Annotated in this window: 61 protein-coding genes, 1 tRNA gene, 1 other RNA gene and 2 pseudogenes (2 of these 65 only partly in view); 48 read left to right on the top strand and 17 right to left on the bottom strand. The window is 51.9% G+C overall.

The window, feature by feature from the left end; genetic code table 11:
* Positions 1–312, bottom strand: the 5' portion of a protein-coding gene (locus SYN8016DRAFT_RS07975; protein WP_006853843.1) for a nucleotidyltransferase domain-containing protein. It extends 54 nt beyond the left edge of the window; only the first 312 of its 366 coding nucleotides appear in the window; it begins with the start codon at positions 310–312; the stop codon falls past the left edge of the window.
* A 150-nt stretch (positions 313–462) separates the two neighbouring features.
* Between SYN8016DRAFT_RS07975 and SYN8016DRAFT_RS07970 the strand changes: the two genes are divergently transcribed.
* Positions 463–663 (top strand): hypothetical protein, encoded by a 201-nt coding sequence (locus tag SYN8016DRAFT_RS07970; RefSeq protein ID WP_006853842.1) that lies wholly within the window; start codon positions 463–465, stop codon positions 661–663.
* Positions 664–861: 198 nt separating this feature from the next.
* Here SYN8016DRAFT_RS07970 and SYN8016DRAFT_RS07965 read toward each other — a convergent pair whose 3' ends face one another.
* Entirely contained in the window at positions 862–1,308 is a 447-nt protein-coding gene (locus SYN8016DRAFT_RS07965; protein WP_006853841.1) for a hypothetical protein, read from the bottom strand.
* The gene (locus SYN8016DRAFT_RS07960; protein WP_006853840.1) at positions 1,305–1,505 is read right to left on the bottom strand and encodes a hypothetical protein; all 201 of its coding nucleotides are present in this window, start codon (positions 1,503–1,505) and stop codon (positions 1,305–1,307) included. The genes SYN8016DRAFT_RS07965 and SYN8016DRAFT_RS07960 overlap by 4 nt, the downstream gene beginning before the upstream one ends.
* A 252-nt stretch (positions 1,506–1,757) precedes the next feature.
* Between SYN8016DRAFT_RS07960 and SYN8016DRAFT_RS07955 the strand changes: the two genes are divergently transcribed.
* The 4 genes from SYN8016DRAFT_RS07955 to SYN8016DRAFT_RS07940 all read left to right on the top strand — a co-directional run bounded on the left by SYN8016DRAFT_RS07955 (position 1,758) and on the right by SYN8016DRAFT_RS07940 (position 3,362).
* Positions 1,758–2,171, top strand: a complete 414-nt coding sequence (locus SYN8016DRAFT_RS07955) for a nucleotidyltransferase substrate binding protein (RefSeq protein ID WP_006853839.1) — start codon at positions 1,758–1,760, stop codon at positions 2,169–2,171.
* A complete protein-coding gene (locus SYN8016DRAFT_RS07950) occupies positions 2,171–2,509 on the top strand; it encodes a nucleotidyltransferase domain-containing protein (RefSeq protein WP_006853838.1) in 339 nt (112 codons plus the stop codon). The genes SYN8016DRAFT_RS07955 and SYN8016DRAFT_RS07950 overlap by 1 nt, the downstream gene beginning before the upstream one ends.
* Positions 2,510–2,709: 200 nt before the next feature.
* A complete protein-coding gene (locus SYN8016DRAFT_RS07945) occupies positions 2,710–2,973 on the top strand; it encodes an antitoxin (RefSeq protein ID WP_006853837.1) in 264 nt (87 codons plus the stop codon).
* A complete protein-coding gene (locus SYN8016DRAFT_RS07940; RefSeq protein ID WP_141561432.1) occupies positions 2,970–3,362 on the top strand; it encodes a PIN domain-containing protein in 393 nt (130 codons plus the stop codon). The genes SYN8016DRAFT_RS07945 and SYN8016DRAFT_RS07940 overlap by 4 nt, the downstream gene beginning before the upstream one ends.
* A gap of 21 nt (positions 3,363–3,383) precedes the next feature.
* Here SYN8016DRAFT_RS07940 and SYN8016DRAFT_RS16040 read toward each other — a convergent pair.
* A pseudogene (locus tag SYN8016DRAFT_RS16040) lies at positions 3,384–3,470 on the bottom strand (ribosome maturation factor RimM); the annotation flags it as partial.
* A gap of 53 nt (positions 3,471–3,523) precedes the next feature.
* Between SYN8016DRAFT_RS16040 and SYN8016DRAFT_RS07935 the strand changes: the two are divergent.
* The 9 genes and pseudogenes from SYN8016DRAFT_RS07935 to SYN8016DRAFT_RS15340 all read left to right on the top strand — a co-directional run bounded on the left by SYN8016DRAFT_RS07935 (position 3,524) and on the right by SYN8016DRAFT_RS15340 (position 6,438).
* Positions 3,524–3,718, top strand: a complete 195-nt coding sequence (locus tag SYN8016DRAFT_RS07935) for a hypothetical protein (RefSeq protein ID WP_050802722.1) — start codon at positions 3,524–3,526, stop codon at positions 3,716–3,718.
* 121 nt (positions 3,719–3,839) lie between these two features.
* Positions 3,840–4,085, top strand: coding sequence for a type II toxin-antitoxin system Phd/YefM family antitoxin (locus tag SYN8016DRAFT_RS07930; protein WP_006853835.1), 246 nt, complete (start codon positions 3,840–3,842; stop codon positions 4,083–4,085).
* Between the two features lie 13 nt (positions 4,086–4,098).
* Entirely contained in the window at positions 4,099–4,536 is a 438-nt protein-coding gene (locus SYN8016DRAFT_RS07925; protein WP_006853834.1) for a type II toxin-antitoxin system VapC family toxin, read from the top strand.
* Positions 4,537–4,652: 116 nt separating this feature from the next.
* Positions 4,653–4,853, top strand: a complete 201-nt coding sequence (locus SYN8016DRAFT_RS07920) for a hypothetical protein (protein ID WP_038014032.1) — start codon at positions 4,653–4,655, stop codon at positions 4,851–4,853.
* Positions 4,854–4,959: 106 nt separating this feature from the next.
* Complete coding sequence (locus SYN8016DRAFT_RS07915; RefSeq protein ID WP_006853833.1) at positions 4,960–5,163, top strand: AbrB/MazE/SpoVT family DNA-binding domain-containing protein; 204 nt, start codon at positions 4,960–4,962, stop codon at positions 5,161–5,163.
* Complete coding sequence (locus SYN8016DRAFT_RS07910; RefSeq protein ID WP_006853832.1) at positions 5,160–5,393, top strand: type II toxin-antitoxin system VapC family toxin; 234 nt, start codon at positions 5,160–5,162, stop codon at positions 5,391–5,393. The genes SYN8016DRAFT_RS07915 and SYN8016DRAFT_RS07910 overlap by 4 nt, the downstream gene beginning before the upstream one ends.
* A gap of 315 nt (positions 5,394–5,708) precedes the next feature.
* Entirely contained in the window at positions 5,709–5,915 is a 207-nt protein-coding gene (locus tag SYN8016DRAFT_RS07905) for a hypothetical protein (protein WP_006853830.1), read from the top strand.
* Between the two features lie 116 nt (positions 5,916–6,031).
* Positions 6,032–6,208, top strand: a pseudogene (locus SYN8016DRAFT_RS14510) (NAD-dependent epimerase/dehydratase family protein); the annotation flags it as partial.
* A 53-nt stretch (positions 6,209–6,261) separates the two neighbouring features.
* The gene (locus SYN8016DRAFT_RS15340) at positions 6,262–6,438 is read left to right on the top strand and encodes a hypothetical protein (protein ID WP_159098316.1); all 177 of its coding nucleotides are present in this window, start codon (positions 6,262–6,264) and stop codon (positions 6,436–6,438) included.
* Positions 6,439–6,644: 206 nt separating this feature from the next.
* Here the strand turns inward: SYN8016DRAFT_RS15340 and SYN8016DRAFT_RS07890 are convergent, their stop codons facing one another.
* The gene (locus SYN8016DRAFT_RS07890) at positions 6,645–6,980 is read right to left on the bottom strand and encodes a nucleotidyltransferase domain-containing protein (RefSeq protein ID WP_006853827.1); all 336 of its coding nucleotides are present in this window, start codon (positions 6,978–6,980) and stop codon (positions 6,645–6,647) included.
* On the bottom strand, positions 6,977–7,405 hold the full coding sequence (locus SYN8016DRAFT_RS07885) for a nucleotidyltransferase substrate binding protein (RefSeq protein ID WP_006853826.1): 429 nt from the start codon (positions 7,403–7,405) through the stop codon (positions 6,977–6,979). Before SYN8016DRAFT_RS07885 ends, SYN8016DRAFT_RS07890 begins: the two co-directional genes overlap by 4 nt.
* A gap of 569 nt (positions 7,406–7,974) precedes the next feature.
* Between SYN8016DRAFT_RS07885 and gmd the strand changes: the two genes are divergently transcribed.
* From gmd to SYN8016DRAFT_RS16025, 24 genes are all read left to right on the top strand, one after another.
* Entirely contained in the window at positions 7,975–9,138 is a 1,164-nt protein-coding gene (gmd, locus tag SYN8016DRAFT_RS07880; protein WP_006853825.1) for a GDP-mannose 4,6-dehydratase, read from the top strand.
* A complete protein-coding gene (locus SYN8016DRAFT_RS07875; RefSeq protein WP_006853824.1) occupies positions 9,135–10,124 on the top strand; it encodes a GDP-L-fucose synthase in 990 nt (329 codons plus the stop codon). The genes gmd and SYN8016DRAFT_RS07875 overlap by 4 nt, the downstream gene beginning before the upstream one ends.
* 795 nt (positions 10,125–10,919) lie before the next feature.
* Positions 10,920–12,677, top strand: coding sequence for an ABC transporter ATP-binding protein (locus SYN8016DRAFT_RS07865; protein WP_006853821.1), 1,758 nt, complete (start codon positions 10,920–10,922; stop codon positions 12,675–12,677).
* A gap of 97 nt (positions 12,678–12,774) precedes the next feature.
* The gene (locus SYN8016DRAFT_RS07860; RefSeq protein WP_006853820.1) at positions 12,775–13,629 is read left to right on the top strand and encodes a DUF5672 family protein; all 855 of its coding nucleotides are present in this window, start codon (positions 12,775–12,777) and stop codon (positions 13,627–13,629) included.
* A 9-nt stretch (positions 13,630–13,638) separates the two neighbouring features.
* On the top strand, positions 13,639–14,811 hold the full coding sequence (locus tag SYN8016DRAFT_RS07855) for a glycosyltransferase (RefSeq protein WP_006853819.1): 1,173 nt from the start codon (positions 13,639–13,641) through the stop codon (positions 14,809–14,811).
* A 973-nt stretch (positions 14,812–15,784) separates the two neighbouring features.
* Positions 15,785–16,969: a DegT/DnrJ/EryC1/StrS aminotransferase family protein gene (locus SYN8016DRAFT_RS07850; RefSeq protein ID WP_006853818.1), complete on the top strand. Its 1,185-nt coding sequence runs from the start codon at positions 15,785–15,787 to the stop codon at positions 16,967–16,969.
* Positions 16,970–17,268: 299 nt separating this feature from the next.
* Entirely contained in the window at positions 17,269–18,072 is an 804-nt protein-coding gene (locus tag SYN8016DRAFT_RS15030) for a hypothetical protein (protein WP_006853817.1), read from the top strand.
* A 472-nt stretch (positions 18,073–18,544) separates the two neighbouring features.
* Positions 18,545–19,204 (top strand): acetyltransferase, encoded by a 660-nt coding sequence (locus SYN8016DRAFT_RS07845; protein ID WP_216725583.1) that lies wholly within the window; start codon positions 18,545–18,547, stop codon positions 19,202–19,204.
* A gap of 507 nt (positions 19,205–19,711) precedes the next feature.
* Positions 19,712–20,788, top strand: a complete 1,077-nt coding sequence (locus tag SYN8016DRAFT_RS14505) for a glycosyltransferase (RefSeq protein ID WP_371212442.1) — start codon at positions 19,712–19,714, stop codon at positions 20,786–20,788.
* Positions 20,785–21,783 carry a class I SAM-dependent methyltransferase gene (locus SYN8016DRAFT_RS14500; protein WP_006853813.1) on the top strand — a complete coding sequence of 333 codons (999 nt, stop codon included), beginning with the start codon at positions 20,785–20,787 and terminating at the stop codon, positions 21,781–21,783. Before SYN8016DRAFT_RS14505 ends, SYN8016DRAFT_RS14500 begins: the two co-directional genes overlap by 4 nt.
* A 6-nt stretch (positions 21,784–21,789) precedes the next feature.
* A complete protein-coding gene (locus SYN8016DRAFT_RS16035) occupies positions 21,790–22,908 on the top strand; it encodes a glycosyltransferase (RefSeq protein ID WP_006853812.1) in 1,119 nt (372 codons plus the stop codon).
* Positions 22,909–23,115: 207 nt separating this feature from the next.
* Positions 23,116–24,132 (top strand): FkbM family methyltransferase, encoded by a 1,017-nt coding sequence (locus SYN8016DRAFT_RS07825; protein ID WP_006853811.1) that lies wholly within the window; start codon positions 23,116–23,118, stop codon positions 24,130–24,132.
* A 1,784-nt stretch (positions 24,133–25,916) separates the two neighbouring features.
* Positions 25,917–27,026: a glycosyltransferase gene (locus SYN8016DRAFT_RS07820; protein WP_006853809.1), complete on the top strand. Its 1,110-nt coding sequence runs from the start codon at positions 25,917–25,919 to the stop codon at positions 27,024–27,026.
* Positions 27,023–28,153, top strand: coding sequence for a glycosyltransferase family 4 protein (locus SYN8016DRAFT_RS07815; protein ID WP_006853808.1), 1,131 nt, complete (start codon positions 27,023–27,025; stop codon positions 28,151–28,153). Before SYN8016DRAFT_RS07820 ends, SYN8016DRAFT_RS07815 begins: the two co-directional genes overlap by 4 nt.
* An 84-nt stretch (positions 28,154–28,237) precedes the next feature.
* Entirely contained in the window at positions 28,238–28,831 is a 594-nt protein-coding gene (locus SYN8016DRAFT_RS14495) for a methyltransferase domain-containing protein (protein ID WP_159098315.1), read from the top strand.
* Positions 28,832–29,003: 172 nt separating this feature from the next.
* Positions 29,004–30,164, top strand: a complete 1,161-nt coding sequence (locus SYN8016DRAFT_RS07810; protein WP_006853806.1) for a glycosyltransferase family 4 protein — start codon at positions 29,004–29,006, stop codon at positions 30,162–30,164.
* On the top strand, positions 30,122–31,549 hold the full coding sequence (locus SYN8016DRAFT_RS07805) for a hypothetical protein (protein ID WP_141561430.1): 1,428 nt from the start codon (positions 30,122–30,124) through the stop codon (positions 31,547–31,549). Before SYN8016DRAFT_RS07810 ends, SYN8016DRAFT_RS07805 begins: the two co-directional genes overlap by 43 nt.
* Complete coding sequence (locus tag SYN8016DRAFT_RS07800; protein ID WP_159098314.1) at positions 31,521–32,624, top strand: glycosyltransferase; 1,104 nt, start codon at positions 31,521–31,523, stop codon at positions 32,622–32,624. Before SYN8016DRAFT_RS07805 ends, SYN8016DRAFT_RS07800 begins: the two co-directional genes overlap by 29 nt.
* Before the next feature lie 166 nt (positions 32,625–32,790).
* On the top strand, positions 32,791–33,369 hold the full coding sequence (locus tag SYN8016DRAFT_RS07795) for a WcaF family extracellular polysaccharide biosynthesis acetyltransferase (protein ID WP_006853803.1): 579 nt from the start codon (positions 32,791–32,793) through the stop codon (positions 33,367–33,369).
* Positions 33,370–34,016: 647 nt separating this feature from the next.
* Entirely contained in the window at positions 34,017–34,802 is a 786-nt protein-coding gene (locus SYN8016DRAFT_RS07790; protein ID WP_253909828.1) for a glycosyltransferase, read from the top strand.
* Entirely contained in the window at positions 34,706–35,695 is a 990-nt protein-coding gene (locus tag SYN8016DRAFT_RS14250) for a hypothetical protein (protein ID WP_159098313.1), read from the top strand. The genes SYN8016DRAFT_RS07790 and SYN8016DRAFT_RS14250 overlap by 97 nt, the downstream gene beginning before the upstream one ends.
* A 589-nt stretch (positions 35,696–36,284) precedes the next feature.
* On the top strand, positions 36,285–37,274 hold the full coding sequence (locus SYN8016DRAFT_RS07775) for a glycosyltransferase family 4 protein (protein WP_006853798.1): 990 nt from the start codon (positions 36,285–36,287) through the stop codon (positions 37,272–37,274).
* Positions 37,274–37,969 carry a hypothetical protein gene (locus SYN8016DRAFT_RS16030; RefSeq protein ID WP_006853797.1) on the top strand — a complete coding sequence of 232 codons (696 nt, stop codon included), beginning with the start codon at positions 37,274–37,276 and terminating at the stop codon, positions 37,967–37,969. Before SYN8016DRAFT_RS07775 ends, SYN8016DRAFT_RS16030 begins: the two co-directional genes overlap by 1 nt.
* Position 37,970: 1 nt before the next feature.
* Positions 37,971–39,185 carry a UDP-N-acetylglucosamine 4,6-dehydratase family protein gene (locus SYN8016DRAFT_RS16025; RefSeq protein ID WP_371212441.1) on the top strand — a complete coding sequence of 405 codons (1,215 nt, stop codon included), beginning with the start codon at positions 37,971–37,973 and terminating at the stop codon, positions 39,183–39,185.
* A 112-nt stretch (positions 39,186–39,297) separates the two neighbouring features.
* Here SYN8016DRAFT_RS16025 and SYN8016DRAFT_RS07765 read toward each other — a convergent pair whose 3' ends face one another.
* Genes SYN8016DRAFT_RS07765 through SYN8016DRAFT_RS07755 form a run of 3 tightly spaced genes read right to left on the bottom strand, consistent with a single transcriptional unit; the run spans position 39,298 to position 40,649 of the window.
* Positions 39,298–39,912, bottom strand: coding sequence for a HipA domain-containing protein (locus SYN8016DRAFT_RS07765; protein WP_006853795.1), 615 nt, complete (start codon positions 39,910–39,912; stop codon positions 39,298–39,300).
* A 54-nt stretch (positions 39,913–39,966) separates the two neighbouring features.
* On the bottom strand, positions 39,967–40,410 hold the full coding sequence (locus SYN8016DRAFT_RS07760; RefSeq protein ID WP_006853794.1) for a TA system VapC family ribonuclease toxin: 444 nt from the start codon (positions 40,408–40,410) through the stop codon (positions 39,967–39,969).
* On the bottom strand, positions 40,407–40,649 hold the full coding sequence (locus SYN8016DRAFT_RS07755; protein ID WP_006853793.1) for a hypothetical protein: 243 nt from the start codon (positions 40,647–40,649) through the stop codon (positions 40,407–40,409). The genes SYN8016DRAFT_RS07760 and SYN8016DRAFT_RS07755 overlap by 4 nt, the downstream gene beginning before the upstream one ends.
* 299 nt (positions 40,650–40,948) lie before the next feature.
* On the opposite strand from SYN8016DRAFT_RS07755, the gene SYN8016DRAFT_RS07745 reads away from it, so the two are divergent.
* From SYN8016DRAFT_RS07745 to SYN8016DRAFT_RS07735, 3 genes are all read left to right on the top strand, one after another.
* Positions 40,949–41,194: a CopG family transcriptional regulator gene (locus SYN8016DRAFT_RS07745; RefSeq protein WP_006853792.1), complete on the top strand. Its 246-nt coding sequence runs from the start codon at positions 40,949–40,951 to the stop codon at positions 41,192–41,194.
* The gene (locus SYN8016DRAFT_RS07740) at positions 41,194–41,640 is read left to right on the top strand and encodes a TA system VapC family ribonuclease toxin (RefSeq protein ID WP_006853791.1); all 447 of its coding nucleotides are present in this window, start codon (positions 41,194–41,196) and stop codon (positions 41,638–41,640) included. Before SYN8016DRAFT_RS07745 ends, SYN8016DRAFT_RS07740 begins: the two co-directional genes overlap by 1 nt.
* 118 nt (positions 41,641–41,758) lie before the next feature.
* Positions 41,759–43,513 carry an SLC13 family permease gene (locus SYN8016DRAFT_RS07735; protein WP_006853790.1) on the top strand — a complete coding sequence of 585 codons (1,755 nt, stop codon included), beginning with the start codon at positions 41,759–41,761 and terminating at the stop codon, positions 43,511–43,513.
* Here SYN8016DRAFT_RS07735 and rimM read toward each other — a convergent pair.
* Positions 43,510–44,073, bottom strand: a complete 564-nt coding sequence (rimM, locus tag SYN8016DRAFT_RS07730; protein ID WP_006853789.1) for a ribosome maturation factor RimM — start codon at positions 44,071–44,073, stop codon at positions 43,510–43,512. The genes SYN8016DRAFT_RS07735 and rimM overlap by 4 nt on opposite strands.
* A 36-nt stretch (positions 44,074–44,109) precedes the next feature.
* On the opposite strand from rimM, the gene SYN8016DRAFT_RS07725 reads away from it, so the two are divergent.
* Positions 44,110–44,292, top strand: coding sequence for an NAD(P)H dehydrogenase subunit NdhS (locus SYN8016DRAFT_RS07725; protein WP_038014116.1), 183 nt, complete (start codon positions 44,110–44,112; stop codon positions 44,290–44,292).
* A gap of 4 nt (positions 44,293–44,296) precedes the next feature.
* A complete protein-coding gene (locus tag SYN8016DRAFT_RS07720; RefSeq protein WP_006853787.1) occupies positions 44,297–45,106 on the top strand; it encodes an ion transporter in 810 nt (269 codons plus the stop codon).
* Between the two features lie 144 nt (positions 45,107–45,250).
* Here the strand turns inward: SYN8016DRAFT_RS07720 and SYN8016DRAFT_RS07715 are convergent, their stop codons facing one another.
* The 3 genes from SYN8016DRAFT_RS07715 to rnpB form a co-directional block, all read right to left on the bottom strand.
* A complete protein-coding gene (locus tag SYN8016DRAFT_RS07715; protein ID WP_216725582.1) occupies positions 45,251–45,424 on the bottom strand; it encodes a hypothetical protein in 174 nt (57 codons plus the stop codon).
* A 9-nt stretch (positions 45,425–45,433) separates the two neighbouring features.
* A complete protein-coding gene (gene rnc / locus SYN8016DRAFT_RS07710) occupies positions 45,434–46,198 on the bottom strand; it encodes a ribonuclease III (RefSeq protein WP_006853785.1) in 765 nt (254 codons plus the stop codon).
* An 80-nt stretch (positions 46,199–46,278) separates the two neighbouring features.
* An RNA gene (rnpB, locus tag SYN8016DRAFT_RS14265) (RNase P RNA component class A) lies at positions 46,279–46,669 on the bottom strand.
* Positions 46,670–46,691: 22 nt separating this feature from the next.
* Here rnpB and SYN8016DRAFT_RS07705 point away from each other — a divergent pair.
* Positions 46,692–46,765: transfer RNA gene (locus SYN8016DRAFT_RS07705), tRNA-Arg, on the top strand.
* A gap of 123 nt (positions 46,766–46,888) precedes the next feature.
* On the opposite strand, the gene SYN8016DRAFT_RS07700 is transcribed toward SYN8016DRAFT_RS07705, so the two are convergent.
* Positions 46,889–47,362 (bottom strand): GNAT family N-acetyltransferase, encoded by a 474-nt coding sequence (locus tag SYN8016DRAFT_RS07700; protein ID WP_006853783.1) that lies wholly within the window; start codon positions 47,360–47,362, stop codon positions 46,889–46,891.
* A complete protein-coding gene (locus tag SYN8016DRAFT_RS07695) occupies positions 47,359–47,724 on the bottom strand; it encodes a DUF1778 domain-containing protein (RefSeq protein WP_006853782.1) in 366 nt (121 codons plus the stop codon). Before SYN8016DRAFT_RS07695 ends, SYN8016DRAFT_RS07700 begins: the two co-directional genes overlap by 4 nt.
* A gap of 217 nt (positions 47,725–47,941) precedes the next feature.
* Between SYN8016DRAFT_RS07695 and SYN8016DRAFT_RS07690 the strand changes: the two genes are divergently transcribed.
* Complete coding sequence (locus tag SYN8016DRAFT_RS07690) at positions 47,942–49,102, top strand: Fic family protein (protein WP_006853781.1); 1,161 nt, start codon at positions 47,942–47,944, stop codon at positions 49,100–49,102.
* Here the strand turns inward: SYN8016DRAFT_RS07690 and mscL are convergent.
* Positions 49,082–49,465: a large conductance mechanosensitive channel protein MscL gene (gene mscL / locus SYN8016DRAFT_RS07685; RefSeq protein WP_006853780.1), complete on the bottom strand. Its 384-nt coding sequence runs from the start codon at positions 49,463–49,465 to the stop codon at positions 49,082–49,084. The genes SYN8016DRAFT_RS07690 and mscL overlap by 21 nt on opposite strands.
* Before the next feature lie 145 nt (positions 49,466–49,610).
* Between mscL and SYN8016DRAFT_RS07680 the strand changes: the two genes are divergently transcribed.
* Together SYN8016DRAFT_RS07680 and SYN8016DRAFT_RS07675 are read left to right on the top strand one after the other, a co-directional pair.
* Positions 49,611–49,964: a hypothetical protein gene (locus tag SYN8016DRAFT_RS07680; RefSeq protein ID WP_006853779.1), complete on the top strand. Its 354-nt coding sequence runs from the start codon at positions 49,611–49,613 to the stop codon at positions 49,962–49,964.
* A gap of 36 nt (positions 49,965–50,000) precedes the next feature.
* Positions 50,001–50,456: a hypothetical protein gene (locus tag SYN8016DRAFT_RS07675; RefSeq protein ID WP_006853778.1), complete on the top strand. Its 456-nt coding sequence runs from the start codon at positions 50,001–50,003 to the stop codon at positions 50,454–50,456.
* An 85-nt stretch (positions 50,457–50,541) separates the two neighbouring features.
* On the opposite strand, the gene SYN8016DRAFT_RS07670 is transcribed toward SYN8016DRAFT_RS07675, so the two are convergent.
* Positions 50,542–53,064 carry a glycogen/starch/alpha-glucan phosphorylase gene (locus SYN8016DRAFT_RS07670; protein ID WP_006853777.1) on the bottom strand — a complete coding sequence of 841 codons (2,523 nt, stop codon included), beginning with the start codon at positions 53,062–53,064 and terminating at the stop codon, positions 50,542–50,544.
* 275 nt (positions 53,065–53,339) lie between these two features.
* Between SYN8016DRAFT_RS07670 and SYN8016DRAFT_RS07665 the strand changes: the two genes are divergently transcribed.
* Positions 53,340–54,028, top strand: the 5' portion of a protein-coding gene (locus SYN8016DRAFT_RS07665; RefSeq protein WP_006853776.1) for a cation:proton antiporter. The gene runs 706 nt beyond the window's last position; 689 of the gene's 1,395 nt are visible here — the first part of the coding sequence; it begins with the start codon at positions 53,340–53,342; its stop codon lies beyond the right edge, outside the window.

The following is a 54,028-nucleotide window of genomic DNA, read 5'->3' as shown; positions in this document are numbered from 1 at the left end:
CACTGATGCGCTTTTTGGCAACTGATCCCAGGCCACACGGTCGAGTCCGATCACATCCTCAGCGAGGCCCGAATCGAGCAGTTGATCGACCCATGTGTCGGCCAGATGCTTGTTGGCAGCCACCACGAGTAGATCGGTGTCTGATAGACCGTCCCAATCGCCCCGAGCACGGGAGCCGAACAGATAGATCTGGTCTGGTCGTTCGAGACTGGGCTCCACCAGTTCTTGTAGCGACAGCCGCAGCTCTCTCAGCCATTGGGTGTGACGTTGAGTGCGTAGGGCCGCCAAGCTGCTCGTGGTTGGTGATGGCATGTTCACGTTCTTTGGCGGCTCAAGACTGTTGGCTTGATGCTCTCCTTGATTTCAATCTAGCTAAGGAGTTCTGGCTCATTTTTTATGCCATTGGTCATGGGCTGGGCCGGTTTGACCCACTTAAAGTGATGAGCAGATGCGTAATGTTTGATGCGCACCACTCTCCGGTTCGATGATGGCGTCCTCGCCGCAGCGCGCGTTTTAGCCCGGCAGACGCTGTTCAGACCAGCAGGCAAAGGCTCGCAAAACGATGGAGCGCAGTGCTCCGGATTGCCGCAATTGCCCGTGAAGGCTTCTGGTGGCGTTGTTGATTTGGAGCTTGTGAATCAGCTTCGCGACGAAGAGGCTTGATGGCGGAACGGATGCCTACTTGCTAGCTCTCGCCGTGCATCACCAAGGAACGCTGGTCAGCTTTGATACGCGGCTGAGCTGTCGCGGAGTACGAGGAGGAGAAGAAGCGCTGCAATTAATTGATCCAGGCTGACTCTGCTCGAGTCTTTCCGGTGCTGTCTGTTTGTCCATTGCCGCCCACGCGCAGCCAAAGTTGTTTCATGGGTTGGTGCTGGGTGCGCTCTCTCCCGTCGGTTCAAAGAGGCCATTACGAAACCGGCCTAGCCGGCGGTTGTCGTTCGGCTTGATTTCTTCCAGCAAGCCAGGTTGTGCCTTTGAGGCCTGATAGCGCAGCGATGCTCCACTCACGCTCTGGCTAAGTTGCCCAGAATGGCGTTGTTGCTCCAGTGCCGCAAAGACTTGTTCAGGGGCAACAGCAGTGCTGGTAATCGGATCTACCTTCAGCGCGGCTAGCCCTGAGGCCACATCCAACAATTTGTCTGGATCCAGCACTCCAGCTACCTGTTGCCCCAATGCTGCGCAATCTATTCGGCGGCACTGTGTTGCTGGCAGGCTCCGCGTTTTGAGCACAGCCCAGGGTTTTTGCTGTGGGAGAGCTAGAAGGTTGGCTTGAAACTCAGGACTGTTGAGATCAAGTTGGATCACTTTGTCTCAGCAAAAATTGCATTGAGGTGGTGTTCCAAGGCGTCGAGATCAGCAACTTCAGGAGGGTGGTCAAGGCAGGTAAGGGCTCGATCCAAGCGTTCTGCAGAAGAGGCTTGATGAAGCCAGAGCTCCCCATTAGGAATGGTCTGGGCTGTTTTGATCACCAAGATTCCGGGCTCGTTGCTATCGATCACCACTGTGCGGCCTGCAAACTCATTGCCCAGGGAGATCTGCCCGCTGGCGCCGATTCACTAGATCATTCCATAACTGACCCTAATTAATGCATTCATGGCAGCTGGGCTAGGTGACCTCAGGATTCACTTTCCCTCCAGTCTTCAGGCTTTAAGGCCTGAGCGACGAATGCCACCCACCCTCAACCGCAATGGTGCGACCAGTGGGGATGGTTTTTCAAATGATCCCGATACCATCTATCTAGGCGCTCCAATGATTTGGCAGCTGATATCCGCTGGCAGCAGCGCTTTGCGAATTACACGCGAGCCCTGGAACAACTCGAGCGTTTTTTTGAGCCGCCTGCGCTGAATGAGCGGGAACAGCAAGGTTTGATCAAGGCCTTTGAATACACCTTTGAACTGGCATGGAACACGCTCCGTGATCTGTTGCGCAGTCAAGGCAACGAAAGCTTGCTCGGATCCCGTGACACCTTGCGAGAAGCCTTCCGCCTTGAATTGATTCAAGGCGGTGAGTTTTGGATGCTGATGATTCAAGACCGCAATCTCACCAGCCACACCTACAACCGCGCAACCGCAGATGCGATCGCCGCCAATATTCAGCAGCATTATCTCAGTTGTTTTCAGAGCTTGCGCACTTGCCTGCAGATCCGCTTGGAGCAAGAGGATCGCTGATGGATGCTACGAACAGTGAGAAGTTCCAAACCGTAGTCATTCCAGGGATTTCCGGGCCTCAGCAACAGAGGCTGTTGGATGTATTGATTCAACAAGCCGATGTGGATGCCATCTGGTTGTTTGGTTCGCGAGCGATGGGCAAAGAACGCCCTGGATCGGATATCGATTTGTGCGTCGATGCTGCTCGTCTAACTCATCTAGAGCGGTTGCGCTTGATGGCCGCTATCGATGATTTGTTGCTGCCATGGACGGTGGATTTGGCGTTACGCCATGAACTGCCCCCTGATCTTCTTTCCCACGTGCAGCGGGTGGGGCGCTGTCTCTGGACGAGGAGGTAGTGATCATCCGTCGGGGGAAGCCAGTGGCACGTTTGGTCCGTGGAGGCTCAACGTCTCAGGCCGTGAGTCAACCCCATTGGATGCAGCGCTTCCGGGGTTTGCACATCAATGAGTCCGTTCGCCGATGGCGTTGGGTAAACGCCGCCTGTCGAATCACTCTTGGTCGATCTAGACTGATCATGACCAGAAGGTGAGGTCTGATGCGCGCCAAGTTGTTTCGCAATGGGCGCAGTCAGGCTGTGCGCTTGCCCGCTACCTGTCGTTTTGAAGGGACGGAAGTGGAGGTCATGCGTGACCCTGTGACCGGCATCGTCAGCCTGCACCCCTTGCGGTCGAGTCCTCTTGAGTGGTTGCGCCAGCGTTCAGAACTGCTGGACAGTGACTCTGATGCCTCGGCCGGTTTTGGTGAGCTTTTCGAGGTTGCTGAGCCGGATGCTCCGGCTCAGCAAAGGGATTGGCCGTGAAGCAGCGCTTCATGCTCGACACCAATGCCGTTCGGGTGCTGTTAGAGCGTCGTTCGCCCCAGCTCGACCAATGGTTTGCCGAGGATCGCTGCAGTGTTTCGGCGATCGTGGCCGCTGAGATCCGCTTTGGTTTGGAACGTCGTCGGCTCCCTGAACGGCGAGCAGTATTGGTAAAAAACCTTCTCGACGTTTTGCCGGTTGAACCTTTTGATGCAACTGCCTCTCATGTCTATGGCAAGTTGCGCTTCCGGTTGCAACAGGCCGGGATCACAGTGGCAGCCATGGATCTATTGATTGCTTCCCACGCTTTGGCTTTGGAGCGCACATTGATCAGTGATGACCAGGTGTTTGCTCAGGTGCCGGGCTTGCATCTCGTGCAGGCGAGTTGATCGCGGATCCCTGTTAGGGAAAGGCCTCGTGAGCAGCAGCCAGCCGGCCTCGAGGTTCACCTCCGGCACGATCTCTTCCACGAAGGGCACCATCAGGGGTTGGCCGTCGTGGGGGCGAGCAGCTCGTTGCCGTCACTCATTCAGATCGCTCATCGTGCCGATTGCCTCGCCAGTGTTGCTGTTCTGTTGGTCATGTCATTAGCGCCCTAGCCCGGCAGGCCCTATCCAGGTCAGCAAACGGAGAGGCTCAGAACGTTTTGGAGCAACGCTCTGGATTGCCGCAATTGTCTGTGAAAGCTTCTGGTGGCGTTGTTGATCTGGAGCTTGTCAATCAACTCCGTGATCAAGAGGCTTGATGGCCGAACCGATTGCCCTTCTTGAAGTCAGCGTGCTGGGCCACCTGATCTTCTCTCCCGCGTGCAGCGGGTAGGGCGCCGTCTCTGGACTAGGCTTAAGTGACCAACTAGTCATCTAGGCATGCGCTCTATCGGCCTTGCTCAAGCGAAGGCACAGCTTTCGGCATTGTTGGATGCTGTTGCTTCCGGTGATGAGGTGGTGATCACCCGTCGGGGGAAGCCAGTGGCACGTTTGGTTCGTGAAGGCTCAACGTCTCAGGCCGTGAGTCAATCCAATTGGATGCAGCGCTTCCGGGGTTTGCACATCAGTGAGTCCGTTTCTGAACCTTCTGCGGTGGAGCGGGTGCGCGAGCTGCGAGACGTTTGACTGACAGGTTTTGATGACAGGGAAGAGCTTTTATCTCGACACCTGTTTGCTGGTGTCTCTGGCCTTTGGGGATGGAGGTTTTCCAGCTCTGGAAATTTGGCTCGAACAGGCGCAGTCGTCATCGTTATGGATCAGTCAGCTGGTGATCCTTGAGCTCAGTGATGTTTTGGCGCGTTCGCAGCGCAGGGGTGATCGTTCCGCAGGTCAGGTTGCTGGCATGCACTTGATGCTTTCGGAGTTTGCTAAAGAGCGGCTCGGCTTGCTGGAACCCCGCTCCCCAGACTTCGAGCGGGCCTGTGAGTGGGTGAAGGACAGCCGTTCTCCTGCTCTGCGTGGCGCCGATGCCTTGCACCTGGCAATCGCTCAGAGCCACAACCTTGAGCTGATCACCGCGGATCAGGCTCTGGTTCAGGCCGCCCAAGCTCGAGGCATCCCGTGCCTAATGCTTTGAAAGACTGCGCTAACGATGTTTCGATGATTGATCTGCTCAGCAAGCTTTTCCCCCTGGCACTGCTGCCCCTTTGTTTTTCTTTGCCCCTGTTCTTATTGGGTTGATGGGCTAACAGCTTGGCCACAGCTCCTCTTCGTGGAGAATCACTCGTCGATCTCCTGCCTGGCCTTCGTCATCTCGCTCTGGATCGTGCCGTCTATTGGTTTCGTCCACGCGCTGAGCAGCGGGACATCCAGGTTCTGGCCGTGTTCTTTGGTGGACAAGACCACCAGCGCCGCATGTTGGTGCGGCTGTTGCAAAACAGCTCCCACCCCTAGCCCTCCTTGCCTACGAGCGTTATTTGTTCCTGTCGCCTCTGTTGATCTGCTCTTGCCCAGAAGCACTGTTTATTGATCGATCGTGCATTGGTAGTACGATTTCTGGATGGATGTCTCTACCGTTTCCCCGAAATATCAAGTTGTCATTCCTAAGCGAGTGCGTGAGCAATTTGATCTCAAGCCAGGCCAGGTGCTGCAGGTGATCGCCCTGCCTGGGAGGATTGAGCTCGTGCCTAGTCGATCCGTTTCTGCGTTGCGCGGTTTTCTCGAGGGTGAAAACACATTCGAGCGAGAGAGCGATCGTCTGTGACCTCAGTCCTTCATGTTGTGGATTCCTCGGGTTGGATTGAGGTTTTTACCAATGGACCTCAGGCAGACCGCTTCCTTGAGGTTCTTGACGATGAAACGTCTCTGATCGTGCCTGCCATCACAGTTTTTGAAGTGTTCAAGTGGATCCTTCGTGAACACAGCGAGGCGCAGGCGATCCAGGCGATAGCCGTGATGCTCTACGCCTGCCCATGGCAGACAGCATCATCTTGACGACTGCGAAGCAACATCAGGCTCGGCTCTTCAGCATGGATGCTGACTTCAAGGGCCTTGCAGATGTTGAACTTATTTTGAAGGTGTGTTGATCCGCAGCGATTGCCTTAAGTGCTACTTGGTCGTTTGAATTGATCTGCAAACCACTGCCGCAGGATGATCCTCTCCAACGCCAGCCGGTGATTGACCTGGCGCAACGGGAGTTGGGATGGACGCTATCGGGACCACTTGATAAAGGCCATGGCCCCACGATCGCCTTCTTCAGCGAAAGCCTTGCTGGAGCTACTTTGAAAGCGTGTAGGAGTACCAGGCAAAATGACATTTGCTCATAGCGCCGAGTCTTTCACCTACTGGCGTGAATCCGATGGTCAGTTTCTGGGTCATCTGAATGTATATCCCGATCATTGGACGCAAGGTGAGGACCTCGAGGATCTGAAGGTGCAGCTGCTGGATCTTCATCAAGAGTTCTCCAAGCAAGACCTCCCAGGAATTCGCAAGGTTGGCGAGCTTGTTGTGGCTTGAAACGAACTGATTTCACCAGCCTCAAACTGGGCGCACCCAACCGGTTCCGAGGCACCGTGAGATCAACGAAATTCTGGCCAAGAAAATTCTTCGCGATCTCACAGCTTGAGCTCCGCACGGTTGCTCCGTGCATGCTTCCTGATGAAGACAGGGTGGTGATCAATTGCATCGTTCAGGCCCTGAAAGAGGACGTACTAACGCTTTATGGCGATGGAAGTCAGACCCGTAGCTTCTGTTTTGTGGATGATCTCATCGAGGGGATGATTCGCTTGATGGATCAAGCCCGTACTGGTGAGACGATTGTGCTTGCCACAGTGGAATAGCCCATGAGCGCGTCTGAATGCCCTTGAAGCCGACTCCGGCGCAGCGCATCCCAGGCCGGTTGAGTGCCTTTGGCCCCTTGCCGAATCCCGAAGCCCTGTTGGAGCCGCTCTCCCCTGAAGAACTAGCGAGCTGGGAATCAAGCTCCTTGCCCAAGCTCGATCACAGCCATGACGGCCAGCACGGGTTACTTACTCGATAGTTATGTGTGCTGCTGTGGTGGTGGTTCGATCTGCAGCGTCTGCCTGAGGGGGTGCTTGCCTTGCTTTGTAATGCGGAATCGCCGGTGGTTGTGAGTCCTGCGTCTAACTGAGAGCTCAGCATCACGCAAAGCTCGAGCAGCTTGTGCTGATCACAGCCGATTCGCAACTTGCGGCCTTCCCTTGCCGCCGGCTCTGGGAGGGTTGATCAAAAAGTTGGCTCAGGAGCCTTTGCGTTCGGAGACTGTTCCCAGAGCAATTGGCCGGCGCGCTCGATATGCGCCAGCAGCCCCTCATGGGCAATCAGGTGGTGTAGCTGGAGATCGATTTGCCATGGCAAGAGCAAGTCGTCGAGTTGTGCTCCGAGTTCGAGTAACTCTCCGAGTTTCATGGACGGAGCCTCGAGGCAGAGATCGATGTCTGATCCTGCTCGCTGCCGCCCCAACGCCCGCGAGCCATAGAGCACAACTTTCTCTATGTGGGGATGGGTAAGGATCAGCTCCAGTAGTCGTTGACTATCTGCTTGGGGAATGCCGGGAATCATCGGCTTTGCTCGGCTCGGCGGCGCAATTCTTGCTGCAGACTTTGCAGTTCCTTGCCGAATTGATTGGCGATGAGTTGCGCGATCTCTTCTGCAAGCGCGGGGTTGTAGGTGTGGCTTGTGAGGTTGCGGCTGCGGATCATCGCCATCCAAGTGCTTTCCGTGCCAGGGGCTAAAAGCTCTCTGACCACGGCTTGCCGCACTGCATCTCTTGAGCCACTGATGCCGCTCACACCTTGGTCTACTAAAAAATCTTTGAGCAGAAGCCAGCTGAGCTCGTGGGTGAACTCAAATGCCTTAATTAATCCTTGTTGTTCAAGCTCGCTAAGTGGGCGGCTGGCAGCAAGAGTGAGCGCTCGTTGGAGCGTGGCCAAGGCCCGTTCGTAGTTCTCTAGGCGCTGAAGCCAACGAACATCGGCGTCTGCCATTTAAGCCAATGCAGCTGCTCCACATTACGAAGCAACTGTTTGGTGATAACGGCCCTATTAAGAGACGGGGCTGTTTTCGCTTGCAATAGCTGCAGGCACCGGCGAGGTATAAGGCTTGAAGGAGTATGGAGACCTGAGGTGGCTTTGCCCTTCCTTCAGTAACTGCTCCGGAAGCAAGGTGCTGCTGTGACCCAGGCGTCACCTCCTCGCCTAGATCAAGGTGGACCGGTTGGTCGGCCACTCGGGTGCTTACGCCTTAGGGGCGCGAACGCAGTCCTTGAATTGCTGGGCGAGGAAGTAGTTCAGCTGGTGGGAGGTAACGGTACGCAGGTGTAACGTTACTGTAACGCAGGCGTGCCAACGCTGGCGACCCCCCCCCTTTTTTTTTGACTGAATAGTTGGCTGCGGGGATGATTCGAATTGTGCATTGCCAACCCAATACCTTCAGCTGTGCAGCAACGCCGTGGTAAACTGATTCTTAGAGGTCTAATCGAGACGGTTGAGCTCCGCTCTCGTCCGCTGTGACCGCATGTAGAAATGTTGTGTCTGCACGACGTTCTGAAGACTCAATGCCCTCCTCTGATACCCCCACCCCCACCAAAACCGCCCTGATCACCGGTATCACTGGCCAAGATGGCAGTTATTTAGCGGAGTTGTTGCTGGAGAAGGGATATGAGGTGCATGGGATCAAAAGAAGAGCGAGCAGTTTTAATACCAGCCGAATTGATCATCTGTATCAGGATCCCCATGAGGATGATCCGCGGCTGGTGCTGCACTACGGGGATTTAACGGATAGCACCAACTTGATCCGGATTATTCAGCAGGTGCAGCCGGATGAGATTTATAACCTTGGAGCTCAAAGCCATGTGGCGGTGAGTTTTGAAGCACCGGAATACACAGCAAATAGTGATGCGCTGGGCACGCTGCGAATTTTAGAAGCGGTGCGGATGCTGGGGCTTACGGGGACTACGAGGATTTATCAGGCGAGCACGAGTGAGCTGTATGGGTTGGTGCAGGAGATGCCGCAAAAGGAGAGCACGCCTTTCTATCCACGCAGCCCCTATGGGGTGGCGAAGTTGTATGCCTACTGGATCACGGTGAATTACCGCGAGGCTTACGGGATGTATGCCTGCAATGGTGTGCTGTTTAACCACGAGAGCCCCAGGCGCGGTGAAACGTTTGTGACGCGCAAGATCACGCGGGGGCTAGCGCGGATTGATGCGGGTTTAGAGGATTGCCTGTACATGGGCAATATCGATTCACTACGCGATTGGGGCCATGCCAGGGATTATGTGGAGATGCAGTGGCGGATGCTGCAGCAGGAGGGTCCACCGGAGGATTTTGTAATCGCTACGGGGCGGCAGGAAAGCGTGCGGCGCTTTATTGAATTAACGGCATTAGAGCTGGGCTGGGGATCGATCGAGTGGGAAGGCAAGGGCTTGGAGGAAATTGGCAAGCGCAACAGCGGAGAAGTGGTGGTGAGGATTGATCCGCGCTATTTCCGGCCTGCTGAAGTGGAAACGCTGTTGGGTGATCCCACCAAGGCGAAGGAAAAGTTGGGCTGGACGCCAACGACAACGCTCGAGGAGTTAGTGGCCGAGATGGTGGCAACCGATCAAGAAGAGGCCAAGAAGGAGGCTTACTTGAAGCTGAAAGGATTCAATGTGGTTGGCTCGATGGAGAATCCGCCGACAAACCCTGATGCCGTAAAGGCTGCAGGGGGCAAAGTGTGAGCGGCTTGATCAAGGCCGATGACCGCTTTTTTGTTGCTGGAGCGCGGGGCATGGCGGGCAGCGCAATTTGCCGCGCGTTGGAGGAGAAGGGCTATGGCGTTGAAGCGAAAGGCGGAGCCTTGCTGACGCCAACCCGCCAAGACTTGGACTTGCTCAACCACGAAGCGGTGGAGGCCTGGTACAAAGAAAACAAGCCTGATGTGGTGGTGCTGGCGGCCGCAAAAGTGGGCGGAATTGTTGCGAATGACACCTATCCAGCTGATTTTTTATTGGAGAACTTGAAGATCCAAACGAATGTGATTGAAGGGGCTTGGAAGGCGGGGGTGCGGCGGCTGCTTTTTCTGGGTAGTAGCTGTATTTACCCGAAGTTTGCCGAGCAGCCGATCAAAGAAGAATCATTATTGGCGGGGGCCTTGGAGTCCACCAATGAGGGGTATGCGATTGCTAAAATCGCTGGAATTAAGCTTTGCGAAGCTTTGCGGCGGCAGCACGGTTTTGACGCGATCAGTCTGATGCCCACAAACTTGTATGGACCGGGAGACAACTACCACCGAACCAACAGCCATGTGTTGCCAGCATTAATCCGCCGTTTCCAGGAAGCGGCTGATGTCAAGGCCATGAGTGCAACCTGTTGGGGTAGTGGCAATCCCTTACGCGAATTTTTGCATGTCGACGACCTTGGCGAAGCTTGCGTGTTTGTTCTGCAGTACTGGAAACCTAAAGCAAACGACATTTCTTTCCTCAACGTTGGTACTGGCGTTGAATTGAGCATTCGTGATCTCGCCGAAGCAGTGGCACACGCCACCGGTTTCAGTGGCACAATAAACTGGGACATCAGCAAACCTGACGGTACCCCAAGGAAACAGCTTGATGTGACCCGCCTTAAGGCACTTGGTTGGAGCGCCCGGATTGCGTTGACGACAGGTTTAATAAGTACTGTAGAGGAGTACCGCGCCCAGCTCAACAAGAAGTTAGTTAGATTATGATGCATTATATTCCAGTTTACTATTTAAAGATAGCTCAATTTTATAGTGCTCATACATCGCAGGCCAGTGATCAGCTTAGGAGGCTGTATTTAAAGGAATATTCCATTGATCATGGGCTGACTCCTTTGCTAAGTTGATTTTATTCTATTTAGCTTCCTGTAATATTTGAGTTGATTCAATTTTTAGTTTAACGCGTTAGCTATATTTGGTGCTGGACCCGCTTTTTTGTAGAATATTAGTCAATTAAATCAAAAGTGATGACCAAATTTCTCAAGTAGTTTCAATGCTCTCCTTGCTTCAAATCAGTTTTTGCGCTTTATTCCAGCTGATTATTTATTGAGTTGATTGCCGCTAATTGTAAGTGCATTGTCCGCCAGCAAAATTTCGAGGTGGCTGTTATTTGGGACGAGTATAATTGCGAAGCATCGCCCCCGAATTTAAAATCAGGATTTTGACCAGTGTTAATGTATTCTTGGCCCTGATCATTGATATAAATGACCCGGGTTGGTGATTAAATACAGGGAAAATATTGTAATAGTCCTGCTTGGTGAGCTGTTTGCGATTTATGTCGATGACAGCCTCAATATAATGTTTTTTGTGGCTGCCCTTGTCTCTCGCATGATTCTGAAGAACTCCGATCGCATTAGTTCCTCCAAATTCAGGAACCCAGGTCTAGTTATGATTTGCGATCTGATATTCGACTTGGCGCAGCGAGAATTGAGTTGCGAGCCCCAATTTGGCTATTGCACTAGTTATGTAAACACCCATTACCTATTTCTATGAATCGATCTTGTAATGAGTGAAAGTATCCACGCCAGCACGACACTTCGTCTTCGTCATGCCCTACAGCGGCTTTGGGTGAATCTAAAAATAAAGCGTCGGCGCCAGATTTTACTGGTAGCAATGTTGATGATATTAAGCTCAATAGCTGAGATGTTTAGTTTGGGTGCTGTAGTTCCGTTTTTAGCGGTGTTGGCAGAACCGGATAAGGTTTGGGTTACGAGAGAAGTTCAGTCGCTAGCGCCCTTTCTTGGATGGCAGCAACCTACAGATCTTGTGTTGCCACTTTGTTTTGTGTTCGCAGCAGCGGCTGCATTTAATGGGATAGTGCGGTTGCTGGCTTTGAGAGGCACTATTGCTCTAGCCAACGGCATAGGCTCAGATTTGAGCATAGAAGTTTATCGCCGAACCCTTTATCAGCCATACGCTGTGCACTTGCAACGCAACAGCAGTGAAGCAATAAGCGCGATTGCCAGCAGGGTTGATCAGGTAGTGGGCATGGTAAGTGGAATATTGCAGATGCTCACTGCTGGATTGGTAAGTCTGGGGCTGGCGTGTCTTTTGCTTTTTCTCTCCCCGTTTGTAACGCTATCCATGGCATTAGTATTGGGCGGTGGATATCTACTAGCCATGGCGTATAGCCGGCGGCGCCTTCAGCGTTTGGGGCCGGAAATCATGAAAAATCAGACCCAGTTGATTCGCAGCCTGCAGGAAGGCTTGGGCGCAATTCGTGACGTGATACTCGCCGGCAATCAGCCTGTTTACACAACTATCTACGGTCAGGCAGATCGACGATTGCGCCAGCAGCGTGGTCTGGCTCAATTTCTTGCGTTTGCTCCTCGCTACGGTATGGAGGCTGTTGGGTTGATAGCCATTGCGATGACAGCTTTAAGGTTGGTGGCGGGTCCTACAAGTGTTTTGGGTGCGTTGCCTCTCTTAGGCGCCCTGGCGCTTGGCGCACAGCGTTTGCTCCCCTCTTTGCAACTAATTTATTTATCTTGGAACAATTGCCGGGTAAATATTCCCGCTCTGTCGTCGATCTTATGCTATCTGGAACAGCCAATAGATCAGGCTGATCTATTGGCTGTTCCAGCCGCGCCATTGAGACTTGAGCGAGAAATCTTGTTGAAGGGGGTTGGCTTCCGTTACGCTAAGGAGGCCTCTTGGGTGTTCCGGGAACTAGATTTACGAATTGGCCGCGGTGAGCGGATTGGCATCGTGGGCAAAACTGGTAGTGGTAAAAGTACTTTAATTGATCTTCTTATGGGGCTACTTGAACCTACGTCTGGGCGAGTACTTGTGGATGGTTTGGCGCTGGAGGGTGAGAGATTACGTGCATGGAGATCCACAGTTGCGCATGTTCCGCAGAGCATATTTCTTGCGGACGCTTCAATCGCTGAAAATATTGCTTTTGGTGTTAAGAAGGGGCAGTTGGATCTGCAGCGTCTAGAGCAAGCAATTGAGCAGGCTCAAATCGCTAATTTCATTTCTAGCTTACCGAATGGTTATCACACGGAAGTGGGTGAACGTGGGGTTCGGTTAAGTGGAGGTCAGCGCCAGCGTATAGGTATAGCTCGCGCTTTATACAAACAGGCGGCTGTGCTTGTGATGGATGAAGCTACTAGTGCTTTGGATGAGGCCACTGAAGCCCAGGTGATGAATGCAATTAATAAAATGTCTCCTGATTTGACTATTTTAATGATTGCCCATCGTCTTTCGACCTTAGAAAAATGCGATTCTATTTTCAATGTTGGCAATGCCGAGCATCTATAACTCAATATCTTCCAAACTAATTATTAAAAAATATGCTATTCTAGACAAATAACAGCTATTTTTTATTCAATTTCCACTAAATTGCAAAGCAAAGCTATTGAAAATTAAGCCAGCAATTTCAATTCCTGTATACAAGAGTGATCTTAGTTATTATGAACAAATAAGCCTAAAAAGTGCGTTTGCCAAATTAAAAAATTACGATATCTATATTTTAACTAAAAAATCACTTTGCAAACAGGTAAGTTCAAGCATTTCTGCTTTGGGTGTAGCTTCAACTTTTAAGCTACATGTAGTAAGTGACTTTCATCTTGGATCACATTACAATTATAATCAATTGATGTTATCTCGTGAGTACTATCAATTTTATGTCAAATACTCCCATGTCCTTGTTTTTCAGTTAGACGCTTATGTTCACAACGACGAGCTAATGTACTGGTGCATGAAACATTATGATTATATAGGAGCACCAGTTTACAAGTATAAAGATTATTGGACAAAAGAGCTCAATTTTTGCGGCAATGGTGGATTTTCATTAAGAAAGATCAGCAGCTTTATTAAACTTTTAGACGAGAATCCCAAAATATTAACTTTAAAAAGAGTCGTTGAAAGAGCTAAGATTTTTAATTGGAAAGGGAAAACTATTATTTTTCTAAAATTTATAGCAGCCTTGATCTGCAATAAATGTAGGTTGCGCTCTAATCAGAATTGGTCAAAATTAGTTATTGGCTATAATGAGGACTTTATTTACTCAACATGCATAAATATTTCTTCGAAATTTCATGTGTCTGGATTTGTAGATTCACGTCTGTTTGCAATTGATTATTGTGTACACGAGAACTTAAAGCAACTTGAAAAGCTGCCTTTTGGATGTCATGCTTGGTGGACAGTTCCTGAGAATTTAGAAGCTTGGCAGCCTATATTAAATATCTGTCACCCCCCCCCAAATGCCTGAAGATTAAAAATGGACTCACTTACCACTCCCTCAATTATTCAAAATCTTACTCAGCTTGCTTTAGCTAACTCATACCAAATCATTGGAAGTGATCATATAAAAATTGAAATGCACGAGAAAAATAGTGAAATAAGCTATGATGTATCTATTCTCATTGCCACCTACAATCAATCAGATTATATACAAAAAGCAGTTGAATCAGCGGTTAATCAAGTTTCCGAAGCTTTCAGAATACAGATTATAGTTGCGGATGATGGATCATCTTGCGAAAAGCAATTAGCAATTCTATCAAGGCTCTCATTGCAATATAGCGATGTCATTTTCATGGGCGCAAATGCTAATATGGCTGACAAATGCATCTCATTGGGTTACCCATGTTATTTGGCCAATTTTTTAAGACTTGTTAGATTTTCGAAGGGAAAATATATAAACTTTCTTGATGGAGATGATTATTTTCTCCACCAGAGGAAAATATTAAACCAATTGAAAATATTAAATGCTTGTGAAGAATTGGTTGTCAGTGGATCAATTAGCTTGATGTCTAATGCAAAATCCACAATTCCCGGCAAAAGACAAATTAAATATCTTCGCAAAAATAATAATATCTATACTCTTGATTCGATTGTTAGTGAAGGTTTGCAGTTTACGTTTCATTCTCAATTATTTAAAGGATCTCTTGTGCAATCTGCCTTATCTCAGCTTAACCCTTGTGTTAAGTACTTAGATATGTATTTGCTCCTTTATAGCCTTTCCTTTGGGCAAGGATCATTCTCTAACGATTATGGTACATTTTATAGGCTGATTTCAACCTCATTTACCGGATCATTAGATTCTAGCCACTTAAAGCTACTAAGGTTACAAACATTGTGCGGTTTCCTGCTTGCGAGGGGAGATTTTATATCGAAGACAAATCGTATTGAGCTCATGTCAAGCGTGTGCAGAGAAAGTGCAAAGATACCAGTATCTGTTTCTGACCTGAGTATTCCTCCGTCTTTACTTCAAGATTGGCATAGTGCTGCTGTCCAGCTTCTTAATTCCTATAGGGAGAATATCGATAATCCGTTTTTCTTGCTGAAACGCTTGCGTTACCTGCTTATTTTCTGTCCTTTCAAAATGTTAGTTAGTCGGCTGAAAACTTTTAAAGATAAATTTCTTCCCAAATCCCGTAAAGTAAATTTTTAACATATTGTTCTATTGTTTGACAAGTCTTCTTCTCTTAAGGCTGAGTAGAAAATAATTTATAGATTAAAGATAATATAGTTGTGAATAGTCATAAAAGCTAATCCCACCCCCCAGCACACATACATACATACTATTATGCTTGCATGTGAAGCTATTATTCAAGAATAGCAATACGAATGAGCGTCTGTTATATAAAAATCATTATAAGATTAATCTGTATAACATTTAATATGCCGGCTGATCTTTTACGTTGCATTTTAGCAACTTAGAGCTTAGAATTTGTTTGAAAAAGGTTTTATTTATAAAATTGTCGACTTTGAGGGACAAGCTGTATCTTATAAATAATTATTTGTGTTATTTAGAGGGAATTTTATAGTGTTGCTTTAAGAGAGATAATTTAATTTGAATATGATTGTGATGAGTCAAGCTTGCCTGCAGCAGAGCCCTATCGAAACGATCGGTAAATGATGACCCGCAGAGACTTTCTCCGCTTCGCTTTTATCTGTATTTATTGTCGTGAAGTCCCATGCTATCGGGGGTCGCTGGGATAGATAGACAAGTTCTTTTGATTTTAGCTTTCTTACGGCCTTATAGCTTATGATTTTAATGCCAAAGTCCACTCAACTTCTGCGGTATCTCTGTCCATCACGCGAATAGACTGTTGCCAAGCTCCTTGTCAGTGTTGATGAAGAAATTTAATGCTGTTGCATCGTCGTCAACAACTTCATTTCCCACTCCATGTTTGTCGCTAAGAGGTGTTAGTTAGTGAAGTATTGGATATTTCCTGATATTTATTTCATAGCGCCGATCTGGATGAAAACTTTGTTGAGACAATCTTGCAAACACATCCTCTACCACATTCTCCCACGAACAAGTGACGTCTTTCATCTTTTCATTTCTTTATCCAGGCAATTAGGTTTACGTTTCTGCCAACCATAAACAGACACATTCAGGCTTATTTAAATCAAACAACATGTCATTGCCAACATGGCCCGTTTTTGACCACGAAGAGCTGAACGCAGTCGTTAGAGTCCTTTCGTCCGGAAAAGTTAATTATTGGACTGGATCAGAGGGTAAATCTTTCGAAAGTGAATTTGCTAAATGGTCTAATTGTAGCCATGCCATTGCAATAGCAAATGGCTCTCTTGCTTTGTCGGCTGCTTATCTTTCAATCGATATAGGCATTAATGATGAAGTAATTACAACTCCTAGAACTTTTGTGGCGACCGCATCAAGCATTTCACTTCTCAGAGCAACACCTGTATTTGCTGACGTTGATATAAATAGCGGGTGCATTACAGCTGAGACTATTGAGCCGATGATCACACCAAAGACAAAGGCTATATCTGTGGTTCATCTAGGAGGATGGCCTGCAGACATGCAAAGTATTTGTGAACTCGCTAAGCACTATGGAATTAAGGTTGTGGAAGATTGTGCCCAAGCGCATGGAGCACAAATAAAAACTAATAATAAGTGGCGATCTGTCGGTTCCTATGCTGACGTAAGTGCATGGAGCTTCTGTCAAGATAAAATAATGTCCACAGGCGGAGAGGGTGGAATGGTAACAACTAATGACTCAAGCTTGTACAGCAAAGTATGGAGCATAAAGGACCATGGTAAAAGCTTTGAAAAAGTTAATCTGCCACCTAATATGCAACCCAGTGGCTTTCGTTGGCTACATGATAGTTTTGGGTCTAACTTTAGGCTCACCGAAATGCAGAGCATTATCGGTAGAGAGCAATTGAAAAAAATGGAAGAGTGGCATGATTCGAGAAAAACTAATGCAAGAATTTTAATTTCACGACTACAAAAGATTGCAGCGATTCGAATTCCTATCGTTCCGAGTAATGTTGAACACGCTTGGTACAAGTTCTATTGTTATGTAAACCCCAGTTCTTTGAGAGCTGACTGGAGTAGAGACAGAATAGTAGAAGAAATCAAGCGAGAAGGTTATCCAGCCTTTCAAGGTGGATGTAGTGAAGTTTATCTGGAAGCATGTTTCAAGCCGTTAGGCATAACAGCAGATCAGCGGCTTCCTAATGCCAAAACTTTAGGCGAAACCAGTCTTATGTTCCTTGTTCATCCATCAATTACTCCTTTGTTTATGGATGTGTACGCTCAAACAATTTCTAAGACAATTTGCCGAGCTATTTTGTAGCAAAACCAGAGTATTTTATTTCATGTTAGTAACAACTCCTCTCTTTGACGCTTAGTTTATGCCTTATGTATATTATCCTCAACAGGATTGATTGGCTAAAGTCCTGATGTAATGTTTTTTCAAGAATTTCTTTTCAATTCAGCAAAATACCAGATGAGTTTTGCTGGTGATTCAGATTGCTGGCAGTCTGCTTCTAAGTTTTTGGTTCTGTCTATGCAATTTCTCTCAAAGGAACTAAGCTCTTTTTAAAATACAGATATTGTGTAAAATATCATTAGTGTACAAGCTTTTTTACTAGGATGCAAAAACAGGTGATTTTTGTTGTGAGCCCCGGTCGGTGTGGTACAGCGTACCTCGCCAAGTTATTCGAAGCTTGTCAAGCTACAATTGCCTTTCACGAGCCTGAGCCTACTTGTATTGGCAACTCTTTTAGGCTTTACAAAAATCAAGGCAACAGCTCTTTACTTGAGCAAGTCTCCAGACAAAAAGTTAATCTTATTGAGAACTATCTTACAGAATATGATTGCTACGTTGAAACATCAAATATGTTTTCAAAGTCGTTTGGTCATTTCGTTGTCCCTAGTATCCTTGACCGCGGTTATAAAGTCAATGTAATATTTCTGCGTCGAGATATTTCTGAGATTGCTTCTTCTTCTTTAAGAATAAGGTGCATACCACCTTCAGGAATTGGTAGAAATTGGCTAATAACGCCACTGTCACAATCTCCTGTTATCCAGCCCCCAGCTTTTTTCTTTTTTCTGCGCAAAGCAGGTATTGGAAAACTTGAATATCGATTAATAGTCCGTTTGTATTATCTTGCCAAATCGTTAGGTTTGTATCGATGGAAAATTTTTTCATTTTCCCCGCGCCTTTGCTTTGACTCGTATTGGCTATCTCTTCTTAAATGGCAAGCCGAAGAAGTATATCGATTGGGGGAATCTATCGTGAAGACAAACCCACGCATGAGGGCATTCGATATTACATTGAATGATTTAAATGAACTAAGCATCGTCTGTACCTTTTTCCGTGAGTTGGGTCTTTCTCCGGACATCGACAGCTTAAGAAAAGATGTTGGGCAACCACTAAATCAAAAGCTTGCCTAAGGATTGTTGATATAATTTGTTTGCTGTGGTGATATGGAATTGCTGAAGCTGTTTTTAGATTAAGCATAAATTTTTTTGATTAAGCCACTGCGGGATAGACGGCCAATAATTTGCTGCTCCGTGCGGGATCTTAAGTTATGATTTGTATATACGTAATGAATTCAAACTTTTAATTCTGCTTTGAAATAAAATTGCAAGTTCAATGTGGTGAGTGGTCTCTTTGGGTTTTCGAAGGATGAGTAGTCTCCTGCTTTAGGCCGAAAACTTGATTATTATTCAGAATATGAGATTTATAAACTCTATCCTTGGATTTCGATTTGGAAAAGCAGATAGCTCGCTTAAGCCGTCTGACTGCTGTACCAAAATGATTTAGATTTTATTCACTCGTTTAAGCCGCTCTCCGCGCTTTTGAAATCTGGAATTTGGTTTTGCAGAAATTTGTTTTGACTGGCATCATTGACTTACTTCCTTGTTGAGTCATTTAGTTGTGAGTAAATTACTTGTTTTGGGTGCTGGCGGCCATGCAAAGGTTGTAGCGGAGACGGCTCTTGCTTCCGGGCATGTTTCTGATATTTGTTTTCTAGATGACCATTTTTATAATTCAACGCAGGAAGCCTTAACTCTTGGCCGGCCTGTTCTTGGTCCTCTTGATTTCGTTTTTGAGAAAGCATGTATTGATGAATATTCTGAGGTTGTTGTTGCGATTGGTCATGCAACTACTCGTCTGCGTTGGATTAAATCATTGATTGCCGCAGGCTATTCCCTGCCCTCTGTGGTCCATCCCACAGCCTTCGTTTCTCCATCTGTGCAAATTGGTCCTGCTTCTGTGGTATTCGCGCACGTTGCTATGCAGGCTCAGGCTTCTATTGGCATGGGTGTGATTCTCAATACTGGTTGTAGTATTGATCATGATTGCAAACTTGATGATGCGGTTCACATCTGTCCTGGCGCTCGTCTTGCTGGTGAGGTGCATGTTGGGAAACGAAGCTGGATAGGCATTGGCGCTTCTGTGATAAACCAGATACGCATAGGATCTGATGTGACTATTGGTGCTGGTGCTGCTGTAGTAACTGACATTCCTGATGGGATCACTGCCGTAGGCGTTCCTGCGCGACCTCTGTCCAGAAACTGATGCGTTATGTTTTTATTTGTAGTTAACTTTTCGGGAATACACTGATGTAATGCTTGCAATTATAATGTATATTTATAGTGAGTCAATCGACGATTAGGCGTGGAATTAAAATTTCGAGCAAAGTTGTTATGGGTAGCGATTTGCCACGTTATAGTCAAGACCGGAAAGCTGCCGGGGCTCGTATGGTTTTAACGATCAACCTGTATGGACTTAACGATCAATGATCATTGTATTTAAATTGACCGACTATGTTTTTGATTTAATTTTTTAGGCTTTTGCCTCATTATGAAGATATTGCATCTTAGCAACGCACTTTATCCCAATGTTATGGGTGGTACGGAGATCTTCATTCATCAACTGATATCCGCGCAGCTTCGCCTTAACCCTTCTTTGAGGTTGCTTTGGGCGGCCCACAACGTTTCCACTTTTTCAGCTGATCATTCTCTTAAATTTTCTTTGGAGCTCCACCAATGTCTCCTCCCTGCAGTCCATTCTGGCGGGCGCGTCATGCAAGTTGCATCTACCGCTCTTAACATCCCAGGTTTCAAACAGTTACTAGATGATTTTAAGCCTGATGTTGTACACCTTCACTCATTTAGCGATCGCTGTGGGCTCAGTCATGCTTATGCTGCAAAAGCTGTTGGGGCACAGCTTGTAGTTTCTGTGCATGCACCAGGCTTCAGCTGTATGAATGGCACCTTGATCGATGCTAGCGGCAAAATTTGTGATGGAGTTCTTCGTAAACGGCGTTGTACTCGTTGCCGCCTCCATTACGCCGGTCTACCGCGATGGCTAGCAGCTGCGGTAGCTTTGCAGGGGGGGTGGCCAATGTCTGCTGAGACTCCCGGAGCTTGGGCTCATGTTCTAACCTGGAAACAATTGACTGGTGAATTTCATGCCGCCTGGCAAGAGTTAACTTATCTTGCAGATTCTATTTTTGTTCTTGCAGCTTGGAGCCGAGATGTACTCCTTCGTCAGGGTATTGCAGCTGAGAAAGTTCATCTGATCCGCACGGCAGGTCCTCCACCATTGTTGCCTCGTAAGCGAACCCCCATGCAGGATGGTATTTTGCGCTTGGTTTATTGGGGGCGTTGTCATTCAGTTAAGGGTTTGCATTTGGTGATTGAGGCGATTCTTGATCTGCCTCTTGATGCTTCTGTGCAAATCGATTTTTATGGACCTGATTGGAATGACACTTATGGCCAACAATTGCTTCGCCGCATTGATGGTGATCAACGCTTTCGTGTGCTAGGTCCTCTTCCTAAAGAAAAGTTGCTCCCCAAGTTGCAGACTTACGATCTTGCTGTTGTACCTTCCACTTGGCTTGAAACAGGGCCTCTTACTGTATTGGAAGCTTTTGCTGCCGGATTACCTGTTGCTGGCAGTAATTTAGGTGGAATTAAAGAGCTACTTGAGGGCGTCGACGGGTGTTTTCGATTGCCGCTTGAAGTAGTGGCGTGGCGGCGGCTTTTTATAGAGCTCATGACGAATCCACGCATTCTCTCGCGATTTAGCTCACCCTCTTCCAGACAGTTCAGTCATATTGCCAATGAAATGTTCTCTCATTATGGGTATTCAAAATGAGTACAAAAGGGTCACCAATCGCAGGATGTTGTCCTGTTTGTAAAAGTGCCGAGACGGAGTTAGTCGCTTGCCATGTATCTGAAAACTTAGGTTTTTTAGGTAATCGCTATTGCTATATTCGCTGTAATAGATGTTCGATTATTAGTCAGGATCCGCTTCCATCTTGGATTTTGCTTGATGATTACTATAAAAAGATCGATGCAAGGCAGCAAGCCAAGTATTCATCGGATTGGGGTCGTTCATTTCTGGCTAAAGTAAAAAAACACCAGCAGAGACAACGCACTATATCGCTTAAGCAATTAATTCGTTATTTTGCGACGGCAGGAGAACAACTATACCCTTATTGGGGTCAACTTAAACCAGGTCCAATTGTCGATCTTGGTGCTGGATCAGGCGGTTTCTGCATTGAAGCAGGTAGGCGCGGATTTGAAGTTTTTGGTATTGAGCAATCAAATTCTTCGGTTAGTTTAGCTAGTCAAATGGGTGTTGATTTGATTCAAGCGGATCTTGCTGCACCAGTGGCTCGCGTCTTAATAGCGAAAGCATCAAATGTTGTGATGAATCATGTCTTCGAGCATGTTTTAAATCCGGAGCAATTTTTGCTGAATCTTGAGACAACTATGAAATCTGGTGCTCGCCTAATTATCATGATTCCTAATCCTTTTTCGATTTGGCGATTTGTTTTTGGCCGGCGATGGTACGGGTGGGATCCACCAGTCCATGTCCATCATTACTCTATGAAGGCTTTGAGCGATATTCTTGGCAGAACTGGTTTTGAAGTCTTAAAGTTGCGTTCTGTTCGTCGCAACGACTCACTTTTTGCTGCGCTTAATCATGCTGGTTTTAAGCAACGCTTCTTGATTTTTCCGGCCAGAATTTTGATGATTTTTGTGATGCCAATTTTGGCTTCGATGGGACTTGGCCCCGAGCTAGTATGTATTGCAAGAGTTAGACGTGTCTCTTGTTGTGATGATAGTTCTGATTTAACCACTTAGAGGCTCATGCGTACGCGACCTCTTTTGATTGTTATAACCTCTCTTGTGGCAGAAGGTTGTCCTCAGCTTGCTTTGCAGCTCGCTTGTCATCTTAAAGAGCAGGGTCAGCCGGTAGAGCTTCTTTGTCTGCGGAATAAACCTGAGGATCTGCGGCCTGAGTTCGAATCAATAAACGTATCAATCTTTACATTGGATTTGGGTCGTGGCCTTGTCCGTTACCCGAAATTAGCTTTTTTAATTTTTAAAAGATGTTGGCATCTAAGGCCTGTGGCCGTGTTGAGTTTTCCTTTGGGATGGCATGCTTTTATCGCGTTTGGAGCACGACTTGCTGGAGTTCGGCGCGTGTGCGCTCATGTTGGTAATTTACCGCCGGTGTGGTCGGGGTATGCCTTCGTAAAAATGAAATTGCTTGTGCAACTAGGTCGGCCCTTTACGCATCGTTTGCTTTGCTGTTCCTCATATATCCGCGATGCCACAGTGCGTGATTTCAGTGTTGCCACTAGGGAGGCGCGTACTGTGTTTAATGCTTGTGACCTTCAACGGTTTGCAGTTTCAAAATGTCGCACTTTACTTCCTAATAAGCCGCCTAGACTCGGTATGGTTGCTCGGTTGGAGCAGCACAAAAATCAGCCCTGCCTAATCCGAGCAGTAGCTCTCCTACGTGATCAGGGAGTTCAGGCCGATCTCTGGTTGGTCGGTGAGGGGAGCCAGCGACCTAAGTTAGAGTCTCTGATCGCCGATCTCCAGCTGGGTTCTCAGGTGCAGCTGCTCGGCAGTCGCCGGGATATCCCTGCTTTGCTTAGTCAGTTGGATCTGTTTGTTTTTGCAGCCCGGCCTGATGAAGGATTTGGGATCGCGTTAGCTGAAGCAATGGCTGCTGGTGTGCCGATCGTGGCTACCGATGTAGGCGCCTGTCGTGAAGTACTCAATGGTGATCAGTGTGGCCTGTTGGTCGAGCCGAACAGCCCCCAGGCTCTGGCTGATGGAATCCGCCAGGCGTTGGCGGATCCAGAGGCAACCCGGCAGAGGGCCGCCGCTGCCAGAGAGCGAGCGCTGCGCGACTTCAGCGTGGCGATGATGGCACAGGCTTACGGCGAGGAGCTGGGCTTGTTCGTCGATCACTAGCAGCGACGCTGAGTCGAGATGTTTCGCTACGGGTAATGCTGTTTTATAATTCCAACTTCCAACTTGGCCCTCCTGCTCTCCGCACCTGAAGCTGATGCGCAAAATCCAAATCAGACGGCAGTCAAGCTCAAGTCGCCAGATCGAAGCCGCTTCAAATACTCCTAACTCTTTCTCTGACAACTTATTAAATTTAAAAAGTTAATTGCGATGAAATTTTTGTATCTGGTAGAACTAAAAACGATTTTAGCAAAGATCGCTAGAAAAGTTAATCGTCTAAGCTCATTCATTTTTGGAGCTACGATATGGTCAGCAATTTTAAAAACTGAATGCGGATTCAAGCTTTATAACAATATCCAGGAAAATGATTATTTGCCAAGTTCAGCGCTGAACTTCATGATCGGACTCAACAGGTATGCAGAGAGAGCGGCTCTTTACAAGCAAGGGGCTTTCATTAAAACTAAATGTAATGGTAATATCGTGCGATTACCTATATTGTCAAACAAGTCACATTGGCAGTTTTTTCAATCTTATCGCTGGCACGATCCATTTTATGCAGAACTAATTTGTATTGTTCTTGAAACCGAACAGCGAGGGGTCTTTATTGATGTAGGCGCAAATCAAGGACTGCGCAGCATCGACCCCCTGGACATTGGCTGGGAAGTACATGCTATCGAGCCCAACAAGGAGAAAATTCACTTTTTAAGCGAAATTTATAGCATTAACGAATTTAATGAAAGTTCAAGTCTCAGTATTCATGCTTGCTGTGCTGGGCCTGCAAAAGGGAGAACAGAATTACATATTGACGAATCGTCTTACTTGTCACAGGTTACTCAATGCCTGGACGGATCTTTCGAAAGTACTCATAAAATTTTATGCGATATGAATACGGTCGCCGACATTATTCGAGATTGCGAGATTAAACCATCACGGGTTGTTGCAAAGATTGACACAGAAGGATTTGAGATCGAGGTCATTAAAGGCATCAATGACTATTTAAGCCAATTTAAGGCGCTTTTTGTGGAGCTCAACCCTCGAAATACAAGCTTGTTCCTTGAGTTGACAAAATCCGCAGAAGAGTGCTTATGGATCGACAATAAAAATTATAAGCTTGTCGACCTGAGAAAGAAGCCTCCGATGCATCAAGTCGATGTTATTGTCATAAACAGACTTTCGGCGATGACCCTGTCTAAGTTAGAACAGTTTTCAGAAAAACGTAAGCCTTGAAATCCGTATTTGAAAGACAAGCAGAGGTCTAATTCTTATTTTTGCTATATTTATTATGTAAGCATTGTGTCTAAAGTGGCCACCTCACGAGCCACTTGCTTTTGTATTTGATAAAGACCGATTTATCCGCTTTTTCCATTCCGATCGTCAAGGCCAATCGCTATTTGCTCTCCATGCAGCAGGCGTGAACGACATGAGTTATCACGAAAAGTAGGTTTCGCGTCACTCAATCAACAAGTTTCTGTTTCCCAGCGGCCTCAACGCTTTTGGTCTAGCGGCAGCACTGCCATTTATTTATCCTGCCAAGGCCGAAGCGGCCTCTTTATCATCAAAGGAGTCGGCTCGATTTTGCCGCTCAAAGGATCCACTCATGATTCTCATCGGCATAAATACCTGTTTAGCGGCAGTTTGGCATGAATAACAAGGCTACGGACTTGTATAAACGTGCCCAAGTTCAACCTTTGTTTATACCATTGTTCCTTCCGTCAAGTGTTCTGGAAGAGTCTCAACCCCCTTGGCCTTCTATCATCATCTGTGCCGACTCCAGAGTTGCTCCGGAATTGTTTTCGATACTGCGGCTGGTGATTTGTTTGTCGTGCGCAGCGCAAGTAACACACTTTTTAATGAGGGATTTGTCTCGCCCGAGTTTGACGGTTCTGTCTAAAAAATTCCCTTGATTTTGGTTTGAGGTCAGGGCAACTGTGGCGCTGTTTGCGCCGCTCGCACGAGTTATTCACCCATACCACTGTTGATCAGCTCATCAACCCGATTTAAGCCAACTTGGTTTCATGGGGCACTTTTATGACCGCTATCGAGGCCAACGCCCAAGTGGCCGCTTAACAGCTCACGATACGCAGAGATGTTTTGGCCAAGGTTGTTCAAGCGAAATAGCTTCAGATAGAAGACGGGTGTTTCCACATTGCCTATAGCATAGGCTCTATCCTATAAATTGCATTGAGCTCTATACTTGAATTGTTGTTGTTGTGAGATCGGATACATAAACAGGGTCAATACAGCTGATTAAACTGGTTATTTTGGCCTACGTACGTTCAAATATTCTTTCCAGATTCTTGCAATAACTCGTACGTCATGGTTACTTTGTAGAGACATCAGCAAGATGAATCGTAAGTAAAAGAGCATGATCAAGAATTAGGAATGCAGCGGGATTCTGAGATCTTTGGCTTTTGTTTGAATTGCCAAACAGCCTTGGCTGGAATCAGTAAGGGACGTGCAAGCGGAGCCGATTACTTGCCTCAATGGTCTGTGCATTGGAACTGAAAGGTAAAGTCATCAACAGCAAATTTTTTACGGGTGGTATCCATAACTGTTGACCCCTTATAAACACCTTGTATTGCTTAGGCTGTCATCATCTGTTAACTAACGCTTTGCGCAGTTGAACTGCCCTTCGTCGTCGCCGCAAGACGAAATCCAATCAGTAGGGAAGCGCGTCAGACGATAAATTTAGGATTACTTAGGTTAATTCACTATTAATTCGGCTCAAAAGCCAGCTCCGAACCTGTAAGAAATTTTAGCGAAATCGATATGTAATTTGCGTTTCTTGTGTTTAAGGTGGCGTCCGAGTCCCTTTAAAGCGTGGTGTGAATCTTCCCTTGCAAGTGGAGTTGTTGTCAATCAGAGCCTGCCAATTCTATGCAGGCTTTGCACTCTTTTTTCGAATTGCTGACTCCAGTTGGTAATGATTGATTGACGTGACTTCCGCGAGTGCTCACAGAAACTCTTTTTTGGGTAAAAAACCAGCCCGAACAACTTTGGTAAATAAAAAAATGAATGGTAAGTCTGCTTCGGTTTGTGTTCACGTATTGGCCACCTTGTCTGAAGGTGGAAACGAGGTATTGGCTCGAACGCTGATCCGAAATTGGTCAGTTGATCAAAAACATGTTATTGCGATTATTGGGCGGCAGGATGGCCCCATGCGAGCTGATTTCGAAGCACTCGGCTCGCTGAATTTCTTGCCGGCTGGCTGGCCTGTGAGTTGGTCCAAATTGAAATTAACTTGGAACTGGTTGGGAGAAGTGCAGCCAGAATTCATTGTCTGTTACACCTTTAACATTCAAGCTTCGCTGCTGTGTTGGTTGGCCAATATTCGCGGGGTCAAAAGGGTTGTAATGCGAGTTGGAAATCCCCCACCTGATACTTCCAGAGATCGCCGTCGGTGGCGTTGGTTGATTCGCTTGTGCAGGTGGTCTTACGTACCGCTGATAAGTTGCTCGAAAGCTGTGCATGATCAACTTTCCATTCTTGCAAGGCTGCCTGAAGGATCCCGCCCGATTTTGAATGGTTGTGATGTTTCTGGAATCTGGGCGCGTTCCCAAGCTTGCTGTGTTGAACGCCCTCCTGGTGATTTGAAGCGAGTGCTGATGGTGGCTAGACTCGACCCAATAAAGGATCAAGCCACCCTGCTACGGGCCTTTGCCGCCACCAGTCCCGATGGTTGGCAATTGCAGCTGGTGGGCGAAGGTCCTGATCGCGTTTTGCTTGAAGGGCTGGCCCGCGATCTGGGGCTGGTTCCATCGCAGGTTTTCCTTGGCCGCCGCAGCGACATTCCTGAATTGCTCGGCCAGGCGGATCTGTTTGCCTTCTCCACCACCTTTGCAGAGGGCTTTGGGATTGTGCTGATCGAAGCAATGGCAGCTGGTTTGCCGATCATTGCCAGCGATGTGCCCGCCTGCCGTGAAGTGTTGCGGGATGGTGCCGCCGGCGAGTTGCTGCCGTCCGGTGATGTGTCGGCTTGGGCAGAGCGCTTGGAGGGCTTGATGGTTTCTGCCAGTCAACGTGATGCCCTTTCTGATATGGCGCGTTCCCATGCGAATCGTTACGACATCCGCATCACTGCGGAGCGGTGGTGCCGGTTGTTGAGTGCTGAATCGTTATGACTCCTCGTTACTTGGTCTGTTGTGGCGATGCCACCGATATCGCTACGTGGAGCAGTACTCCTTATTTCCTTCTGCAGGCAGGCCTAAAGCAGAAGCTGCTCTGCGGCGGTCTTGATCTACACCCCAAACACCTGAAGCTCCAACGTCGGCTCTGGAACCTCAAGCAATTACTCATTACTGGCAAGGCTGGTGGTTATCAGTACAGCTCTGGCTTCACCAAAACCCTCCTGGACCAGGCCCTTCTAAAGCCTGATCAAAGCCTACGTCTGCTAAGTCATTTCCCCCTGCTGCCATGCCACCCCTGGCCGTCGGCCTGGCGTGTTGATTTCTACATCGATGCCACTACCCACCAAGTGTTTGATCACTACGGCAGTGGTAAGCACCTGGCTGCTGGATATCGCCGCCAAGTGTTGGAGCGGGAACGTAATGCGTACCTGCAAGCCGGCTCGATCGTGTGTATGGCGCAATGGTCCGCTGATTCGGTGATCAACGACTACTGCATTGATCCTGCCAAGGTGCATGTGGTTCCCGGCGGAGCCAACATCGATGAGATTCGGCTTGCAAAGCTGCCGCTCGGGCCGCCACCAACAGCGCCGTGTGTCGAACAGCCCCTGCGCCTCGGCTTCCTTGGCAAGGAGTGGAAACGCAAGGGAGGCCCTTTCCTGCTCGAACTCGCAGACGCCTTGCAGCAAAAAGATATTCCCACAGTTATCCGCGCAATCGGCCCCGATCCGTCTTCTTTACCAGCACATCCGGCCCTGCAGCCCCTAGGCTTCATTGACAAACAATCAGACACCGTCCGCTTCATAGCTGAGCTTCGCAGTTGGCATTTCGGTACACTTTTTTCTGAAGTCGAAGCTTTCGGTATCTCCAACCGAGAATGTTTGCGATTAGGTGTTCCAGTGCTTGCCCATGATGTCGGAGGCATTAATTCCACCCTGCCTTTTTCCGCTTGTGGCCAATTGTTCAAATCTCATCCCAGTCCAGTTGAGGTTGCTGAGTGGATAGCTGTAAAGCTTTACAATTATACGAACTATCTCGCGTGGAGAGCCGAGTTGGCTACGCATTATCAAGAGTTCACCTGGGAACTCTCGGTGCGAAAGCTATCTAAAATAGTTTTAAATTAATTTATGTCTTATTATCAGAAAGTTCAGTTCGGTTGTGGCCTTTGTGCTCCCGCAGGTTGGCTTAATCTGGATTCCACCCCCACATTGTTGCTCGCTCGGTTGCCGCTGTCCCGTTCAATAGCTTCAATTTGTCTGAAGTCTCGTCTCGCAGAGTCGGGAAGCAGCAACTGGCAAATACTAAATAATCTGAAAAATACGCGCGCTCGTTACGGAGATATCATTCGTGGTTTGCCTCTGCCTAGTGGAAGTGTGCGTCAACTTTATTCAAGTCATGTAATTGAACATTTGCCTCTTGCTGCCACGCAAAAAGCACTTAGGGAATGCCATCGCCTGCTGGCCTCCGATGGTCTCTTTCGCTTGGTTGTTCCAAATCTGCGTTATTTTATTGACAGATATGTTTATGCCTCAGATCATGATCACGACATCAAAGCGGCTATTTCTTTCTGTCTAGATAGCGGCATGGGCAGCCCTGCCTGGGGTCCGCTTTGGGGTCGCATTCGCGGAGATCGCCACCACCTAATGCACGATGCCTCCTCCATATCTTCTCTTCTTCGGGAAGCAGGCTTTTCCGATGTACGCCCTGCTAAGTATGCCGATAGTAAGTATGACTTTTCTGCAGTAGAAACTCCAGAACGCTGGTGCGAGCCTGAGAATATTGGTTTTGAATGTCGCCGCTGAGATCAATTTCACCCTCTTCGAGGTGGCTTCGAGTTTTGCTGATATTTTTTATGGCAAATTCCTCCGGATTTGGTTTATCGAAAACTTTATGTATAACTCAAGTGTGCATGATCGGTTTTTTCTAGGATGGCATAATTGAAAGATACTGTATACGATAAATTTTTTCTATAGAATGCAGTGCTGTTTATTAGCCCTCCATCGGGTTGGGCCCTATCACCATTCCCGTTTTCAGGCCGCTTCGTATCTGATCGATTTACACGTGTTGGAAACCCGTCCTGAATCGCAGGAATATCCTTGGAAGTTTCAGGCTGAAGCTTTTTATGGCCTGCATCAGCTCAGCGGGCAGCCCACTCCAGAGGCCGATGCAGCTTGTAGCGTTCTTGATCAACAGCTCGATGCACTGCTGGATCGCTTGCGACCAAAGGTAGTGATAAGTGTTGGCTGGGCTGACCGCGCTTATCAAAGGTTGCTGATCGCATGCCACAAGCGCCGCATCCCGGTGGCGCTTGTGAGCGACAGCCGCCAGCGCGATAAACCCCGCGATGGGGGTAAAGAATGGCTCAAGCGCCAACTTCTGCGTGGCTATTCTTCCGCATTTGTAGCAGGCAGAGAAAGCTACGCCTATCTCATCAAACTAGGGTTTCCCTCTGATTTGATCTGTCAACCTTGGGATGTGGTGGACAACGACCTTTTCGCTGCTGTGTCAACCCAGCATGTGTCTGAACCCTCTACACGCCCTCATTTTCTCTGCGTCAGCCGCTTCGTTAAGAAGAAAAATCATCGTGGTCTTCTCGCTGCCTTCGCCGCCTACCAGCGTCAGGGTGGTGCCTGGGGCTTGAGGCTGATTGGTTCTGGACCACTTGAACGAGAATTGCGCCATGCCATCTCTCAATTGCCTCATCCTGATAGCGTCACACTTCAGCTCTTTCAGCAGTTATCTGATCTAACAGCTAGCTATGCCCAGGCTTCTGCATTTGTACTTGCTAGCAGTACAGATCAATGGGGCCTAGTTGTCAATGAAGCTATGGCGGCAGGCCTCCCTTGCCTGGTGAGTATCTATTGCGGCTGTGCTGTGGATCTGATTGACCATGGCCGCACCGGTTGGTCCTTTGATCCCCGCGATCCGCAGGCTCTAGCTGCATTGATGCAGCTAGCCGAGCGTCAATCACCGCTGGAGCGGGCTGCCATGCAGCAGGCTGCACGCGAGCGGCTTGACGGCTTTTCCCTGCGGGTCTTTGTTGAGGGTATTCAATTGTTGTTGCAATATTCCTGCGATAATCCTCGCTGGTCATGGCGAGCCGCCTTGTTGGCCGATTTTCTTTCTCATGTCTGATGCTTGGTTTTGAACTTCTAGATTTCAGTGAGTTTTTACTGGTTTTTGCACTTGTGGGGCTCTTTGCTATGGAGATTTTGCAGGCCTTCCGTTCGCGATCTTTCCTGCAAGTTTATCGACCAACTATATTTGTTGCCGTAATTTTGTCATACTATGTTTTGTTTGCTCCATTGCAATCTTTGGCGCTTGGTGAGGGATTGTTTTACCGCGGTTTAGATCATCGCGATGTAGTCATTTGGGGTTGGCTTGGAGCGCTTCTCTTTTATGGTTTTCTACTCCTTGGCTTCTACTTCAAGACGGGATTGCCACGCCAAAGGCGGGCGACAGTTCATGTTTCTTCTGAGCGAATATATAGGTTGGGTAATCGCCTTTGTCAGATTGGTCTGTTGATGTTTGTCCTAGTAACGGGCTGGCGTGTTTTGGCTCTTCTAAATCCTTTTTTTGCAAATCAGTATTTTGAGAGCAGGTCTAGTGAGACTGGTATAGATGTGGGTGGTCTATCCAACTATTTTCTTTATTCAATCAATCTTCTTATACCTGGAATTTTGTTGCAGGTTGCTGCGTTGGTGAAGCAACGCAAGCATTTTTGGTCTGTTATTAGCTGGCTATTTATAGCGTCAAGTGTATATATCTCTCTTGGCTTCCGCTATCGCATTGTCCTGTTAATCGTGCCTATTTTTCTTTTGTGGTATTTGGCTCGCTTGAAACGACCTAATATTTCTATTCTAGCAATCTTTTTGGTTGGTTTCATTCTTTTTAATGGGTTTATAGGTCTGACCCGCACCTATGGAAAAGGTCTCGATTTTTCGAGGCTTGATCAACAACTAAACTTGTTCAGTTTAACAAATACTGGCGTCAGTGAAACTGGAGTTTTTCTTGCTTCGTCTGGGGTGATGGCAGAGACTCCCGGTCCTGGCTCTCCATTTGTTGGGTTGCAACCTTTAGTTGCGGCTGTTCTTTTCCCAATTCCTAGGGCAATATTCCCCTCAAAACCTGATGCAAGTTATTATCAAAATGCTTTGCATTCATTTTATGGTGGAAGAGTGTATATTCAAGGTGCTGTTATTATTAATTATGCAGAATATTACCTTGTAGCAGGATTTCCGTCATTAATTCTAATTAGTTTTTTTCTCGGCTTGATGCTGCGTAAGCTTTGGAATTGGTTTTTAGTTCGATCTGGGGAACCGTTGGCACAGTGTGTTTATTTGTTAACAGCTTCGTATCTGTATGTAGTGGTTTCAAGAGGATATTTCCCGCAGGTATTGTTTTTATTTGTTTTTTCGGTTTTTCCTTTGTTTTGGTTGTATCGCATAAACTCCAAGCCTGTAAATGTTATTGCAGTTTCTTCAGTGCTTAGTGATCATTCATCTCTCCCACGCGGCTAATTCCAGCGATGGCGGTATCGCTACTGCGGTGCAATCCCTAAGCGCTGCTCAGCATTCGATTGGGCTTAATTCCACATGGCTCACTGCAGATCGTTTTGAACCACGCCAGCGAGATCGAGCAATAAGCCGTGCCGTGCTGGCTGCTTCTCCGCAATTGGTTCATCTCCACGGCCTTTGGCGTAGCCCCACACGTGTCGCATCCCGCACAGCTGGTTTGCCTCTGCCGCTGGTGATCGCTCCTCATGGAATGCTTGACTCAGGGGCTCTCGCTATCTCCCGTTACAAAAAGCAACTTGTTTGGCACCTTTGGGAGAAGAGAGCATTGGAGTCATCTCGTTGTTTGCATGCACTTTGCTCGGCAGAAGCCGCTGCAATACGTGTGCTCTTGCCTCGAGTGCCTATCGCCGTTATTCCTAATGGCGTGGAACTGCCGAATGCATCGGATGCAGTAGCGAAATGTTTGCCACCTTGGGATGGAGTGATACCTGCCGGGGAGTCAGTGATGCTTTTTCTCGGTCGCTTTCACCCCAAAAAGGGCTTAGATCCCTTGCTCAAAGCTTGGCAGGCCGTGATCCCTGCTGCCAAGCGACATCGTTACTGGCTGGCCCTTGTGGGATATGGCGACGATGGTGCCTTGGCCCGTCGCGTAGCAGAGGCACAGCAGCGCGGCGAGTTAGAGCGTTTACATGTCTTTGGTCCGGTATTCCGTGCACAGAAGGCAGCCGCTCTTTCAGCCGCCACAACCTTTGTGCTCCCTTCTTTTTCTGAAGGTTTGCCTATGGCGGCTCTGGAGGCCATGGCATATCAGCGACCGTGCATACTTACCGAGGCCTGCAACCTGCCCGAGGCGTTCCAAGTTGGTGCCGCGCTACGTGCCGAGTCCAGTCCTTCTGATTTAGCAGCGGTTCTTGAGCGTTGTTTTAAATTGAGTTCAACTGAGCTTGCTGCGATGGGGCATGCAGGTCAATCTCTTGTTCGTATTAGTTTCAGTTGGAGTCAGGCTGCTGCTGATACTCATGAGCTCTATTCATGGGTTCTGGGTGGAGGAGAGAGACCATCATTCGTAAGAAATTAAAAGTAAAATATTTCTTTTGAATTTTTATAGCTTCCGCATTCTGTGATTTTTGATGTTGCTTTTGTCTATGAAGCATAATATGCAAAATCCTCAGGGATTTTGATAATTGTCCATTTGGCTTAACTATTTTTGAAGGCGATTTCTTCGGTTGAATTAATCTGTTATTATGGCTACAGAAATGGATCAATTAATACAAGATCTCCGTAACTATCGCACACCGTCTGGCTGGCATCCTGGTGCCCCCATTTCACGGCAAATCCTGTGGTTCTGCGTCGGGTCGCCCTTGCTCAGTGCCCGTTGGCTGCCCGGCTCCGCATGGCGTGTGCTGTTACTGCGAGCCTTTAGAGCTCGGATTGGCGCGGGCTGCCGAATCAAGCCCGGACTCCGGGTAAAGTTCCCTTGGCGCCTTGTTGTGGGTGAGGCCTGCTGGCTGGCCGAAGACGCCTGGCTTGATAACCTCGCCACTATAACTCTCGGTGATCGCGTCTGCCTTTCTCAGAGTGCTTATCTTTGCACCGGCAATCACAATTTCCACTCCCCTAGCTTTGAGCTGCGCCTTGGTCCGATCACCATTGGCAGTGATGCCTGGATCGCAGCCTGTGCTGTGCTTGCGCCCGGCACCGATGTCGGCCCTGGTGCAGTGGTGGCCCTTGGCGCCGTCGTCAGTGGTATCGTGCCTGCTGGCGCGATCGTGCGCGGCAATCCGTCTGTGGTGGTGGGTGAGAGGATCTCTCGCTCTGTTTGATCAATTAAGGATTAAAAATCAAGTCAATTTTCAGGTATTGCATTCATTTTTATGAAGAACTAGTTTGCGATAATCAATAATTTTTAATTGATTGATTATTGCTTCGGCGTCTGGCTGCATGTATTTTTATCAAAAAAATTTGTATTGATGCCTGCCAGATTCTGTCAAAATAGCAGGGTTTTTATGTTTGGAAAATTTCTTTGGCTGGGGGCAAGATTCCCAGTAACTGCTTAGAAAGCAATTGCCGACTACGGGCTGAATCGAAGTGATTTTTACTGGCCCCGATCTTTTCATCTGCTAAAAAATATAGTTATTAATAGACTTTTCTTGATTCAGGGAGCAACTCCTCAAGGGGTTCGAGTGGTTGCTGCGAGTGCGCTGTGAATCTCAGGATTTACAGGTTTTAGTAGCTATGCAGACAGGGCAGGTTGTAGAACTGAGTAATAGACTGCCCCTTGCTGTTGCTTAGTTTGTTTAACGCCTGTGTTCGCCGATGGTTGACAGCATTATTCTTGCTATATCGCAAATGCATTCGGTCCGGCTTCACACCATGTATTTCGATTTTCAGGGCCTAAAGGAGTCGCGCACATCTCTTAACACCGTTGATGCCCTTTCGTTTGAACACTAATAGGCAGGATCCCTCGCTGTTGATCGCCGTTCCGACGCTCAACTCTCACGCCCTACTCCCGCGTTTGCTGCATTCTTTGCAGCAGCAGAGCTGGCCACACTGGCAGTTGCTTTTTATCGATGGCCCCTCTGGCGTTGAGCACCGCCAGTGGCTGATGCAGTGCTGCGCAGGAGACCCACGTTGCCGATGGTTGGAGCAGAACTCAGATGAGCCTGGAATCTTCGGAGCGATGAACCAGGGTTTTGCCGAAGCCTCTCCTGGCGATTGGTTGCTGTTCTGGGGCTCTGACGACTGGGCCGCCGCCCCCACGGTGCTGGCCCGCGTGGCGGCTTCTCTGCAGCAGGCGGCAGCCCAGGGCGTTACAGCCGATCTGTTGGTATGCCGTGGTCGTTATGTCGATGCCGCAAGCGATAGTCTGACCCGCCCTACGGCGTTTAAGTCCGCTGGCTGGCTCAATGCGTCTGGCTATCGACGGGCCCTGCTGCTTGGGGCTACTCCCCCACATCAGGCCACCCTCTTCGGTCCGGGTGCCCGCCGCCGCATGCCGCGCTACGCCCCTGGCTTTCGCCTCTCGGCCGACCTCGATTACTTCTTGCAGCTGAGTCGCTCGGTTGAACTGGTTGTGCAGTGTCTCGATCTAGAGCTGGTGCACATGTCTGCCGGTGGTATCAGCGGCCAGCAGACGCATCGCCGCCTCCAAGAGGTGCGTTGCGCCTATCGCCGCGCTTTCGGTTGGTGTTGGTTCTTCCCGTTTCTTCTGCGCTATGTACGTCGGCTGGTGAGTCTGTTGGAGCGCCACTGCTGATGCAGCTTCATCTCTTTGGCGCTGCTACTCCCACAGGTGAAGCCTTTGGCCACTGCGCTGCCCTTGTTGAGCCGAGCTGGAAGCTATATGTATATTCTCGTCGGTCATTCATCCATCGTGCCGATTTCCGTGATCCCGTCGCCTTCCGCCCAGCCGGCGAATTGGGAGCGTCGGCGATCTGGATCAGCTTTGGGCCAATCTGGTTGCTTGCTCCTTTCCTCGAACAGCAGGCCCGCTCCCACCCGGAGCGAGTTAGTGGGCTGCGTGGCCTAATCGCCTGTTCCTCTTCCTCTGCTCTCACCAAACGCTACGCCGCTAACCCCTTTGACCGACATCTGGTTAGCAGCCTCACCAGCTCTGAAGAGCAGTTGCTCAGCACCTGCCGCCGCCTGGAGATTCCCTGCCGAATCCTCCAGCCCACCCTCATCTATGGCCAGGTCGGCAGATATAGCGACCGCAATCTGAGCCGTCTGCTGCAGCTTCTTCGCCGTCTGCCGCTGCTCCCCCTGCCCTCCTCCACCGGTCTTCGCCAGCCGATCCATGCCCGTCAGTTGGCGGCGGTGGCCTTCCGTATGGCTCAGCAGCTCAGTCGCCGCGATTGTGATCCTGCGCTGTCGGAGCGGATTCCTCTCGGTGGAGACGTGCCGCTCAGCTACCGCGCCATGCTCCAGGCTTTGCAGCAGGCCCAGCCCAGCGGGGATCCGGCCCGTCGGTGCTACCTGCTCCCTATCCCCAGCCGCCTGTTTTATCTGCTGATGGCGCCGCTGCTGCTGTACTCCCCCAAAGCCTTTGAAGCTGTGCTGCGAATAGGCGCTGACCTCGCTGGTTTCATCCCCAGCCATCAGCTGCTGGCTGAGCCCCCTCAGCCGTTTCCGCTGCCCGATCTGCCTTGAGCCGGCTCTCATTCAATGGCTCATATCTCGGTTGCTCTGATTATTGTCAGATCAGCCCTCAATAACCCTGCGGACCCCGGCCATAGCGACCGTGGTGCCCGTGGGGAATCTTCACCGCATCCATACCGCTAAGGAATTCCAATAGAAGTAACCCGATCAGGAGTTGTAGATAAATAAAGCCGTACTTCTGCGGCTGACCGTCAGTCAGATATGGGAGAAGGTTTAATATCTCTGGCCTATGGTTAAGCGGCTTATTGGTATAAACTATAATTTCAATGGATAACATCACTTAATAGTCGCTTGCCCTAATAGTTTGGGCAATGTGAGTGAACCTTTTAAAGGTCAAGTCCGTTGCACTGGCCTACTTTTAATCGTCTGCCGGTCTCTTTAGGTCTCATGCAATTATGATAGAGGCTTCATTGCTTCGGGGATTCTTCTTGACATCTTATATGTCTGCTGAGTAGTGATCTGAAGATTTTTTGCGCATGCAGCTCTGGAGAATTAGCTAATTTTGAAGCCTGTGAGCTTGTTCTGTGGTTGCGTCTGTGACTCCATTGAATTCTGTTGAGATCTTGCATCTATTTATTTCGTGATCACGTCTTCATTTGTGCTGCTGTTTTCGGCCATAATTAGTGGAGTGCTCCTATGGGTTTTGATTCCGCAGCTGCATGGGCGCCTTATTGATAAACCCAACGCCCGCAGCTCCCACCAGCGCCCCACACCTCGCGGAGGTGGGCTGGTCTTTGTGATCGTGGCCGCGCTCGCTAATGCTTTGGCTTTGTTCAGGGGCGTGCCGTCCGGTTCTGCCATCAGTGGTGTGGTGATGTGCGCCTTGCCCTTGGCTGCTCTGGGTTTCCTCGACGATCGTCACAATTTGGGTTCCTCTGTGCGTTTTGGCGTCCAGTTGGCCACAGCTCTGCCGTTGATGCTGCTCAGCCCTTTGGCCACAGCCTTGCCTGCAGCTGTCCCGAGCTGGTTCTTGTCATTACAGGCACTCACGCTTCTGGTAATCACCATTACTGCAGTGATCAACTTCACCAACTTCGCTGACGGCCTTGATGGCCTGGTAGCCGGATGCATGGCAGTGACCATTGCCACGCTGTCTTCTGTGTTAGATGCGCCCTGGCCGTTATGGGCCCTGGTGGGATCGCTGCTTGGCTTCCTGTTTTGGAACTGGAGCCCCTCCAAGGTATTCATGGGGGATGTGGGCAGCACCTTTCTCGGCGCGGTGTTCGCTGGCCTGGTGCTCCAGGCCTCCACCTGGCCTGAGGCGCTTGGTTACCTACTGGTGGCAACTCCACTGCTGGGAGATGCTTGCATCTGCGTACTCAGGCGTTCGCTAGCTGGTCAGCGCGTGTTCCAAGCACACCGTCTCCATCTTTATCAACGCCTCCACCAGGCTGGCTGGCCTCATGCCCGCGTCTCTCTCACATATATATCCGCTACTGCATTTTTGGCGTTTGCCCTTCTCGTCGGAGACTGGATCTTGGTTTTCGGCCTGGCTGTTTTTGAGCTGTTGGTTGGGATCTGGCTTGATCAGCGGGTAGCGGTGCCATTTTCTATGGCGTCTAAAAGCTGATGGATTCTTCATTCTCAAAAAAAGTAATAGTGGATTTGCCGCCATTACTCCGTCGGCTGCTGCTAACAGCCATTGACGCTCTTTTATTACCTTTGGCGGTGTGGCTCAGCTTCTGGCTGCGTCTAGCTCAGCCATTCCATCCCAGTTTTCAGGCTGCCAGCCTCTGGCTGCTGCCAGCGATATTGCTGTTCGGCCTGCCCTTGTACGCCTTCACTGGTCAATACAAAGGCCTAACGCGCTACGTCGGCAGCCATGCTCTCTATCGCTTAGCTGGTCGCAACGGGGTGCTTGTGCTTCTTCTGGCAATGACTGGCGTTACGTTGCGCTTGCCGATGCCGCCGCGCAGCAGCTGGATTCTGCTTTGGTTATTGCTCACCGGCATCACAGGAGCGGTGCGCTTTGCCTTGCGTGATCTGCTCTTGTCGTTGCGTTCGGTGGGCCAAAAGCAGATGGTGCGTGTCGCTATCTACGGCGCAGGTGAGGCAGGCGCCCAGCTCGCGGCTGCCCTCCGCCTAGCTGGCAACCACGAGATCGTGACCTTTCTCGATGATGCGCCAGTGCTCTGGCGGCGCACGATCAATGGCATTTCAATCCAGCCGCCTCAGGCGCTAATTGAGATCCAGGATCAGCTTGATCAGGTGTTGCTGGCAATCCCCTCAATGCCCCCGCAGATAGCGCCGACGCATCGTTGCTGAGTTGCAGCACAAGGCGATCCCGGTGTTGCAGATTCCCTCGGTTGATGACCTCACCTCAGGTCTGGCTCGAATCGATGCGCTCCGCCCCGTCGCCATTGAAGATCTGCTCGGACGCGATCCCGTGCCTCCAATACAAGAGCTGCTCGGTCCTGGTCTCCGCGATTCGGTGGTGTGCGTCACTGGCGCAGGAGGCTCGATCGGTGCGGAGCTTTGCCGCCACATTTTGCAGCTGAGCCCTAGGGCTTTGATCCTGCTTGAGAGCAGCGAACCGTCGCTCTATGCCCTAGAGCAGGAGCTGCGCCAGCTTCTGCCCTCTTCGGTGGAGTTGGTGCCGGTTCTCGGCAGCGCCGCCGATCCAGCGCTGGTGCAACGGCTGTTTGCAGACCTTGGCGTTCAGACCGTGTTCCATGCCGCCGCCTACAAACACGTGCCCCTGGTGGAAGTGAACCCGTTGGCGGGCCTCGCCAACAACGTGGGCTGCACCCGGGTGGTGTGTCAGGCCGCGGTGGTGACTGGCGTTAGCGAAGTGGTGCTGATCTCCACCGATAAGGCGGTGCGACCCACCAATGTGATGGGCGCCAGCAAGCGCCTGGCTGAGCTGGTAGTTCAGGCGTCGGCATTGGAGCTGCTTGAGAGTGCCAGGGCAGCGGGCGAGCCCCGCACCCGTTTGGCGATGGTGCGCTTTGGCAATGTGCTGGGTTCGTCGGGTTCTGTGGTGCCTCTGTTCCGCAAGCAGATCGCTGCCGGTGGGCCGATCACGCTCACCCATCCCGAGATCATCCGCTACTTCATGACGATTCCGGAGGCGGCTCAGCTGGTGCTCCAGGCCGCCACCCTCGCCCGAGGCGGTGATCTGTTCCTGCTGGAGATGGGTGAACCGGTGCGCATTAAAGACCTGGCCGAACAGATGGTGCGCCTCGGAGGTTTGTCGCTTCGTGATGCTCAGAATCCCAGCGGCGACATCGAGATTGTCTGCACTGGTCTGCGCCCCGGCGAGAAGCTTTATGAAGAACTTCTCATTGATGCTGAGTCTGAATCCACCCAACACCCCCTGATCTTTCGCGCCCAGGAACAGGCCATTCCGCCAGACGTGCTCTGGCCTCGCCTCGATGCGCTCGACGCCGCGATCTCCGCCCAGGATGTGGACGGTGCCCTTGCTCTGCTGGCTGAGCTGGTTCCCGAGTGGCAGCGGGGGGATGGGACAAGACAGCCGTGAGCCGATTTTTTGCGGGTGAATGATGCGTTTATAGCAATAAAAGGATTGCCAAAGCGCTTCTCCGTTCCCGTGGGGGCATGGCGCGATCTGCTGCCAGCGCGGCCGGCGGCTGTCAGGTGGTCAAACGCTTCAGAGTGAGTGCGCAACGCTGTTCGATCAGCGAGATGATGCGCTCCACCAGTGGTTGATCCGAATACAGGGCTTCCGTTTGCAAACCGTGGGCACAGCTTGGCAATTGCTTGGCGATCCCCGCAACGCGCTTTTTCGTCTGAGCTCCAGACAATCCTGCTGCCTTGGCCAATTGCTCCCAGTGACGCACCTGCACCTCGGAGAAGCAGTATTTGCTGCCCACTTTCATGGCCATTTTGTCGGTGAGCGTGGGATACACCGCTGTGCAAAGCAGGTCGTAAAGCGGAGCCAGGATTCCTCTCTGCTGTTGATAAAGGATCGAGAAATTCTTGGCGTGGGCGTCGTGATTACCAATTAAGGCATTGAAGATCACTGCATCCAAAAGACGGATCACTTCCGGAGCGCTGGGCCTGGTGGCTCGGCGCAGCAGTGAGAAGCAGGCCTGCAGATCAGGTCCACCCTCATTCTGATATTTGAGATCGGGTGGCACCGCCAGAGCCTGGCAGAAGTCCTCCTGATGCAGGCGTCTCCAGGCGCCATCGTCAGCTCGGCAGCGGTCGTAACGGCGCACCAGCAGGATCCGTTGATCAGCCGCCATCAGGATCCGGAGTTTGAGGCCATCACTGAGTTGGATCAGGGTTGGTTGGCTTGATTACCCACCTGAACTGAGTGAGAGCCGCTGCAGATCGCCGAAGCGTTCGAAGTCGCGATCAAAGCTCACCAAGCGCCAGCCGTTGCTGATGGCCAGCGCTGCAAGGTAGGCATCGGTGCAAAGGCGGGCCTGGAGATTGCCCTCGCGCATCAGTTGGTGGAACACATCCCAGCCATCGCTGGCTGGTGTCGCGAAGCTCACCCCTGGTTGTTGGCACAAGGCTTGAAGGAGGGCAGAAGCCTCATGCGTGGTTTTAACGGCTGGGCCCATCAGCTTGGGTTGGCTCAACAGGCGCACCAGGCCTAAGGCCGTGACCGTGCAGAAGTGCACTTGCTCAGCAGCCTGTTGCTCCCAGTAGTTCAGAGCTGGCTGATGATGGAAATGATTCGGGGTTACGAGTGCGAGCCATACGTTGAGATCCGGGAGATCTGCGTTGCTGCTCATGGCTCGAGCAGATCAAAGAGGTCTGCGTTGCTAGTGGTGTTGGAATCAAAAGCAAGCCAGCCCTCAACCTTTGGGAGCTGGCTGGCAGAGCGCGTTGTTGGTCTCGCGCTGTGGGTTGGTGCCATGAGCCCTTGTTCCACGTAGCTCTGCAACAGCTGCTTGAGTGAGATCTGTTCACTGGCGGCCCTGGCTTTGAGCCGCGCAAAGAGAGGGTCGGGTAACTCCAGGGTGGTCCGCATCGCTCTTTGAGATCTTGATGCGCATATTAATGCGCATCACTAGTTGTGTTGTTATTTGCATGCCTATTGGCTCTCTTTTTTTCGATCTCTGATCGGCTTGATTGATTTTCAAGACTGCTGCAGTTGGCCTGTGAAGGTGTTCGCTGATGTTGGTTCGCCTGAGGGTGGTGTCTCTGTTCAGGCTGGTCTCGCGGAGTCGGGATGTGGCGAGGATGAAGCAGTATTCGTCTCGCTTGAGGAGCGTTGGATGACTTCGTCTTGCTGCTTCACTTAAAATGATGCTAGATGCGTGATGTTTGATGCGCACCACTCTCCAGCTTGATGACGATGTGCTCGCCGCAGCGCGTGTATTAGCTCGCCAGCGTCGCCGTTCTGTTGGTGATGTCATTAGCGACTTAGCCAGGCAGGCCCTATCCAGGTCAGCAGACGGAGGGTTGCAGGTCGTTTTGGAGCAACGCTCTGGATTGCCGCAATTGCCCGTGAAAGCTTCTGGTGGCGTTGTTGATCTGGAGCGTGTGAATCAGTTGCGCGATGAAGAGGCTTGATGGCCGATCGGATTGCTTTGCTGGATGTGAATGTGCTGATCGCTTTGATCGATCCCAGGCACGTGCACCACGAGCCATCCCACCGCTGGTTTCAGGCCCATGGCCGCCATGGCTGGGCGACGTGCCCCCTCACTCAAAACGCGCTGTTGCGGATTCTCGGGAACCCGCGTTATCCCAACAGCCCTGGCGGGCCTCTCGTTGTGATGCCATTACTCCAAGAACTGCTTGCCCACCCGACCCATGTTTTTTGGCCTGATGCGTTGTCCTGGGAGGCCGCTGGAGTCTTTGAGGCAGAAGCACTGCTTCACCACGGGCAGATCACGGACACCTACCTGCTAGCTCTCGCCGTGCATCACCGAGGAAGGCTTGTCAGCTTTGACAGGCGTCTGAGCCCTCGTGCTGTACGCGGAGGAGAAGAAGCGCTGCATTTGATTGATCCAGGCTGATGATCTTTAGAAGGGCATGGATTCCGTTATCAAGCCTCCCCACTCTGCTCGCCTCAGCCAGTAGCTCAATGCCCGATGCTGAAGTTGTACTTGTACTGCTGATCCCAGTGAGGCCGTCTTGAGCGCCCTGATTACCTTGCTGCTCTTGGGATTGGCGATTGCCTGCTTCATCGGTGGTTGGCTGGCGCCTGAGCTGGTGGCCTTATTGGCTGCAGGCCTGCTGATGGCCACAGGGGTGCTCACACCAAATGAGGCCTTGGCTGGTTTTGGTAGCCCTGCTCTGATCACCCTGGTGGGTTTGTTCGTGCTCTCCAATGGCTTGCTGCACAGCGGAGCATTGGATCGTTTGCGCGAATTGTTGGCATCGCCGCGCATCCGTAATCCCAGCCAGTTGATGCTGGTGTTTGGTTTTGTGGTGGCGCCGATTTCCGGCTTCATTCCCAACACTCCGATCGTGGCGATCTTGCTGCCGGTGGTGCAGGGCTGGTGCCGGCGCCGCGGGATCAGCCCGTCGCGGGTTCTTATGCCTCTTTCGTTTGCCACCTTGATCGGTGGCACGATCACCCTGATTGGCACCTCCACCAGCTTGCTGGCCAGTGATTTGGTGTCACGGTTGGGCTATGGCTCCTTTGAGCTGTTTTCCTTCACCGCCATCGGTATTCCCGTGTGGCTGATTGGTGCCTGTTATCTGGTGCTAGCAGGGCGCTTCTTGCCCGATCGCGGCGATCAAAGCGACGACAACCTCCAAGCGCTGAGCCGTGATGGCTACCTCACGGAGGTGGTGATTCCGCAGCGCTCTCCTCTTTGTGAGGTCACCCTGCATGAGAGCAGGCTGCAGCGCCGCTTTGATGTGGATGTGCTCGATGTGCACCGCGACGGCCAACGCCTCCAGCCCCCTCTGGCTCAATTGCGCTTGCAAGCATCTGATCGCTTGCTGTTGCGCTGCAGCCGCCAGGAGCTGTTGCGCTTGCAGCAAGACCGGATGGTGGATTTAGCCGGCACCCTTCTCGCCGAAGAGCTTCCCCACATCCGCCATGCCGAAGTGTTGGTGCCGGCCGGCTCTTTGCTGGCCGGTGCCACGCTGCGTGAGCTGCGCTTTCGCCAGCGTTTCAATGCCACGGTGCTCGCGGTGAACCGTGCCAACAGCACCCTGCGCGATCGCCTAGGACGGGTGGTGCTGCGCGAGGGAGACATGCTGCTGCTGCAAGCTCCGCTTGATGCTCTGCGAGGACTGCAGCAATCCAGCGACTTGGTGGTGCTCGATCAGCTCGACGACGATCTGCCCTCGACCCACCGCAAGGGTTTGGCGATCAGTGTGATGCTGGCTGTGTTGCTGCTTGCCGGCTTCCAAGTGATGCCCCTGGTGGCGGCGGTGCTCGTGGGCGTGGGGGTGCTGGTGATCGGCAAATGTCTCGATGCCGGAACGGCGCTGCGCTCGATTCGCTGGGATCTCTATCTGCTGCTGGGTGGCCTGTACAGCTTCAGCGTGGCTTTGCAGAAAACGGGACTGGCCGATCAGGCGGCCTCAAGTTTGCTCACGCTCTTGCAGCACAGTTCCGCCTACGTGTCGTTGTTGGTGATCTATGCAATCACCTTGGTGGCCACCGAACTGCTCAGCAATGCGGCCGCCGTGGCCCTGGTGTTGCCGATCGCCGCTGCTGTGGCCACCGGCTTGGGGCAGCCGCCGATGTTGTTTGCCACCGCTGTGGTGTTTGCGGCTAGCCAGAGCTTCCTCTCGCCGATTGGCTACCAAACCAACCTGATGGTCTATGCCCCTGGGCGCTACCGCTTTCTGGATTTTTTCCGCTTTGGTTGGCCGCTCTCGCTGGCCTACACCCTGATGGTGCCGCTGCTGTTGCTTTGGCTGGCTTAGAGCTCCAGTAGTCCAGGCGGCGGGGTGAGCAGCAACCAGCCCTCCTCCAGCTGCACCTCCGGCACGATCGCCTCCACAAAGGGAACCAACACCGTTTTTCCGCTTTGCAGCTTGATCTCCAGCAGGTCATTGCCGCCGCTGATCAGGTTGCTCACCGTGCCGATCGGTTCATCACTTCCGGCCAAGCGCGCCTCTAAGCCCACCAGATCGAGCAGGTGAAACTCACCATCGGCCAGCTCGGGCCGGTCCTCGGCGGGCACGAGCACGGTGTGGCCAACGAGTGCTTCGGCGCTGGCCCGGTTGTTTACCCCCTTGAGACGCACCACGTAAAGGCTTTTGCCCGGCAGCTGCCGGCCTTCGAGCAGCTCCACTTCCTTGGGCGCTGATCCCTTGGCTTGCAGCCAGCGAGGCCCCGGTTCCGTGAAGCGCTCCGGGAAGTCACTGGCCGGGTTGAGGCGTAGCTCGCCCCGTAATCCTTGAGCGCCCACGAGCTGCCCCACCGGCAGCCATTCGTCTGCGCTGTTTGGTTCAGCTGAACTGGGTGACGGAGAGGAAGTCATCATTCGATAATGGATCCACGACTGCCCATTTCTCGTATGGCCTCCGCTGCACCGATCCTGCCTGGCGCCACGGTCACCGTGGTGGATGCCCGTTCGATCTATGCCGGCTACACAGGCTTTGTGCAGCGCATCAGTGGCGATCGCGCAGCCGTGCTGTTTGAAGGCGGCAACTGGGACAAGCTCGTGACGATGCGCCTGAGCGATCTCAGCGCTGCCTGACGCGATGACCCTGCGTCTGCGATTGCGGAAGATTGTTCTTGAGGCAGACACACGGGCCGGCCGTGTCTACAACCTGATCATTTTCGGCACGATTCTGCTCAGTGTGGCTGGATTGTTGGTTCAGCCCCATCCCTTGAGGTTGGCCGCCCCGGGGGAAGTGCCCAGTTGGGTGGGGCAACTCGAGCATGGTTGTTTGTTGGTGTTCATCGCCGACTTCCTGTTGCACCTGTGGGTGTCGCCCAGGCCGCGCCAGTACCTGTTCAGCTTTTACGGCCTGATTGATGTGTCAGCCGTTCTGTTCTTTTTCGTTCCCCAGATCAGCAGTGGCCTGATCCTCTGGATCTTCAAGTTCGGGCGGGTGCTGCGCGTGTTCAAGCTGCTGCGCTTCCTCGATGAAGCCCAGCAGCTTGGCAATGCCCTAAAGGCCAGTGCTCGCCGCATTGGCGTGTTTTTGTTTTTTGTAGTGATGGCCCAAGTGGTGCTGGGCTACTTGATGGTGCTGGTGGAAAGCAGCCATCCCGAAACCCAGTTCCAGACCGTTGGCCAAGGGGTGTATTGGGCGATCGTCACGATGACCACCGTGGGTTACGGAGACATCGTTCCCCAAACCGTGCTCGGCCAGTTGCTTGCTGCGGTGGTTATGCTATTGGGCTTCGGAATCATCGCCATTCCCACGGGGATCATCACCGTGGAAACGATGCAGCAGGTGCGCCGCAGTGGCCGCACCTGCCTGAGTTGTGGAGCACAGAGCCATCGCTCGGAAGCGTTGCATTGCGATCAGTGCGGAGAGGTCTTGCCGCCCCTATCGGCGTGAAGCGTGATGGCGTTCACTGCCGAATCCAGCATCGGGAGAAGATCCGCGTCCGCTGCGATGCTCTGATCGCGAAAGATCAGGGGTGAAACCTTCAGATGCCGAAGAGCCACCACAGCATCACCTGGGTAACAGCCAGACAGCGCATCAACTGTTGAACAAATCGGCAATGTGCTGCTCCACGGCCTCCCCAAACGCTTCATCAACTTGGGAGGCCTGAAGGGAAAGAGCAGAGAGACTTCCAGGATCCTTCAAGCCGGCAGCCGCAGCGCAGGGAACCAACTTCAGCTCAGCTTTGCCTTCAGGGGGGTTCTTGTTCAACTCTTTGCCTCAGCTGGTTTGAGTTTGAGAGCTTGATGGAAGGCTTGCAAGTGTTGTTTGTTGCATCGCCGCTTTAGCCGCCTGCTGCTCTGCTTGGCGCCGCGACCCACCCCAGGCTTCTGCCCTTGGGTGGTTTTGGTCCTGAATGAACACTTGGCAATGAAAGCGCCGCGGATCGCCATGGCGCCGGCTGATTTCCTGGCAGGTGTAGGTCGGTAGCCCTAGCCCCTGCGCTTGGGTCCATTCCTGCAGCGCCGATTTGCTGTTACCGCGGTGGGGATCGGCGAGCACTTCGCGGCTTGTTTCCTGCCAGTAAGGGGCGAGCCAAATTTGGACAGGAGACACCTTGCCAGTGATTCGGTAGATCGCGCCGATCAGAGCTTCGCAGTGCTCGGCGCGGAGGGTGGCGCGTGCTGCTGTGTCACCGCTGGCTTTGGCTCCCAGCTTGATGAGCGCTTCGATGCCGATTTTGCTGCCGAGCTCCGCCAACCAGCGGTCGCTAACTAATTGGGCGCGCAGAGCAGAACGTTCGCCTACAGGCATTTGGGGGTGTTCGGATTCAATGAAATCCGAAGCCGCCAGCCGCAACACCGCATCACCAAGAAACTCCAGCTGTTCGTGATGGCGGGCGAGCCCTGTGGAGGTGTGGGTGAGCGCTTCGTCGAGATGCTCCAACTGCTCCAGGTTCAGCTCTTTCTCTTTGGTACCGCTTGAGCCTGCAACCAGCTGGCGCCAGAGCGCTTGCAGTTGCTGTTCACGCTGGGGAGTGATCACAGCAACTCCTTCGGATGCGAATGCCTTGGTTTTAGCGGCACGTTCCCGTTGACGCAGCCCGAGGGACCATCAATAAAAGGGGTGAAAGCAGGACATAAGCCGGGTTCTGTTCACCCTTCCAAGGAAGGGGGGTGATCATCTATCTGGGATCGCCGTTACCGACGACCTCGAGCGGCGCACTATGGCGGAACGGGGAAGATGGCCACCCGTCGTTCCTAGGCCTTGCTCCCAGCCGGGGTTTACCGAGCCAGCACCTCTCGATGCTGCTGGTGCGCTCTTACCGCACCTTTGCACCCTTGCCTGTGCCGGCAGAACCGGCCATCGGCGGTGTGTTTCTGTGGCACTCTCCTCACGGTCACCCGCACTGGGCATTACCCAGCAAGCCTGGCCATCGGGGAGCCCGGACTTTCCTCAACCGATGACTGCAGCCCGAAGGCAACACCCATCCATTGCGATCACCTCGCCTACTTTCAACCCCCATAATGGCCTGTGAGGGGCTGTAGCTCAGCCGGATAGAGCGACGGTTTCCTAAACCGTAGGTCGTGGGTTCGAGTCCCGCCAGCCCCGTTTTGTGAAACCCCGTTGACTCCATAACTTTGATGGATGTCAAGGACCGAAAAGAGGCTCTAGCCAGCAGTTGCTGTTGAGGTCAATGCTGTTGGGGGCGATCCCACCGGCGTGAAGCCTGCTTCAGCGACTCATTGTGAGGCGGATGTCCTTGAGCAGCAGCAACAAGTGCAGGGGATCAGTGGGTGATCGCTCGAACTCAGGGATCAGATGTTCATAGAAGCCTCGGGCTTGCCCGGATTCGGCATGCACCAGCAAGCCGCGGCAGCCGATGGCGTCGCTGAGGCTCGCGACCCTTGAGATCACATCCAGCAGCAGAGCTGCACCGAGGCCCTGGCCTTCATGACGTTCGTCCACCCCCAGGCGGGCCAGCAGAGCGACGGGCTGCGTGATTCCCACGCTCGCCATGCACCAGGCGTAGTAGGCAACGACGGCTGATTGATCGATCTCTTTAACCACAAACACGCGGGTGGTGCCAGTTCCATGGGCTTGCTTGGCGAACTCCACAAGCCAGGTGGTCTGCTCCTTGGAGCGGCAGAGGAAGCCTGCGAGTTGGTGACGGGCCGCCAGCAGCTCCGGGGGGCTGTAGCGGCTCACGGCTGGGGTTGATCCGCCGCGGGCTTGGCAAAGGGTGAGGGACGCTCCAGCAGGCGCGTCAGGCCGGGCAGGCTGCGGGCCGGGCGGCTGTTGATCCGCTCCCATTCCTGCTGGGCGTCTGCATCGAGCAGAACGTGCTGCCGATCAGCCAGCACCCGCTGTGCGGCTAGCCGCCCCTGGGAGAGAAGGAAGGAACTGCGGTCGGTGCCGAGGGCAGCAGCGGCCCGATCCAGCAGGTCGCGGTCGTCCTCTGTGGCCCGCAGCTCGATTCGGCTCGTCTTGGCCGGCCGGTAGCCGGGCGGCTTTGTGCTGGTCACGTCGAGAAACCCACCAGGAACGTACGGACACTGTACGGCGCTCATCTGAAAAGGGGAGTGCGGCCCCCAGCGATGCAGATCGGCTGATAATCGATCAGAGCCGGATCGCTTCAGATGGCTGGCCGGATTAGTCCCAACAGCCCGTTTTTAAATCCTTATTGGTTGCAGAGCTTTTCATGGAGTCTCAAGGCCAGAGACTGGCTCAATGAAGCGATTCCTTGTCATGAATCGCTTCGCCAGATGAAGCGATTAAGCTGAGCCAATGGCTTCATCTTGGATCTGGCAGCAGCCGGACTGGCCCCAGTTCCGTTGGAAGAGCTCCTCTCTGGAGCCTCTGCTTGAACAGGCCCGTTTGGCACGTCATGAGCTGCTGAGCAGGCTGGAATCGCTAGAGCCCCCGCTTGATCGCGAGGCGATCTCTGCCTTGTTGGGCCGCGAGAGCTTGGGCACGGCGGCCATTGAAGGGGAGCTGCTGGATCCCGTCCAGGTGCGCTCTTCAATCGCGCAGCGGCTGCGCCTCCCTCTAACCGAAGGTCACCCGACCGCCAGCGCCCAGGTGGAGGGCCTGCTGGATGTCTTGATGGAAGCCACCAGCAGCCTTGAAGCTCCCCTTTCCCTGGCCACGTTGAACCACTGGCACCAGCGCTTGTTTGCCGCTGGCCCCGATGGCCTGCGCGCCATTCGTATTGGTGAGCTGCGGGATGAGGCCCCAATGCAGGTGCTCTCTGGAGTGATCGGCCGCGAGCGCCTGCACTTTGAAGCGCCACCCCGAAACCAGCTCGAGCGGCAGCTGGAGGTTTTCCTGGATTGGATCGCCTCCCCGCCAGCTGAGCTCGACGGGCTGCTCCGGGCCGGCCTGGCCCACCTCTGGTTCCTCACCCTCCACCCCTATGAAGACGGCAACGGCCGCCTAGCCCGTGCCATCACTGATCGGCTTCTGGCACAGGACTGCAGAGCCAGCGTTCAGCAGGGGTTATCTGCCCGCGCCCTCGGCATCTCTGCTCAGATCTCGCGCGAGCGCGAGGCGTATTACACGGTTTTGGAGCGCTGCCAGCGAGGAGATCTCGATGTCACGGGCTGGCTGAGCTGGTTCTTGGAGCAGCTCACGGCAGAGGCGGTCACCAATGGCGCCGTGATTGATGCGGTGCGGCGCAAGGCGGCTTTCTGGTGGAGCCATCGTTACAGCGGCTTCAACAACCGCCAGCAGAAACTGCTCAATCGGTTGCTGGATGCCGAACCGGAGGGCTTCACGGGCGGCATGACCCTGCGCAAGGCCATCAGCCTCACCAAAGTGAGCCGCGCTACGGCCTGGCGAGACCTGAGCGAACTCGTGGAACAGCAGGCGATCGAGCCGATCGGGGAGGGCCGCAGCCGCGCCTATCGGATCCATTGGCCAAGCGCTTCAGAACCCCTTGCGCTCTAAAGCGTCAGTGAGGCGAGTGATGGCGGAAGCTAGTTGAGCTTGGGGGTCAGGCTTCGTTTCCTCAATGACCTCTTGCTTCCGCTTTGAGGCCTCAATTGATTTCACAATCAAGAAGCACACAAAGGCGATCACGAGGAAGTTGATGATCGCCACAATCACGCTGCCTGCAGGCCAGGCATTGATCGAGTCCACATTGGCGGCCTTCAAGGCCGGCTCAAGCGCATTGGTCATGATCAAGGTCACGACGGAGCCAACAACCTTGCCGAATGCGCCAGCAATCACAACGGCAATGGCGAGATCAACCACATTGCCTTTGTTGATGAAAGCTTTGAAGTCTGAGATCAAACCCGCTTTGCGTGTCATGAATGCGTGAATTGGATATCTATTAAGTAGTCATTCAGAGTGCGCTTTCCCGCCAATTGATACGAATTGATTGATTCGGTGTCTTGACGCGATGGGCTAGCCAGATGCTTTAGTCCCGCTATTTTCGAGGGTGTGAACCGGTTCCATGACCCAGCTTCACGAGCTTCGGCTGCGGCTTTTGGTTCAGCAGGAAAGCGAGCGCATCGCTGCCAGCCAGCCAACAGACCTTGATTTGTCTGTGGTACAAGCGCGCTGCCTCTGCTGGCTCGCCCTCTTGGCGGAAGCCCATGAAGATCAGGCCAGTGATGCTGAGAGTCGTGGAGACACTGAACAAGCGATGGGTTGGTTTGCCGACTCCATGCGTTTGCGCGATGCGCTCAATGTGGTGAGCTCGATCGAGATTCCGCTTCCAGGAGTTGTGGACAGGGATGGAGATCCGTTCGGTGATCAGCTTGGTGATCGGTCTGGGTTCGATCAGGATCCACCGCTAACGGCCTGATCAGGTGCGATGATGGGACATAACTGAGGGTCTGCTTTGCCTGAAGAGCCCTGTCAATGTCCTGACTGTCAACGCTTCTATCGAGAGCACGACCGTCTGATCAGAGAGTCACCAACGTTGCGTCAGCAGCAGGAGCTGAGTTGGGCGGCGCTTCAAGCCTTTAGAACCCTGTCTGGTCGCGTGCTGGAGGATCTCCAAAAGCAACACGGCACTCCGGGCGCTGACGCCCAAACCCATGCCACCCCGATGGGTGGTGGAGAAGAGCCTGCTGATGCCATCCATCAAGCAATGGCTGATCTTGAAAATATCAATGCTCATTTGTTTTCCATCGAAGCGTTGATGGAGCGCATCTTTGATGTGCGTGTGCCCGACGATATTGAACAGAAATTCAGGGAGCTGGCCGGTGAGCTCGCCCCCGACCCTCTTAATGCTGATCGCTTGCGTTTGAATCGCCTGTTGCACCAAACCCCTGATCTTCCTGATCGCAGCTGAACCAGCTGAGATCAATCCCGCTCAAAAAAAGCCCTCGCGTTGTGCGAGGGCTTTTTTAATGCAAGTTCAATGGCTGTGCCCTTAATCAGCGCACGTCACAGGTGATCTCAACCGGCATGGGCTCCACTTTCCAGATGTCACGGCAGTAGTCACGGATCGAACGATCCGATGAGAAGAAGCCGCTTCTGGCGCTGTTCAACACCGACATCCGGTTCCAATGATGGCGATCGGTCCAGGCCAGGCTCACCGCATCTTGAGCGCGCAAGTAATCGGCAAAATCAGCCATCACGAAGAAGGGATCATTCCCCGTGAGGTTGTCGATCAGAGGACGGAACAGCTCACCATCGCCATTGCTGAAGTGACCCATCTCCACCAAGCGGATGGCCTCAGCGAGCTCAGGAACAGACTCCACCACTTCCCAAGGCCTGTAACCGCTTTGCTTGAGGGCAGCAATTTCTTCCACGGTCTTGCCGAATAGGAAGAAATTCTCCGTGCCCACGTGCTCACGGATTTCCACGTTGGCGCCATCAAGGGTGCCAATCGTGAGCGCTCCATTCATCGCGAATTTCATGTTGCCGGTGCCGGAGGCTTCCTTGCCAGCCGTTGAGATCTGTTCGGAAAGATCAGAGGCTGGATACACCTGTTCGCCGAGCTTCACGTTGTAATCAGCCAGGAACACCACCCGCAGCCGTCCGTCCATGTCGGGATCCGCGTTGATCGTTTCGGCGATGCCATTGATAAAGCGGATGATCAATTTGGCCATGTAATAGCCAGGTGCCGCTTTGCCTCCAAAGATCACCGTGCGTGGTGCCATGCCATCGGCCTTGCCGTTTTTGATCCTCAGGTACTGGGTAATCACCTGCAGAGCATTGAGATGCTGGCGTTTGTACTCATGGATGCGCTTCACCTGCACATCAAACAAGCTAGAAGGATCCACCAACACTCCGGTGTTGCGGTGGATGTAGGTCGATAGCTTGCGCTTCACGGAGAGCTTGGTGTCTTCCCAATGCGTCAGGAAGCCCGTGTCGTTCTGGCGATCCTCAAGTTTGCGCAGGATCTCCATGTTGGTGACCCAATCGGGGCCCACATGCTCATCAAGCAGGGTGGAGAGTCCTGGATTGGACAGGGCCACCCAACGCCTTGGGGTGACGCCGTTGGTCACATTGGTGAATTTTTCGGGCCAGAGCTCGGCGAATTCAGGCATCAGCTGCTCGCGCACCAAATCGGAGTGGAGGGCTGCGACGCCATTCACGTGATGGGCGCCAATGGTGGCGAGGTGGGCCATGCGGATGGACTTCCCACCCTCTTCATCAATGATCGAGAGCTTGCGTTGAATCGCCTCGTTTCCGGGATAGCGCAAGCGCACCTGCTGCAGGAAGCGGCGGTTGATTTCGTAAATCAGCTCTAAATGCCTGGGCAGCAGGCTTCCAAACAGGTTGAGATCCCATTTCTCAAGGGCCTCGGGAAGCAAGGTGTGGTTCGTGTAGGCCACAGAACGCCGGGTGATGTCCCAAGCCTTGTCCCACTCCATATGGCGATCATCGATCAACAGACGCATCAGTTCTGCAACCGCGATGGCCGGGTGAGTGTCGTTGAGCTGAACGGTCCAGTACTCGGGGAAGTCGTCGACGGAAAGACCACGGTTATCGAGGCTGCGCAACATGTCCTGAAGCGAGCAGCTCACAAAGAAGTGTTGCTGCTTCAGGCGTAGGCGCCGGCCCTCATCGGTGCCGTCGTTGGGATACAGCACTTTGGAGAGGGTTTCGCTCCCCACTTTCTCTTCCACGGCGCCGTAGTAATCGCCGATGTTGAAGGCATAAAAATCGAAGCTTTCCGTGGCATCGGCCCGCCAGAGACGCAGCCGGTCGCAGGTGTTCACGCGATAGCCGAGCACCGGCACATCGTGGGGAACACCAATGGCGTGATCCGAGGGGATCCAGCGCGAGCGGTAGTGGCCTTTGTCGTCGAGATAGCTCTCCGTGCGGCCACCAAAGCCCACGAAACAGGCCTGATCGGGTTGCGGAAGCTCCCAAGGCCAGCCTCCCTTCAGCCATTTATCGGTGACCTCCACCTGCCAGCCATCGCGGATCAGTTGGTCAAAAATCCCGAACTCGTAGCGGATGCCATAGCCCGTGGCTGGGATTTGCAAGCTTGCCAGCGACTCCATGTAGCAAGCGGCAAGGCGCCCCAAACCGCCATTGCCGAGGCCAGGCTCCTCCTCCACCTCGATGATCTGTTGCAGGGATTCAATCCCGAAGCGCTTTACGGCCTCTTCCGCTTCGTTCTGGATTCCCAGATTGAGCAGATTGTTGGCCAGTTGCGGTCCAATCAGGAACTCCGCAGACAGATAGGCCACCGTTTTTTGCGGTCGAGCTCGAATTGCCTCCAAGCTGGCCAGATAACGGGTCATCAGCCGATCGCGCACGGCATAGCTAAGGGCCATGTAGAGGTCATGGCGGCTGGCGGATGGAGCCAGCTTGCCCAGCGTGAAGAACAGATGCTCTGTCATGCCGTCAAACACGGCATCAGCATCCAATCCCGCCCGTTCTGGGTCGGCATAGCAACCAGGAGTTGGAAGGCGAAGATCGAGGGGTTCGGAGCTGCTCATGGAGGGAGAAATATGGCGTTTACGTTTTGTTGTGCGTTAAGTGTGCTGGTATTTGGCCAAGAAAGCTTGAAATGGTGCAGGAACTGTGACCCAGTCTTCTCGTTAAGCGGATGGCCACAGGGTTGTGAGTGGTGGCCTTCCTTTCCCTGCTCCAGCCTCAATGCGCGGTTCGCAGGGCTTCCCTCTTTGTTGCCATTAGCTAGCAGGCTTATGCAATGCACGGCCTTCGATCCCTTTTGCCCTTAAGGTCCCGCTGAGAAAACATGCAGATTTCAATGCTTGCTGCTGCGATTCCGCCCCTTCTCACGCCGCTGCTGGCTGAACTGTCAGCCCACGATCTCGAGATGGCTGCCACCTTGATTGGGGTTGGCCGCTTCATGTTGATCTTCGTGGCAGCGCGAGCGCTGGCCGAGGTTTTGGTTCGTCTTCAGCTCCCCACAATCTTGGGAGAGCTTCTGGCTGGTGTGTTGATCGGCGCGTCCGGTTTGCATCTCTTGGTGCCGCCAGAAACCCAAGTAGAGCTGAGCAATGGCTTAATCACCCTGCTGAGCTCTCTGGGCAATGTGCCGCCTGAATCGGTCACGGAGCTCTACAACGAGAGCTTCCCAGCCTTGGAGGCTGTGGCCCAGCTGGGTCTGTTTGCCCTGCTGTTCCTCACCGGTTTGGAGAGTGAACTCGATGAGCTGATCGCGGTGGGCACCCAGGCCTTCACCGTGGCTGTGGCCGGGGTGGTGTTGCCCTTTGCCCTGGGGACCTGGGGGCTGATGGCCATCTTCCACGTGGGCGCGATCCCAGCGATCTTTGCCGGCGCGTCGATGACCGCCACCAGCATTGGCATTACCGCGAGTGTGTTCGGAGAACTCGGATATCTAAAAACCCGCGAGGGGCAGATCGTGATTGGTGCGGCCGTTCTCGATGACATCCTCGGGATTGTGATCTTGGCCGTGGTGATCGCCTTAGCTTC

The organism is Synechococcus sp. WH 8016 (assembly GCF_000230675.1).
In the GTDB taxonomy this organism is placed as follows: Bacteria; Cyanobacteriota; Cyanobacteriia; order PCC-6307; family Cyanobiaceae; genus Synechococcus_C.
Note: the sequence above shows the minus strand (reverse complement) of the source record. Positions and strands in the feature narration are given on the sequence as shown.

Coding starts and splice junctions, on each gene's coding strand:
- SYN8016DRAFT_RS07970 (WP_006853842.1), top strand. CDS start 463: ATGCGCACCACTCTCCGGTTCGATGATGGCGTCCTCGCCGCAGCGCGC.
- SYN8016DRAFT_RS07950 (WP_006853838.1), top strand. CDS start 2,171: ATGGATGCTACGAACAGTGAGAAGTTCCAAACCGTAGTCATTCCAGGG.
- SYN8016DRAFT_RS07945 (WP_006853837.1), top strand. CDS start 2,710: ATGCGCGCCAAGTTGTTTCGCAATGGGCGCAGTCAGGCTGTGCGCTTG.
- SYN8016DRAFT_RS07930 (WP_006853835.1), top strand. CDS start 3,840: ATGCGCTCTATCGGCCTTGCTCAAGCGAAGGCACAGCTTTCGGCATTG.
- SYN8016DRAFT_RS07925 (WP_006853834.1), top strand. CDS start 4,099: ATGACAGGGAAGAGCTTTTATCTCGACACCTGTTTGCTGGTGTCTCTG.
- SYN8016DRAFT_RS07915 (WP_006853833.1), top strand. CDS start 4,960: ATGGATGTCTCTACCGTTTCCCCGAAATATCAAGTTGTCATTCCTAAG.
- SYN8016DRAFT_RS07905 (WP_006853830.1), top strand. CDS start 5,709: ATGACATTTGCTCATAGCGCCGAGTCTTTCACCTACTGGCGTGAATCC.
- SYN8016DRAFT_RS07890 (WP_006853827.1), bottom strand. CDS start 6,980: ATGATTCCCGGCATTCCCCAAGCAGATAGTCAACGACTACTGGAGCTG.
- SYN8016DRAFT_RS07885 (WP_006853826.1), bottom strand. CDS start 7,405: ATGGCAGACGCCGATGTTCGTTGGCTTCAGCGCCTAGAGAACTACGAA.
- gmd (WP_006853825.1), top strand. CDS start 7,975: ATGCCCTCCTCTGATACCCCCACCCCCACCAAAACCGCCCTGATCACC.
- SYN8016DRAFT_RS07865 (WP_006853821.1), top strand. CDS start 10,920: ATGAGTGAAAGTATCCACGCCAGCACGACACTTCGTCTTCGTCATGCC.
- SYN8016DRAFT_RS07855 (WP_006853819.1), top strand. CDS start 13,639: ATGGACTCACTTACCACTCCCTCAATTATTCAAAATCTTACTCAGCTT.
- SYN8016DRAFT_RS07850 (WP_006853818.1), top strand. CDS start 15,785: ATGTCATTGCCAACATGGCCCGTTTTTGACCACGAAGAGCTGAACGCA.
- SYN8016DRAFT_RS15030 (WP_006853817.1), top strand. CDS start 17,269: ATGCAAAAACAGGTGATTTTTGTTGTGAGCCCCGGTCGGTGTGGTACA.
- SYN8016DRAFT_RS14505 (WP_371212442.1), top strand. CDS start 19,712: ATGCAAGTTGCATCTACCGCTCTTAACATCCCAGGTTTCAAACAGTTA.
- SYN8016DRAFT_RS14500 (WP_006853813.1), top strand. CDS start 20,785: ATGAGTACAAAAGGGTCACCAATCGCAGGATGTTGTCCTGTTTGTAAA.
- SYN8016DRAFT_RS16035 (WP_006853812.1), top strand. CDS start 21,790: ATGCGTACGCGACCTCTTTTGATTGTTATAACCTCTCTTGTGGCAGAA.
- SYN8016DRAFT_RS07825 (WP_006853811.1), top strand. CDS start 23,116: ATGAAATTTTTGTATCTGGTAGAACTAAAAACGATTTTAGCAAAGATC.
- SYN8016DRAFT_RS07820 (WP_006853809.1), top strand. CDS start 25,917: ATGAATGGTAAGTCTGCTTCGGTTTGTGTTCACGTATTGGCCACCTTG.
- SYN8016DRAFT_RS07815 (WP_006853808.1), top strand. CDS start 27,023: ATGACTCCTCGTTACTTGGTCTGTTGTGGCGATGCCACCGATATCGCT.
- SYN8016DRAFT_RS07810 (WP_006853806.1), top strand. CDS start 29,004: ATGCAGTGCTGTTTATTAGCCCTCCATCGGGTTGGGCCCTATCACCAT.
- SYN8016DRAFT_RS07805 (WP_141561430.1), top strand. CDS start 30,122: ATGGCGAGCCGCCTTGTTGGCCGATTTTCTTTCTCATGTCTGATGCTT.
- SYN8016DRAFT_RS07795 (WP_006853803.1), top strand. CDS start 32,791: ATGGCTACAGAAATGGATCAATTAATACAAGATCTCCGTAACTATCGC.
- SYN8016DRAFT_RS16030 (WP_006853797.1), top strand. CDS start 37,274: ATGGATTCTTCATTCTCAAAAAAAGTAATAGTGGATTTGCCGCCATTA.
- SYN8016DRAFT_RS07765 (WP_006853795.1), bottom strand. CDS start 39,912: ATGGCGGCTGATCAACGGATCCTGCTGGTGCGCCGTTACGACCGCTGC.
- SYN8016DRAFT_RS07760 (WP_006853794.1), bottom strand. CDS start 40,410: ATGAGCAGCAACGCAGATCTCCCGGATCTCAACGTATGGCTCGCACTC.
- SYN8016DRAFT_RS07755 (WP_006853793.1), bottom strand. CDS start 40,649: ATGCGGACCACCCTGGAGTTACCCGACCCTCTCTTTGCGCGGCTCAAA.
- SYN8016DRAFT_RS07745 (WP_006853792.1), top strand. CDS start 40,949: ATGCGCACCACTCTCCAGCTTGATGACGATGTGCTCGCCGCAGCGCGT.
- SYN8016DRAFT_RS07740 (WP_006853791.1), top strand. CDS start 41,194: ATGGCCGATCGGATTGCTTTGCTGGATGTGAATGTGCTGATCGCTTTG.
- rimM (WP_006853789.1), bottom strand. CDS start 44,073: ATGACTTCCTCTCCGTCACCCAGTTCAGCTGAACCAAACAGCGCAGAC.
- SYN8016DRAFT_RS07725 (WP_038014116.1), top strand. CDS start 44,110: ATGGCCTCCGCTGCACCGATCCTGCCTGGCGCCACGGTCACCGTGGTG.
- SYN8016DRAFT_RS07720 (WP_006853787.1), top strand. CDS start 44,297: ATGACCCTGCGTCTGCGATTGCGGAAGATTGTTCTTGAGGCAGACACA.
- SYN8016DRAFT_RS07695 (WP_006853782.1), bottom strand. CDS start 47,724: ATGAGCGCCGTACAGTGTCCGTACGTTCCTGGTGGGTTTCTCGACGTG.
- SYN8016DRAFT_RS07690 (WP_006853781.1), top strand. CDS start 47,942: ATGGCTTCATCTTGGATCTGGCAGCAGCCGGACTGGCCCCAGTTCCGT.
- mscL (WP_006853780.1), bottom strand. CDS start 49,465: ATGACACGCAAAGCGGGTTTGATCTCAGACTTCAAAGCTTTCATCAAC.
- SYN8016DRAFT_RS07680 (WP_006853779.1), top strand. CDS start 49,611: ATGACCCAGCTTCACGAGCTTCGGCTGCGGCTTTTGGTTCAGCAGGAA.
- SYN8016DRAFT_RS07670 (WP_006853777.1), bottom strand. CDS start 53,064: ATGAGCAGCTCCGAACCCCTCGATCTTCGCCTTCCAACTCCTGGTTGC.